Here is a 46837-nt window from a genome sequence, read left to right as displayed (position 1 = left end):
TGCACCTTGCTGGTCAACCCGCCCCGCGAGCGGCCCAGCTTGGCCGCCTTCAGCCGGAACCGGTGCCGGCGTCGTAGCCGTCGCCGTTCGTCCCCTTCGTCATCAGCCCCGCCGTCAGCCCCGTCAGCCCCGTCGTGGTTGTCCCTGCGCTCCTCAACGCTGGGGTCGCCGGCATCGTCGTCGGGGGCGTTTTGCCCCTTTGGCGTAGCCCCCTTTCCTGCCGAGCGGCTTCTTCCAGCGCTGCGCTTAGCTCGCCGTCCAACACCATCCCTGCAGCATGATGGTGGGCGCGGACAGTGGTGGAGTCGACACTGACCAGGCCGAGGTCGGCCTGTCCCCGGGCCGCGGCCTCAGCGATCATGGCCTGCAGCAGCTGCTCGAACACGCCGTCCAGTGCCCAGATGCGGAACCGGTCGTAGGCGGTGGACCATGGCCCGTACTCCTCCGGCAGGTCACGCCACGGGCTGCCGGTACGAAACCGCCACATCACCGCATTGAACAGCCGCCGCAGATCCGGGACCGGACCCCGCTCGCCCAGCGGTAAATGGGGCCCGATCAAGGACCATTCTTCCCCAGTGCGAGGTGGCCCGCTTGCCGGCCAACACTCCGGCCGCGGCCGGCGAGCACACCGAGCGCTCCCTGATCCTCGACCTGGCCCCGGCCCTGTCAGAGGACCGGCGCAGCGACATCGTCCGCACGACCAACAACGGTGAGCCGCCTTCTCCTCTTTCTCCCCAACCCCGACAGACAGGTGACCGTTCACACCAGCGAGCCCGGCATCGGCCAGCTCGTCACGTCACGTCACCGTGTCCGCCCAGGGTAAGCAGGTGGCACGGAAGCCGGAATCGGCCCTGGTAGGGTCCCTATCCCTGGTGGCAAGGGTTCGATTCTGAGGCCGGCTACACCGTGAGCTACGGATGTTTGAAACGCTTGTTTGAGGCGTTGGTAGGATCATCACGTGGGAGTTCCTGAGGATTTGCTGGCCGCGACCAAGCAGTGTCTGTCCGAGCGCGGATATGCCCGCACGACGGTGCGCGACATCATCGCCGTCTCCGGCAGCAACCTCGCCGCGATCAACTACCACTTTCGTTCCAAGGACGCGCTGCTCACCCAGGCCATGATCGAGGTGACCGGCGAGGCGGTCGCGGAGATCCTCAAGGCTTTTCCCGACGACTCCAAGGAATGGTTCGAGGCCTTCTGGGGTGAGCTGATCGAGTCCTTCCGCACCAACCCGACCGTCTGGCGGGCCAATGTCGAGACGCTCGCGCAGGCCTCTCACCTGCCTGATGTGCGGGCCCGGCTGGCCGAGGGGCAGGCGCTGGCCCAGCGGGAGCTGAGCGCGCGCCTCCCCGGGCACGACGAGGCGGGGGCCCAGGTGCTGCTGACGCTGTTCATCGGGCTGCTGGTGCGCTGGCAGATCGACCCCGACAACGCCCCGGCGGCCCACGATCTGGCCACCGGCCTCCGCGCGGTCGCCCAGGCGGCGGGAGACGGGGAATCGGCACCCGCCTGACGCTCGGCCCCACTCCAGCCGCCCCAATCCAGGCTCCTCGCCCCAGCGGCCCTGTTCCGCCCACCTCGTTCCGACCCGCCCCCTTCCGCCTGCCGTGGCAAGCGGCCTCTTCAGCGCATTGCGTGGCGGCCGGCGTGCCGGTCCTGGGGTGGCGGCGGGGTGCCCTTCGCCTGCCGTACGGCACGCAGCATGACGGGAGCGAGCACCGCCATCACGCACAACGCGGCGGCCGCGGCGAGCATGGCGTAGTGCTGGCCCTGTGTGAAGGCCTCGCGGGCGGCGGCGGCCAGCGTGGTCGCGGCCGGTTCCGTCAGGTGCCGCGCCGACTCCAGGGCGCCGCCCAGAGTGTCGAGTGCCGCTGACGGAGCGCCCGTCTCGGCGAGGTGTCCCCGGTAGACGGCGGTGCCGATGCTGCCCAGCAGGGAGATGCCGAGCGCGCCGCCGAACTCGGTGGCCACCTGTGACAGCCCGGCGACCGATCCCGCGCGCTCCGGCGGAGCGGTGGCGATGATCAGGTCGGAGGAGACCGTCAGGACGAGCGTGACGCCACCGGCCATCAGCATGATCCCGGCGATCAGCAGACCGCTCTGCCCCGTCACGTCCAGCCGGGACAGCAGCATGAACCCGCTCGCGCCGACGAGCAGCCCGGCGCAGACCACCAGGCCCGGCCTGACCTTGCGGACGAGCATCGGCGCGAGCCCGGCGGCGAGCATCGCCATGCCCGCCGACGGCAGCGCGTACAGCCCGGCGATGAGCGGCCTGGCGCCCATGACCATCTGCAAGTACTGCGTCGTGAACAGGCTGGAGCCGACCATCGCGAAGACCCCGAGGGTGTTGGCGCCGATCGAGACGGTGAAGGCGCGGCTGCCGAACAGGCGCACGTCCAGCATCGGATCGGCCATCGAGCGCTGGCGCCTGACGAAGGCGGCCCCCAGCGTCAGCCCGGCGACGATGGCCAGCGCTGGCGCCCAGCCGAGGCCGTCCTGGGCGATGTGCTGGATCCCGTAGATCGTCGGCAGGATGGCGCCCAGCGACAACGCCACTCCGAGCAGATCGAACCTGCCGGGACGCGGGTCACTCGACTCGGGCAGCAGCAGCGGCGCCAGGACCAGCAGCAGCGCCATGACCGGCAGGTTGACCAGGAACACCGACCCCCACCAGAAGTGCTCGAGCAACGCGCCGCCCATCAGCGGGCCCAGCATCGCGCCGCCGGCGAACGCGCCGGTCCAGATGGCGATCGCGACGCGGCGCTGGCCGTCATCGTGGAACATGTTGCGAATCAGCGACAACGTCGAGGGCATCAACGTGGCGCCACCCACCCCGAGCAGGGCACGGGTGACGATCAGCAGGTCGGCACTGGGAGAGAACGCGGCGACCGCGGAGGCGGCCCCGAACGCAGCAGCCCCCGCCATCAGCAGCCGCCGCCGCCCGACCCGGTCACCGAGCGTGCCCATCGGCAGCAGCAGCCCGGCCAGCATGAACGGATAGATGTCGATGATCCACAGCAGCTGGGCACCGCTCGGCGCCAGGGAAGCGCTGATGAACGGCAGCGCGTAGGACAAGACGTGCAAGTCGACGGAGATCAGGAGTACGGGCAGGACCAGGACGGCCAGCCCGATCCACTGTTTGCGTCCGGCCTTCATGAGCGGCCCTTCTCTCGGAGCGGAGCACCGGCCTGGTGCAGGTGACGCAGCGCCTCGGCGTGCGAGGCGACGAAACTGACTTCGTGGTACGGCAGGCGCAATTGCCGGCAGTGGGCCTGCACGATGGGTTGCGCCAGGCGCAGGTTGGGGGTGGGCATGTTGGGGAACAGGTGGTGTTCGATCTGGTAATTGAGCCCGCCCATGGCGATGTCGGTGAACCGGCCACCGCGCACGTTGCGGGTGGTGAGCACCTGCTTGCGTAGAAAGTCGAGCTTGGCCTCCCCCGTGAGGGTCGGCATTCCCTTGTGGCCGGGGGCGAACACGCAGCCCATGTAGACGCCGAACAGCCCCTGGTGGACGGCGAGGAAGACCAGTGCCTTGCCCGGTGACAGGGTCCAAGCCAGCACACCCAGGTAACAGGCGAAGTGCGCGAACAGCAGCGCGCCCTCCAGGAAGCGCTGTTTCATCCAGGGCTGCCGCAGTGCCCGCACACCGCTGACGTGCAGGTTGAGCCCTTCGAGCAGGAGCAGCGGGTAGAGGAGGAACGCCTGCCGGCCGCCGATGAGCCGGGCCAGGCCGCGCGCGTTGCGTGCCTGTTCCTGTGACCACACGAGGACGTCGGGTGTGACGTCCGGATCGAGTTGCTCGTGGTTGGGATTGGCGTGGTGGCGGGTGTGCTTGTTCATCCACCAGCCGTAGCCGAGGCCGATGGCGAGGTTGCCGCCGAGCCGCCCGAGGATCTCGCTCGGGCGGCGATTGGTGAAGACCTGCCGGTGAGCCAGATCGTGCAGAACCAGGGCGACCTGCGCGAAGACGATCGCGAAGTAGACGGCCAGCAGGAGCTGGAGCCAGGAGTCGCCCAGCCAGTGGAACGCTGCCGCTCCTGCAAGGTAGGCCGCTGCGACGGCGATGATCCGGATCAGGTAGTAGCGGGGGCGCCGGTCGAGGAGCCCGGCCTGCCGGATGAGTCTGGACAGGCGGCTGAAGTCGCTCGCGGCCGTAGCCGCTGCGGTTGCTTGTGCCATGCCGACGACCATACACACGTTTGAAACGCTCGTGCAAAACAGATGTTTGTGACGTTTGTTTGGATAGGGTGGCAGAATGAAAGAGCGAGACAAGCTGATCGAGGGCGCCAAGCGCTGCCTGCAGGAACGCGGCTACGCGCACACCACGGCACGCGACATCGCCAGGACTTCCGGCGCCAACCTGGCCTCCATCGGCTACCACTTCGGATCGAAGGACGCGCTGCTGGCCAACGCCATGATCGAGGCGACCGCCGAGTGGGCCGACAAGCTGCGCCAGGCCATGGCGGGCGAAGTGCCAGGCGAGGGGGATGGGAAGTTGTGGCAGCAGGCGATCGAGCTGCTCGACCTCCACCGCCCAGTCTTCGTGGCCAGCATCGAAGTCTTCGCTCAGGCCGAGCGCAGACCACAGCTGCGCCAAGCATTGGCCGACGCTCAGGAGGCCGCACGCCTGGAATTGACCTACTGGCTCGCTGAAGGGACGTCGCCTCCAGCGACGCAGCGGGCGGTCGGCGCCTTCTACCTGACCTTGCTGACGGGGCTGATCCTGCAACGTCTCATCGACCCGGAACGCGCCCCCACCGCCGAATCACTGACGGAGGCGCTGCGTGCCGTGCGTGCACGTGCCGGCGCATGACGGCGATACCTTCTATCACCCTGCGTCAAGCTCTGCTGGTCGTGGACGCGGTGAACGGTATGTGCTCCACCGACCGCCTGGCCAACACGCGCCTGCTGGCACAGGAAGTGGAGGCAGTGATCGCGTTGGGCGCGGCAGCGGTATGGGCGGAGGAAGGGTACGCTCTGTTGGACATGATCAAAGCATGGACGACATGCGAGCGCCTGGCGGTCATCGCCGCCGCCGAGCGATTCTGGGCATGTTCCGAGGGTGGCTATGAAGAGGGGCTGCGAGCAGTAGGACTGCTGCCCGAATCATGAGTCCGGCTTGAACCTGCGGACAGCCGCTGGCGGTACCCGCGAGTAACTTAGCCGGACGCTTCGGCAGGGCACTGGGTCGGGATAGGCGCGGGCGGACCCGGCTGGCCGGGCAGTAGCCCGGTCAGCGCAGTTCGGATGGCGGCCCGGCTCACTCGATGCGCACGGGCGAGAGCCGCGATCGAAGTGCCATGGTCAGTGAACGGCGAACGCACCTCTGCAAGCTGGGCGCCAGCGCGGGCGGGCGGCCACGGTAGCGGCCTTCGGCTTCGGCTTCGGCGGCGATCCCTTCGACGGTCAGCTCGTTCTGTATGTCGTGCTGGAACTGCCCGACCGAGGTGACGTTGATGAGCGGCGCGGTCGTGGCGTCGTTGGCCGCGAGGTCATGGAAGTTGGACAGGGGTCCCGACAGGACGCGCAGGGCGACGCCGCGGGCCGGGCACCAGTCGCGTACGGCGTGGATGTCGACCGCTAGGAGCTGTTTCTTAGATCTGCTGACTGATCGTGCCTGCATCGTCACGATTGGCCTATGGGTCGAGGTGACTTAACCAACGCGGAGTGGGAGCGGCTTGAGCCGCTGCTGCCCGAAGGTGGCCAGCAGGGCGGCCAGTGGAACGACCACCGAAGAACGATCAACGGCGTGTTGTACCGGGCTCGCACCGGCCTGCCCTGGCGGGACCTGCCCGAACGATTCGGCCCCTGGATCACGGTCTACAAGCGGCACCGCCGCTGGTCAGCCGATGGCACCTAGCAGCGATTGCTGACCGCGATCCAGGCCGAGCAGGACGCCCAGGGCCAGGTGGACTGGGACATCTCCGTGGACTCCACCACCGTCCGGGCGCATCAGCACGCCGCCGGGACAAACCGGGGCGATCAGGTGCTGGAGGTACTGGCCGCCCGGCTGGCGGAGGTGGTCAGACTGGGGAATGTCTAGGCCGTTCCCGTGGCGGGTTCACCACCAAGATCCACCTGTCGGCGGACGGCCGATGCCGGGCACTGTCGCTGGTCCTGACACCGGGCCAGTACGGCGACAGCCCGCAGCTGGAGCGGGTGCTGCGGGCGGTGCGGGTCCCTCGCCTGGGGCTGGGACGCCCGCGTACCCGACCCGACAGCGTGGCCGCGGACAAGGCGTACCCCTCGCGCGCCAATCGCGTCTATCTGCGACGCCGTAAGATCCGCCACACCATCCCCGAACCACGTGACCAGCGCGCCAACCGCATCGGGCGCGGCTCTGCCGGGGGACGGCCCACCGGCTTCGATGCCGAGCGCTACAAGGCACGCAACATCGTCGAACGGGCTATCAACCGGCTGAAGAACTTCCGGGCCGTGGCCACGCGCTACGACAAGCGCGCCTACATCTTCCTCGGCACTGTCACCCTGGCCGCCCTGATCATCTGGCTCCGAACCTGATCTAAGAAACAGCTCCTAAGCCGGGCGCCGCGCCGCCGCTGCTCGACATCGAGCCGCGCCTGCAGGTCGCGATTCCAGGCGGCGACCCGCTCGTCGGTCCACACCAGCGCCTTGGGCCGTTCGGCGTCAGGGAGTTCGACGACCGCGGCCGGGTTGAAGTCGATGAGCCGGTCCTGCTTGATCGCGATGTTCAGCGCGTGCCGGAGAGTGGCGCGGATGCGGTGCATCATGGCCGGACCGACCGGCCGCCGATACCGCACCTTCGCCCGCTCCTCGAGATCGCCACTGACGCGGGCGGTGGTGATGACGTCATTGAACTCCTCGATCGCATCGAACATCCCCGCCACATCCGACACCCGCAGCCGATCCAGCCGGATATCACCCAGGTAAGGGGTGAAGTACAGACGGATGTGCGCCTCGTACGAACGGCGCGTAGTCACGTCGATCTTCCGCTTGCGGCGCAAGAACTCCTGCATCCATTCGGCGACCGTGACGGTGGGGTTGAGGTCCTGACGGGTGCGGACCTTGCGCCGTACCTCCTCCACCGGCGGCAACGCCTTGTTGTCCTTGAGCGTGGCCAGCATCAGCTCGGCGATCTTCCGTTGCACGTGCGGGTCCTCATCCAGCGCCAGCAGCGCCCGGGCCTGCTCCAACTCCGCCTCGACCTCCTCCAGCGTGGCAAAGCCCCGACGCCGCAGCGGATTACGCCGCCGACCGTCCGCGTGCGCCGGCAGCTCCAGCTGGTAGGCCCACCGGCCATGGGTGCTGCTCCACCGCTCCCCTCCTCCGGGACGACGCAGCTTCGGACATGCCTTACCCAGCCTCTTGCCCGTAGCCTCGTCGCGGCAGGAACACGTCTTGAAGGTGGTTCCGTTCATCTGTGTCGTCTTGCCCTTCATCTCCTGATCGGCTGCTGACCGCGTCGTCACACCTCGACAACGCGTTCCTTCACACCCCACGACCGGCTGGACACGCCATCGCCCCTGCGATGCGCCCATGCGCGACCCGACCGGCGGGTTTTCTGACACACCGCACAGGGCACGATCACGCCCGTCCGGCGGCCCACGGATTGACAGCGGTACCCAGGGCCCGGTTCCAGCCACCCCGGGGCACGCACACGCCCGGGAACAGCCGTCGCGGAACACCCATGGGGCCGTTAGTCGGGGGCGCTGGTATCGACGCCCACCTTCACCGCCCGCGTCAAGCGATATCCGCTGGTCATGATCCCTGGCCACTCGCATGCTCCGTCCACGGTGGATATGGCGTGCCCGAGGGGAGGCCGGCCGCAAGTGGCCTCCGATTGCATACATGACGGCCTCCCGGCCGCCGCGGCGGGAACTGTACGGTCAGCATCCTCATCCCGATCCGGCGTGCAAGCCTGCCCCGGTCACTTACCTAAATACCGACGTGCTGGTCACCCTCAAGGACGGCGTCTTCCCGCTGGTCGCCCTGGCCGAGGGCAAGAACGCCGTGGCCCGCGGCCTGATCCGGACCGGCGACGGCGCTTCCGCTCCCAAGGCCGACGTACGCCCCCGCGAACTGGACGGCGACGTCGTCCGCTATGCCGAGCTCCGGCCGGCCGAAGGCGTGCGCCTGGCGGCCAAGGAGCCCGACCGCGTCGTCAGGCTGGAGCTGACCGGCAGCATGATGGCCTACGACTGGGCGATCAACGGCAAGAAGTACGACCCGAAGATCATCTCCCCGGTACGGCCGGGCGAACGCGTGCGGCTGTCGTTCGTGAACCGGACCACCATGTGGCACCCCATGCACCTGCACGGCCACACCTTCGCCCTGGCGGACGGCGGCGTCCGGAAGGACACCGCCATCGTCCTGCCCGGCAGCACGCTGAACGTCGACTTCGACGCCGACAACCCAGGGCTCTGGATGATCCACTGCCACAACATCTACCACGCCGAATCCGGCATGATGACCCTCCTCGGCTACCAGCAGACCTGATCCGGGTACACGGCCGCCACCATCACTGGCGGCGGCCGTGGCCGCGGTGGGCCGCATTCACCAGGCGCCGAATGGTTCGATCCGAGGCTGCCTCCTTCCTGGTGAAGTTGGCGCCCTCGCCTTCGTGCTGCTTCTCAGCCGCAGCTTCGCGCCGGCCCTTGCCGTCGCGCAAACGGGACATGGGGTCATCGCCCCCGCCCGGCGGCCAGGCATCCTGCAGTTCGGCTCCACCCCCTCGTACGCGACGTTCGTGGACGTGTGGCGAGCAGCCGAAGCGCTCTCCGCCGTGATGCGCCACATTGGAGCATGAGCCGGGCCGACACAAGGCGCCGGCCTCACGGCTTCGCTCCTGACACACGAAAGTGGCGCAGGGCCACGCCCTGCGCCACTTTGCTGCCCTCACCATCGCACTGGAGAGGAATCCTCGGTCGACTGTCAGGCCTTGTACTGCGGGTAGCCGTACCCGACCACCTGGGACTTGGGCCGGACGCGCTCCTCGACCTTGCCGTTGCCGGTGTTGCCCTCGATAGCCGTGATCGTGCCGTCGCCGTTGTCCTGCTTGACCAGCCCCACGTGGTCGATGCTCTCGACGGACTTGTCGTCCCAGGAGTAGAAGACCACTGCGCCGGGCTTGGCCTGGCTCCCCCAGTGCTTGTTGGCCTCGAACCACTTGGCGTAGGTGACGGTGTAGGCGTCCCAGCCGACGGTGGACCGGGCGCCGGCCTTCTCCCCCACCCAGGAGACGAACATCGCGCACCAGGGGGCGTTGGCGTAGGACTGCAGACTGCCGCCGTCGCGGGCCACGGTCTCCTTCGCGCGGGGCGAGGACATGTACCAGCTGTGGAACGGGGTGCCGCCGCCCGCGGCGTTCTCGGTCACACCGACCTGCGACTCGGCGATCTTCAGGACGGACTGCGCGCTCACCTGCCCGGCGCTCTTCTCCTCGGCGCTGTGCGAGGCGACGGTGTCGGAACGTGCGCCGGACGCCTGGTCGGCGAAGACCGGGGCTGCGGTGAGAACCGCGCCGGCGGCGACGCTCACGCCGAGGGCGAGGCGAGTGAGGGTGGCGGGCGTCAGGGCACGGGTGAAGGCGTTGATGGTCATGAAGAGGTATTGCTCCTTGCTTCCATTCCGCCTACCGGGTTAGCTGACGGGTTCGGGCGTGGAAGTGCCCTACGGATGCCCTCGCGGGAGGGTGTTCCGATTCACCCCACAGAATGTGGGTCCCCGGTTCCGCGTGTTTGTCCGTGCGGATTCGGCGGCCGCGTCGTTCTCCGTGTTCACACAGATCAGAGGCGGTCTCGGCAATGGTCGGGACGTACTGTGGCGCGGATGTTCACCCGGCCTACGTCGTAACTGACATTGAAGGTATGCGAATGGCATAGAGCGGTACAAGCCAGCTACGGAGAAACGCTTCAAAAAGGCCTACCAGGCAGGCATTTAACCGACCAATTCTTTACCTTGGCACGCCGCCTGACCGTTGTCCCCGGCCGGGGATCAAGAAGGACAACGGCCGGAACCTCGCCACCACCCAAGCCGGGGAGGAGTGAGACGGCGGCGGCCACAAAGGCGACCACGGTCGCGATGCAGGTGCAGCGACCACCTCTCCAGGCTGCAGAGACCGGCCGGGTTAGCGGCGGTAATCGACCACGCACGCCACGGTGTTGAATCGCCGTCAACACCACGGACCATGCGCCCCCGTCCCACGCGAAGCCAGCGTCACGGCATACCACCACACCTGGCATCTCGACAGCGCATGCTCTTGAAGTCAGGCGCCAGACAGGCACGGACGAGCGACGAGCGCCCAGGGGTCCCGACAGCCTTCGAGACGGGATGGTCTGTCCTCTATCGGCTCTCCTCTGGCTCGAAACCGATGAGGAGGTTGAAGGCGCCGGTCAAATGGTCGGCCGAGACCAGGCCGACCGTCTCGGCCATCACTCTGTCACCCCAGCCGGGTGTACGCAGCTCAGCCACGCCCCCATCGGTGATGAAGGACGGCTTGACGAGTATGTCGACTGCCACCGTGATCAAGTCAGCCCCGCGGGCGTCGGTCGTCTCATGGTCCGGCCGGTCACCGTACACCCCGGCTCTCGGATGCCGGGGAAAGTGGCTCCATGGCGGAGACTCGGATACGCTCCCATAACTCGAACATCGATGTTTGAGTTACGGGAAGGGCAGTAGCACGTGGTACCGCGAGAAGCATCGAAAGAGGTACGAGCGCCGGCAGCGGCCGGCGCGCCCGGATACCCCCAGAAAGTGCGTCGGCGCCGCAGCGAACAAGCCCGCCCCAAGGGCATGCCCGGCGTGGCACGTGCGGCGCAGCGGTCGGCCGCCGACCAGGACGGGCAGCGCTTCACCGACACAGCGTTCCCTCTCCTGGCAGAGAACCGGGGTCGCTACCTGCCGGTCCGCCTCATCGGGCGTTTCAGGGCACGGTCGGCCAGAGCGGAAAGCACCGATCACCCCATGCGACGGACTCTACGTTCGTCACGACCTCGTTACCGACCCGCTTCACGGAGACCCACATGCGTAGCGACGCCCCCCTTGGGGATGACACCATCGTCGCGCTGCTGTTGGCAGGACTGATCTTTCTGGCGGCCCTGACGCTGGGCGTATGGAAATACCTGCAGATGATCCACCCGGAGCGGCACAGGGCTCACCCCTATGTGGACATCGCGCATCGTGCCGCACTGCTGTATTCCTTCGCGACCTTACTGATCGCGGTCTTCGTCGAACTGAGCGGCTGGCCGGCGGCAGTCGATCTCGCCGCGGCGGGAGTCGTCGTGGCGTTCTTCATGGCGGCGATCGTGAGCTATGTCCTTCACGGTTGGCGCCGGGACACCAACAACCAGTTCCACCATCCAGTCCGCGGCACAACGGCGTTCATGACGGCGCTCATCGTGGGCGAGATTGGCGGCTTCGCCGTTCTTCTCGCCGGATTCTTGCAAGCACAACTGCTCTGAACCTTGCTCGCGAGGAACGAGGCGATCGATTGCCACAGGCGCGAGCAAGCAGCAGGCCGAGCAATAGCTACAGGAAGTCCGCCACCTCACTCCGGACCGGCTGCGGTGACGACGCCGCCCCCCGGACAGCACCAGGAATGGACCCAACGCCATCGAGGGATTCTGAGCTTGACGCCCCCGCCTGGTAGGCGAGCTCCGCCTCAGGCGGCCAGTGCCGATTGGATGGACTTGGTGACCACGTCGGCCGCGTCGGTCCGGGCCAGGCGTCCTTGGCGTACCTCGTTCGCCGCGCCGTGCATGATGTAGTGGGTAAGGCTGACCAGCCAGGCGGTAGGCAGGTCGGTACGGAAGACGCCCTGATCCTGGCCACGGTGGACGAGTTCGGCCATGCGCTGGACGGGTTCGGCGTGCAGGTCCTGGATCCGTCCAGCGGGTAGGACTTCCTCGGCGGCAGCCAGCAGGGCCGCCGACTCGGCCACCAGCTCCCAACTGGACGCCAACAGACGGCCCATGGCTTCGCGTGCGTCCCCGGTCAGGTCGACGGAGGCCAGCAGCTTGTCGCCCTCTCGCAGCGCGTCGACAAGTGCCGCCTCGATGAGGTCGGCCCGAGTCCGGAAGTGTCCGTACAGAGTCATCCGCCCGACGCCGGCAGCCAGCGCGATGTCATCGGTGGTCGCATGCGGGTTCGAACGCATCAACTCGCGAGCGGCCGACACGATGCGGGCGATACTGCGCTCGGCGTCGGCACGGCGCCTGGAGCGCGCAGAAGGTGCAGCCATGCCAGCACCCTATCTCGTATACGCATATACGGCTTATAGTGTGCAGCAGAACTCGTATATGGACATACGAGATAGCGCTTGGAGGATTCGATGACTCAACCCGCAGCGCAACAGGCAGAGCTCCACGAGCCGCTCCCGGGCCGGTGGCGCATCCTCGGCTTCCTCGGCGTGGCCCAGCTCATGCTGATCCTCGACGTCACCGTCGTCGCCATCGCGCTGCCCCACATGGAGACGGACCTCGCACTCAGCCGCGAGGCCCTGACCTGGACGGTCAGCGCGTACACGCTCACCTTCGGCGGCCTCATGCTGCTCGGCGGCCGCATCACAGACCTGCTGGGCGCCAAACGGATCGTGATCGCCGGGCTGTTGCTGTTCACCGTGGCATCGCTGGTCACAGGGTTGGCGGGGACGGCGGCCATGCTGCTGGCCGGTCGGGTGGCCCAGGGCGTCGGGGCCGCGTTGCTGTCGCCCGCGGCGCTGTCGCTGGTGGTCGCCCTGTTCGACGGAGAGGAGCGGAACAAGGCCCTGGGGGTCTGGTCCGCGCTCGGCGGCGGCGGCGCCGCGCTCGGCGTTCTCCTCGGCGGCCTGCTCACCGCCGGTCCGGGATGGTCGTGGGTGTTCCACATCAATGTGCCCATCGGCCTGGTGATCGCTGTGGTCCTCGCCGTACTGCTTCCGGCGCGTACGCCTTCGGCCGCCTCCCGGCCCCGGCTCGACGTACTCGGTGCGATCTTGGTGACGTCCGCCAGCGCGTCGTTGATCTACGCCCTCATCGCCGCCGGTGAGAAGGGGTGGCTCAGTGCTCTCACCGGGTGGCTCGTGCTCGCGGCTGCCGTGGGTTACGTGCTGTTCGTGCTGTGGCAGAGGTGGGCACGTTCGCCCCTGATGGACGTGCGACTGCTTGCCCGGCGCCCTGTGGCGGTCGGGGCCTTCCTGATCCTGATGGCCACGGCACTGATGATCGCTGTGTTCTTCCTGGGAACCTTCTACTTCCAACACGCTTTGGGCTATGGCGCGCTGCAGGCGGGGCTGCTGTTCCTGCCGGTCGCGCTGGCGACCATGCTCGGCGCCAACCTGACCGGACGCCTGCTCGGCCGCTGGGGCGGGCGCGCCCTGGCCGTCGCGGGTCTGACGGTCGCGGCGATCGGCATGGCCGTACCGGCCTTCTCGACGAACGTCGTCAGCGTCGTGGCCGGCGTGGCCGTCGCGGCGGCAGGCACCGGCGCGATGTTCGTCATCGCCTCGGCGACCGCACTCGGTCAAGTGGCGCCCCACGAGGCCGGGATCGCCTCCGGCATCGTGAGCACCTTCCACGAGTTCGGCGCATCCATCGGAGCCGCCGTCATCTCAAGCGTCGCAGCCGCGAGCCTGGCCGGGACCACGTTGCACGGCTTCACCAGCGGATTCACCGTGGCCGCGATCGCATCGGCGGTCGGCGCAGTCATCGCAGCGCTGGTGACGCCCGGCCGCCCGTCACCCACGGGGCAAGCCGGCTCTCAGTGAGCGGGGATCGCCTGATCGCCGGCGCTACAGCGGCTCAGCAACACCGCTGCGACGCCGGCCACTCCCGCGACCACGACCAGAGCCGCCCTGTAAGCGGCGACCGACTTGAAGCACACCTGAAAGGATCATCATGACATCGATCCGCCGCGCCACACCCGATGACGCCACCACCGTGCACGACCTCATACGAGGTCTGGCCGAACACCAAGGCCAGACCTCGGCCATCACCGCAAGCGTCGAGGAGCTGAAGTCAATGCTGGCCCGCCCGGAGATCACCTATCTGATCGCCGAGCGAGACGGCCAGGCCGTGGGCTACGTCTCCTGGTTCGAGCGCATCAGCTTCTGGTCCGGCCAGGACTACCTCGCCCTGGACGACCTGTACGTCACCGACGCCGAACGCGGCAACGGCGTAGGCGAGCGGCTGATGCAGGCCGCGGCCGAAGCTGCCGAGGGCAAGGTGATCCGTTGGGAGGTGACGGAAGCCAACGTCGCCGCCCAACGCTTCTACGCCCGCATCGGCGCGACCCTCACCTCCAAGAAGATCTGTCGCTGGCAGCCGAGGTGATCCGAACGTCGTCGCACGCATCGCCCGGACCTGCCGACCCGTGCTCGCGCTGGTGATCCCGTCTCGCGCGTGGATGAGGTAACAGCGCCGCCCGTATTGAGGTGCTGGGCCGACCGCAGCCAGACTTCGCCGGGTTCATCGGGTCGGCGATCCGGCGAGATCAACCGTAGGGTGACATCATGTTCGCCATCGACGCCGTGAGGGGCCACGGAGATTCCGGACAGCCAGCTTATGGGCGTAGCCTATGCGGCCGTCGGAGTTGAAAGGGACTCGTTGAGCACTTCGAAGGGTGGTCGGTAGCCGAGCGCCGAATGCAGGCGCCGATGGTTGTAGAACCCCTCGATATAGCGGATGACCTGCCGTCTTGCCTTGGCTCGAGTGGTGAAGACGAAGCGGTGCAGCCATTCGTTCTTGAGCGCGGAGAAGAACGACTCGGCCATCGCGTTGTCGTAGCAGACGCCGGTGCGGCCGACCGAGCGGCGGATGCCCAGGCCGGTCAGGAAGCGGCCGAACTCGTCGCTGATGTAGTTCGAGCCGCGGTCGGTGTGGAACAGGGCACCGGGCTGGAGCAGGCCGGTGCCGGCGGCCATCCGGATCGCGTCCTTGATCAGGGCGGTGCGGTAGTGGTCGGCCATCGCCCAGCCCAGAACCGCCTTGCTGTGACAGTCGATCACGGTGGCCAGGTAGAGGAAGCCCTCCCAGGTGCGGACGTAGGTGATGTCGCCGACCAGCTTGGTGCCCGGACGAGCGGCGGTGAAGTCACGGCTGACCAGGTCGGGGATGCCGCGGAAGTCGCCCTGCACCGTTGTGACGGGCCGGAACGCCCGCACCTGAGCCGGAACCAGGCCCTGCTCCCGCATCAGGGCACGCACCAACTCGGCCGAGCAGTGCTCACCGCGGCGGGCCAGGGCGGCGTGCACCCGCCGGTAGCCGTAGGTCTCGTGCGAGCCGGCGAAGATCTCGGCGACCGATGCGGCCAGCAGCGTCCGGCGTTGCGCGGTGGCCGAGGCCGGCCGCTCGCGCCATTCGTAGTAGCCCGATCGGGACACGGGGTCTGAGGAACATCGGAACCGGATCGTGCGCTAAGCGTTTGTCCTGGTGAGCATCGGTTTGACCGCTGGTGATCGCTACCGGAAGCCTTCGAGGGTCTTGTCGTAGACCTGCGGAGGTTCACGGTGCCGGTCGAGTTCTTGTCCGATGAGCAGGCTGCGGGGTTCGCCTCGTTTCAGGGGCCGCCTACGCGCGTTCAGCTGGAGAAGTACTTCTTCCTCGATGACGCTGACCGCGAGGCGATCGATACCAAGCGCAGAGATCACAACCGGCTCGGATTCGCTGTCCAGCTCGGGGTAGCCCGGTTACTACGGCGGTTTCTCCCCGACCCTCGCCAGGTCCCTGCCGAGGTCGTGGACTACCTCGCTCAGCAACTGGGCATCACCGACCCGTCGTGTATCAAGCTGGACGGCCAGCGTGATGGAACCGCGCGTACCCACGCAGGAGAGATCGAGAAGGCCAGCGGGTGGATCGACTTCGCCGAGGTCGAACCGGGGCTGGCGCGGTGGATCGCGGCGCGGGCGTTCACCACGGGAGAGGGCCCCAAGGCGCTGTTCGATGCGGCGGTGGCGGAGTTGCGTAGCCGCCCGGTGCTGATGCCGGGGGTGCATCGGCTGGCGCGGCTGGTGGCCAGGGAGCGGGAGAAAGCCACCAAGCGGCTGTGGGACAGCCTGTATGACCTGCTGAATGATGAGCAACGGCGGGTGCTGGCCGAGCTGGTGGAGGTGCCTGCTGGGGCAAGAATCTCCACGCTGGAGCGGCTGCGACGCCCGGTGGTGAAGGCCTCAGGTCCGCAGATGGAGCGGGCGCTGGAGCGGGTGGCCGAGATCGCCGCGCTCGGCGTCGGTGAGGTGGATGTGTCGGTGATCCCACCGCGGCGGATGGCCGAGCTGTGGCGCTATGGCATGGACGGTAAGGCCACGTTGATCGACCGGCACGGCGCCGAGCGCAAGCTCGCTACGCTCCTGGCGACGGTGGTGCATCTGACCACCCGGTCGGTCGATGACGCTCTTGACTTGCTCGATTTGCTGATCGCCACCCGGCTGCTGGCGCGCGCCGAGCGGGAGTCGTCGAAGGAGAAGCTGCGCACGCTGCCGCGGGTGGAGCGGGCCTCGGCCACGCTGGCCGAGGCAGTGCGGGTGCTGATCGAGGCGACTGACGACCAGGTCGATGTCGCTACCGGGGAGATCCTGGCACCGGGGCTGGCGTCGATTGATGAGGTGTGGGCGGCGATCGAGGCGGTCGTGTCGCGCCAGCAGCTGACTGCGGCGCTGGAGGCGATCATCGAGCTGACCCCGCCGGCCGATTCGGATGCCGATGAGGCGTGGCGGGCGATGCTGGTGGGCTGTTTCGCCATGGTGCGGCCCTTCCTGCCCCAGTTGTGTGAGGTGATCCAGTTCGGGGCTACGGCCGAGGGCCGGCCGGTGCTGGCCGCGCTGAGGACGCTGCCCTCTTTGATGGGACGCAAGCGCGTCACCCCGGAGGAGATCAACGCGTCGCTGCTGATTGGGTCGTGGCGGCGCCTGGTGCTGCGGGCGCCGCACTTGCAAGAAGGGCAGGTGGATTGGAAGGCGTACGCGTTCTGTGTGCTGGAGCAGTTCCACCGACTGCTGCGCCGCCGGGAGATCTTCGCGATCAACTCCTCCAAGTGGGGTGACCCGGGCGCCAAACTCCTGCAGGGCCCGGTGTGGGAGGCGCTGCGGCCCACGGTATTGGCCAGCCTGCGCCTGCCCGAGCAGCCGGGCACCTACCTGACCCGGCAGGCCGAGACGCTGGATGCGGCCTACCGAGAGGTCGCCGGGCGATTGCCGGCCAACACTAGCGCGGGCATGGGCGACGACGGGCGGCTCCACCTGGCGGCGTTGGAACCGGTCCCCGAACCCGACAGTCTGGTGGCGTTGCGGGAGGCAGTGGAGGCGATGATGCCCCGGGTGGACCTGCCCGAGGTGCTGCTGGAGGTGTTCTCCTGGACCGGCGCCGATGCCGCGTTCACCTCCATCACCGGGGAAGCGGCCCGGCTGGCCGACCTTCCCATCTCGATCGCCGCGCTGCTGGTGGCGCACGGCTGCAACGTCGGGATGACCCCCGTCATCGGCGGCGCCAAGGCGCTGAGACGCGACCGGTTGTCCCATGTCGATCAGACCTACCTGCGGTTGGCCACCTACAAGGCCGCCAACGCCACCCTCATCGACGCCCAGGCCGGAATCGGCCTGGCCCAGGTGTGGGGTGGCGGGCCGGTGGCTTCGGTCGATGGGATGCGCTTCGTCGTCCCCACGGCCACGATCCATGCCCGGCCCAACCCCAAGTACTTCGGCCGGGGCCGCGGCGCGACCTGGCTGAACATGCTGAACGATCAGGCTTCGGGCCTGGGCGGCATGGTCGTGGCCGGCACCCCGCGCGATTCGCTGTACGTGCTGGACGTGCTGTATGACCGCGACGGCGGCAAACGCCCCGAGATGATCGTCACCGATACCGCCAGTTACAGCGACATCGTCTACGGGCTGCTCACTCTGGCGGGGTTCTCCTACGCCCCGCAGCTGGCTGACCTACCCGATCAGAATCCACGCGCACGTGAACATGCTGGGCCGCTACTCCTTCGCCCTGCCCGAGCTGCCGGGAGGGTTGCGACCGCTGGGTGATCCAGGCGATGTCCACGACGACGACATCGGCGGCTGAGACGTGTGGCATGCCGCGGCGATCGCCGTCACCGCTCACCATGCGGCTTGCTCCAGGTCATGATCTCGGTTGCCGGAAGACGCTCTGCGAAGCGGTTATCGGGTGATGTTTGCTGCAGGACCGCGCGCAGGTCCCGCTCGAAGTCCTCCAGCTTGTCGCCGAACAGGTGCGGGGCGGAGTCGGATCGGGAGAACACCCACGCCACGATGTCGTCCGTTGTACGGTCGACCACTTCCCCGGCCGGCACGACATGCCGTTCGAGGTTCTCGAACCCGGCCCGTGCCAGGACGAGGTCCTCCCGGTCCGGCGTGCCGTTGACGAGCGTTCCGGCCTTCGAGATGCTGAGTGCAGAAATTAGCGGTAGCGACCTGGGACTTCTTGGTCGACTGTGACCATCGTCGTCATGCCGGTCGTCGCGCCGGTGGCCGAATCGGGGGCGGAGTTGGGCCGGCCGGGGAAAGCGCGACGGACACGGGCGTCCTCTACGGTGTCATCATGGTGGATATCGCTCCGCGGGTGCGTTCGTCCTCATCCAGTTGATGTTCGGCTGGTGATGGCTTCCTCGATCCGCTCCACTGCGGTGATGGCACCGAAGCCGAGCAGGCGTACCAGATGGGTGTCGTTGGCGGAGGTCGTGGCGCGCCATGCGGTGACGTCCGCTTCGGCGATGTCGTGTGGTCTGAGAGCGGCCAGCAGCGCGAGTTTGGCGGCGGGTCGGTCGGCTTCGGGAAGCCTGGTCAAGCGTTGTGTCAGCCACGTGCCATGCGAAAGCGGGCCGGTGGCGGTGGGTTCGGCGACCGTGGCTCGGAGAAGGTTCTGGCTTTGCTCGCTCAGGAGCGCGGCGCCGTCGGCGGCCGCGCTGCGCAGGGCGGCGTACGCGGCCCCGATCGGGGTATCGCCGGCCCAGGCCGGCCGTGACGCCGTTGGGATGCCGGCCAGTAGCGGCAGGCTGTCACCTCGGGCGAGTTCCTGGTGGACGGTGCGGGTGTAGGCCATGGCCCCGACCCGGCGTACCGACCGTGCTCGTTGCAGATTGCCGGGGAGCAGTTGCTCGTCGGTGAGCGTGGAGAACATGCGGTTGATGAAGTGGGTCGACAGGGCCGTGCCGATGTATTCGGCGGCGAGTTCGGGCTGGAACGGAGGTGCCGCCAGATGTGCCGGGTCGAGGGTTCGGGTGGCCTTCGCCCAGGTCGCCAGCGCGGCGTGGTGAGGGTCGGTCGGGACTCGGTCGTTGAGCAGGTCCTCGGCGAGTTGGTGTTCGCCGAGGGCGTGGATCAGGATGGTGTGCGCGTCGATGCAGAACCGGCACCGGTTGGCCTGTGACACGGCCACGGCCACGACTTCCTTGTCGGTGCGGGGTGCGAGTCCTGCGAGTTCCGACTCGCGCAGCACGGCCCAGGCTGCGGCGTGCAGTTCGGGCGCCGGAGACAACATCATGAACGCGACCTGCCCGAAGTCGGCCGTCGATTGGGCGTACACCTCGGCGACTCGACCGGTGGCTGATCTTCTGGGCACAGGCACGACGTGGCGGACGGACATGCTGAACTCCTGGGTGGTTGAGGGATGACGTGAGTTGTCTCGGTGACTCGGTCAGGTTCGGATCGGTGTCTTGGGGCCGTTGCCGATCGCGCGGGCGATCCGCCGCGCCTCGATGGGAAGCCGGCGGAGACTGCCTTCGATCGCCGGTTGGTATCCGATGAACCAGAGTCCCGTGGTGGGCCGGTGCTTGCCCGCGTCACGGTGGGGACGGCCGTCGTGGTCGAGAACGTCGAGGTGTCCGACCAGATCGGCGAGGCCGGGGTCGTAGCCGGTGGCGGTCAGCACCATGTCCGGTTGTAGCCGGGTGCCGTCTCGTAGCACGACATCGTGGCCGTCGAGGTGGTCGACGACGGTGACGATGTGCACCCGGCCGGCGGTGAGATGCCCGACGAAGCCTTGGTCGATCGCGATGGTGACCCCGGTGGTACGCATGCGCTCGAACGGGCCTTGCCTCGGGGTGGGGAGTCCGTGGGCGCGTAGGTCGCCGAACGCGTGGTGCGCCACGGCGCGGGTGAGGCGGTCGCGGATCGGCTCTGGCAACAGACGCAGCGCGAGGGTGAGCGGGTGCAGAGGGACGCCGTACAGGTGCCGGGGCAGGATGGTCGGTGAGGTGCGCACCGACATCCATAGCTGTTGGACGCCCGCGTCGACGAGGTGGCCGGCGATCTCGACGCCGGAGTTGCCGGCGCCGACGAGCAGGACACGGGAGCCGGCGAGGTCGGCGGCGCGGCGCAAGGTGGCGACGTGCTGGATCGGCCTTTGGAAGCCTGCGCGCCCGGGCCAGTCCGGCATGGTGGGGACGCGGTCGTGGCCGGTGGCGACGATGACGTGCCGGCTGTGGTGGTGGCCGTCGTTCGTCGTGATCTGCCAGCCGCCGGCCGCGGGGTCGATCCGGCGGGCTTGAACTCCGCAACGTACGTGGAGTCGTGTGTGCCGGGTGAAGCGTTCGATGTAGTCGATGTAGTCGTCCCGGGCGACCCACCGGCCGGCGCGTCTAGGGATGGGCAGACCGGGCAGGTTGGAGAGCCAGCGGATGGTGTTCAGGCGCAGGTCTTGGTGGCGGTGACGCCAGGAGGTGCCCACCGCGTCGCCCTGCTCGAGGATGACCGGGTCGATCCGGCGCCGCCGCAGTGCGGCCGCGGCCGCCAACCCGGCCGGACCGGCTCCGATGATGACGACGGCCGGGGTCACGACGCTCGCCCTGAGGCTGGTGCGGTGAGCCTGGTTCGGGCGAGCAGGGCGAAGCCGAGCGCGTACAGGCCGGCGCCGATCACTTCGAGGATCTGGACGAACGGCGAACGCGGGCCGGCCGCGAAGATGAGAAGGCCGCCGAGCCAGTAGGTGAGCGCGCCGATGCCGAGCAACAGCGCACACCAGCGGGCTCCGCCGCGGGCGAGCGACGTGGCGAGGATGGCGTACCCGGCGGGGAAGAGCAGCAGCCCGGGCAGCACGAACAACGCCCCACCAGGGCTGAGATCGGCTGACGTGTGGACCAGTTCGGGCGCGAATCGGGCGGTGACCGGGTTGTGGGAGCCGTCGTAGACGATCAGCGCGAGCCAGGCGAGGACGCCGGCCAGCGCGGCGTGGTGCGCCGACAGGCGGCGAGCGGGGGTCAGCCTCGCCAGGGCGACTGCTTGCAGGGCCAGGCCGATGGCCTGGATGGCGTGGGTGATGCCGTATCGGTCAACGACGACAGCCATGCCATGGCCGTCGCGGGCCGGGTGCAGGATCGTGCCGAGCAGGAACAGGACGGCTCCAGCGATGGCGGTCGTCATGGTGACCGCGGAGCTGCGGGTGTTCAACGGTGTGGCCTTTCCGCCGGGTGGGCGACCGGTGTCGCCAAGGGGTTGGGGCGCAGCAGGGCGAGGGTGAGGAGGCAGCCGAGGAACGCGAGGGCTGCCGCGGCGGCGAAGCCGGTTCGCAGTCCGGCCAGGTAGCCGGCCGTACCGGTAATCGTGGAGGCCAGGACCAGGATGGCGGTTACTCCGAGGCCGGATCCGATGCGTTGGGCGGTGTTGACGATGCCGGCGGTCACCCCGGCATCGGTCTGGTCCACGGCGGTGACAGCGGGCGCGGTGACGCCCACGAATGAGGCGGGCAGGCCGATGCCGAGGATCAGTGCGGCAGGCAGCACGTCGGTGAGATAGTCCACGGTGGCGGGCAGTGTGGCGAACCAGGCCAGCGCGAGGGCTTGCAACGCGAGTCCGCCCGCCAGCAACGCAGGGGCGCCGAAGCGCTTGACGGCGGCCGGGATGACGGTTCGGGAGGCGATCAGCCCGGCTGCCGCGACCGGCAGGACCGCCAGGCCGGACCGCGTGGGACTGTAGTGCTGGGTGTTCTGCAGGTAGAGGGCGAGCAGCGCGAACGCCGGTACGTGGGCCGCGCCGACCAGCGCGTTGACGATCGCGGAGCCGGTCACCTGGCGGATCCGGAACAGCCGGAGCGGCATGAGCGGCACCGCGGCGCGCGCCTCGGCGGCGACGAAGCCGGCGAGCAGCACCAGCGCGACCGCCAGCAGGATCGCGGCCGATGTCCAGGTTCCGGGGTCGGCGAGCGCGCCGGCCGCGTACCCGAGCAGCAGCAGGCCGGTCGTGCCGAGGACGGCGCCGGGCAGGTCGAGCCGCGTGGCGGGACGCGCACGGTGCGGCGGGTCGGCGGGCAGCAGTCTCCTGATCAGCGCCAGCGCCACCACGCCCACGGGCAGGTTGATCAGGAATATCGACCGCCAGCCCAGTCCGTCGGTGAGCAGGCCGCCGGTCGCCGTGCCGATGGCGGCGCCGGCCGCGCCCATCGCCCCCCAGACCGCGAACGCCCGGCGATGGGCGGCCGGCTCGGTGAACGTCCGCGTCAGCAGCGCCAACTGGGCCGGGACCGTGACAGCGGCGCCGATGCCCTGCGCCGCGCGTGCCGCCATGAGCATCCACGGGCTGCCCGCGATTCCGGCCAGCGCCGATGCGGCGGTGAACAGGGCCAGCCCGAAGGCGAAGACTCGCCGCGCGCCGAGCAGATCGGCCGCGCGTCCGCCGACCAGCATGCAGCCGCCGAAGGCCAGCAAGTACGCGTTCGTGACCCAGGCCAGTCCCGCCTCGTCCAGTCGCAGGCCGGCGCCGATGCTCGGCAGCGCGATGTTCACGACGGTGGTGTCCAGGAAGACCACCAACTCCACCGCAGTGATCAACACCAGCGCGGCCGTGTGACCCGTCATGGTGCGGTTGCCCATACATCACCTCTTTCGCTAGAGCGATACTCCAGCGAAGAGTGCACTAGAGTGATGCTCTAGTCAAATGAGGAGATCGCCGGTGACCCGACCCAAGCCCGGAGTGCGCGCGGCCAAGACGGCCCAGACCCGCGCACGCATGCTCACCGCCGCCCGTGAGCTGTTCGCCGAACGCGGCTACACCGCCACGAGCATGCAGGCCATCGCGACCCAAGGCGGCGTGGCCGTGCAGACGCTGTACTTCACCTTCGAGACCAAACGCGCGATCCTCAAGGAGCTGCTCGACGTCGAGGTGGCCGGCGACGACGCCCCGGTCGCCACGCTCGACCGGCCGTGGGTCGCCGAAGCGCTCGCCGCGCCGCCGCCGGAGCTGCTGCGCCGGCTCGCCGAAGCCACCGCCGACATCCATGCCCGGGTGGCGCCGCTACTGGAGGTCGTCCGCTCGGCAGCCGCCACGGACCCGGAGATCGCCGAGCTGTGGCGCACCAACATCACGCAACGGCACACGGTCCTGGCCGTGTTCACCGGCGCCCTGGCCGCCAAGAACGCGCTGCGCGCCGACCTCAACGCACTTCGCGCCGCGGACACCGCCCTCGCCGTCCTGGCGCCGGAGACCTACCACCTCCTCACCCGCTATCGGGGCTGGAGTGACCCCGTCTGGACCGACTGGGCGGCCCGGACGCTGATCGACACCCTGCTTGCGCGACCGAATGACTAGTGTCATGCTCTAGCGAAATACAGGAGGTTGGTCTGATGTCCGGGATTCTCGTGATCGGTGGCTATGGCGCGGTCGGCGCCCAGGTTTCGACGACCTTGGACGGGTGGTTTCCCGGCCAGGTCATCGCCGCCGGACGCAATCCCGACGGCGCCCGCCTTCCCGACACCGTGCGAAGGGCCCGGCTCGACCTGGCCGACATCGGCGGCCTGGAGCGGCTTCTCGACCTCGACCCCATCACAGCGGTCGTCCTCTGCGTCGAGCCGGCCGACGCCACTGTGGCCGAGACCTGCCTGTCCCGCGGCATCCACCTGGTCGATGTCGGCGCCTCCGACCACCTGCTGCGCCAGGTGGAAGACCTCACCGACCGGGCCACCGTCAGCGGGGCGACCGGGGTCCTCAGCGTCGGCCTCGCGCCAGGACTGACGAACCTGCTCGCTCGGCGCGTGCACGACCGTGTCGGCGGCGCACAGCGCATCGACATCACCGTGCTGCTCGGTGCCGGTGAACGACACGGCGCGGACGCGGTGGCCTGGACCGTGGCCCGGCTCGCCCAGCCCGCCGGCGCCCGCCCGCGGCGATACGTCATGCCCGGCTACGGCCGCCGCATCGCCTACCCCTTGGACTTCTCCGACCAGCACAGCTTGCGACGGACCCTCGGCGTGCCCAGGGTCGCCACCCGGATGTGCCTCGACTCCGCGTTCTCCACCACACTGCTGGCGGGCCTGCGCCGGCTCGCCGTCTTCCGCGTCGACCGGCGCCCCGCGCTGCGCCATCTCATCACCGCCGCGCTGTCGCGGGTGCACATCGGAGGCGACGGCTTCGCCGTTCGCGTCGACGCGGTCAACGGCGACCGGCACGCCGCGCTCGCCCTCACTGGCAATGGCCAGAGCCGTGCCACCGCCCTCGTCGCCGCACACGTCACCCGCACAGTCCTCGCCGGCGCGCTGCCCACCGGCGTCCACCACATCGACCAGCTACCGGCCCTGGCCGGCATCCCCGAGCAACTGGCCGCACACGGCATCCTCCGCACATCATGCCGGGCTGACAGAAGGCGAAGCACTTCCTGACCGGGGACCGGTTGACGGTCTTGAGAACTGGGGTGTGAGCAGCCGTAACCCCACCAGCAGGTCGCGAGCGAGGTCCGCGCATGGGCGTCTCCGCCCACCGCGGGGCCGTGCCGACTCACCCCCCTGGACATCAAGCCTTACCTGGCCGAGTTCGCGCCCGCCGACCGGCATCCGGCGTAGGCGTGCCGTCTCATGCGCGAGCACGACCAGACTCGATCAGGAATGGCGGCGGCTGCGGTAGGCGGCGGTCTTGGCGCGAGCCGTACATGCCGCGCTGCAGTAGCGGCGCGAGGCGTTGCGGGTCAGGTCGATGTAGACCGCCTCGCACTGGTGCGCCGCGCACTGTCCGAAGCGATCTGGGCCGTAGCCGTCCACGATGAGGGCGAGCGCTGTGGCGAACTCGCCGCCCAGGGCCTCCACCGGGGTGCCGCCCGAACCGTGGAAGTGCAGATGGAACGGCTGGCCGACATCCTCGGCCAGGTACGGTTGCGCGCCGTACCTGCGGATCATGGCGTTGATGCGGGCCGCCTGGTCCGCTGGATGCTCGGCCAGCAGCGCCTGCCGCAGTTCGGTGCCCAGCTCGGCCAGGCGCCGTCCTGAGCCCGGGATCGCGCGCAGGGCCGCACTCGCGTGATCGCTGAGCTGGGCGGCGAACGTCGTGGCCAGGTCCTCGTCTGCCGGCGGCTGCACCGAGGCGCCGCCCCGCCAGTGCGCCGTGGCCAGGTTGACCAGCTCGGCGATCAGCGGAGCCTGCCGGGTTACGTTACAGGCTATTTGCACTTGACTAGTAACATCCCCTCTGTGTGTCATAGGCATAATCCAGTTAGATAGTAACGGAGCCGCCATCCATGTTCGCGCCCTATCGACGCCTGCTCGCCCAGCCTGGCGTCCCTCACCTGCTCGTCACCGGGTTCGTCGTCAAGCTGGGCACGCCCGTGCTCAGCCTCGCCCTGCTGCTGGCCGCCGTCGACCGGCTCGGCTCCTACGCCGACGCCGGCCTCGTACTCACCGGACACGCGCTGGCCCTGGCCCTGTGCGCGCCACTCGGCGGGCGCATCGCCGACCGGTACGGCCCCCGCCCGGCCCTGACCGGCTACCTGGCCGCCCATGCCCTCGCCTACGGCCTCCTTCTCCTGGCCTCGCCTGCGCTGATGATCGGCGCCGCGGTACTGCTGGGCGCCACCACCCCACCCGCCGGATCGGTCATCAGAGGCACTTGGCCACGCCTCGTCCCCGCCGCCTCCCTGCCCGCCGCCTATGCGGTGGACAATGCCGTCAACGAGCTGACGTTCATCGCTGGCCCCCTGCTTGTGCCGGTCCTGACCCTGGCCGTTCCGGCTCGCGGCGTGGTGGCCGCCGCCGGCGCCGCCGTCCTGCTCGGCACCGCGCTCCTCCTGGCCTCCCCCGCGGTACGGCGAGCAGCGCCCACCCCACCGGGCAGGCTCCGCCTGGCCGGGCCGCTCACCCACCGGCCTACGGTCCTGCTGCTGGCCATCGCCGCCTGCGGCACCTTCACCTTCGGCTGCCTGCGCATCGCCACGGTCGCCTCGGCCACCACCTTCGGCTCGGCGGCCGCCGCCGGTGTGCTGATGGGCCTGCTGTCGGCCGGCGCCCTCCTCGGCACCCTCGGGTACGGCGCGCGGAGCTGGCCCGTCACCGGCCGGCGCGTGCTCGTCCTGCTCTCGCTCGCCGAGGCTGCCATCCTGCTCGGCGGCGCGTGGGCGCCCGGCTTCGTGACGCTCGCCGTACTGATCACTCTGATCGGGCTGGTGACCGGGCCGCGCGACGCGGTCGTGCCGGCCCTGCTCGCCGACCACGCCCCCGCCCAATACCGCACCGAGGTCTTCGCCTGGCTCAACACCTTCATGTGGGCCGGCTACGGCCTGGGCACCGCCGTAGCCGGCCGGCTCACCGGTCCCCATGACACCGGCGCCTCCGCCTTCGTCGCCGCCGCCGTCGCAGCCGTGGCAGGCGCGATCCTGGCAGCCGTCGCCACTCGGATCGCCTCGCCTCTGCCGACACTCTCCGCGGTGCCGGCCGAAGGCCCTTCCCGTGAAGCTGACCACGTAGCTGACAACTGAGACCAAGACAGGGGCCGCAGGTGTGTCCAGCGCGGGCGCGAGACCTGGCCCGTACACCACGTGGCCGCGCCTGCTCCCACGCCTGGCCGTCCAGCAGCCGGGCTCGCGGATCGCTCCACCGCTCCGAGCCCCGCCCGCTGAGCGGTAGCCGTCGCCATTGTACGGGCAGGCCACAGCCGGGCCCAGGCCGTCTGGATCAGGTGAATCCCACGCTCCGGACGCCCTGGGCACCGTGCTTCCGGTGTGATGGTCAGGGCGTGCAGAACTCGACCTCCATGAGGTGGTTGATGGCCTGGTCGGTGGCGGCGTCGTCGCGGGAGTGCAGGGCGTTGGCGGTGACGGTGAGGTCGCGCCGGTCGTTGTGGAAGCTGTAGGTGGCGTAGCCCGGGATGTGGCCCTTGTGTCCCCAGACCTGGATGCCGCAGGGGAGGGTGAGCTTCATCAGGCCCAGGCCGTAGTCCAGGCCAGGACCTGGCACGGTGCGCTCCATCTGCGCCAGCAGGGAGCGAGGGAGGATCTCGCCGTGGGTGAGAAGGAAGTAGAAGAGGTTGAGGTCGGCGGCTGTGGAGATGACGCCGCCGGCCGCCCAGGCATGGGAGGTGTCGGAGCGGGTGATGTCTTCCAGGTCGCCGTTCTCGTCGGTGGTGTGGCCGTTGAGGTGGGTGCCGGGGATGGTGCGTTCGGTGGCGGGCAGGAAGGTGTTGCGCAGCAGGTAGCGGCGGAAGATGCGTTCGTCCAGGGCGCGGGACAGGGTCTGGCCGGTGATCTTTTCGGCGAGCAGGCCGAGGGCGATGTAGCCGGTGTTGGAGTAGGCCCACTGGCCGCCGGGGGCGGAGGTGAGGGGCAGGGCGATGCCGCGGTCGATGAGCTGCTGGGGTGTGTAGGTGGTGGTGGCCAGGCGGCGGAAGCCTGCCGGGCTGTCTTCCCAGGTGGCGGCGTAGTCGCCGGTGCCGCTGGTGTGGTTGAGCAGCATGCGGATGGTGATCTGTTCGCCGCGTGGCAGCAGGCCGGGCAGGTACTCGGCCATCGGGGTATCCAGGCCGATCCTGCGCTGGCCGGCCAGTTGCAGGATGAGGGTGGCGACGAAGGTCTTGGTGACGCTGCCGATGCGCCAGCGTGCGCCTGCTGGGACCGGGGTGCCGTGGAGGTCGTTGCTGCCGCTGGTGCCGGCCCAGGTGCCGCTTCCGTCGCGGACTTCGGCCAGGGCGCCGGGGGCTCCGCTGGTGGCGATGGCATCCAGTGCGGTCTGCAGATCGGTGCGCTGGGGAGCGGCCTGGGCCGGCGCGGGCCCCAGCAGGAGGGGCAGGGACAGGACCAGGGATAGGGGGAGGGCGAGCAGGGCGCGAGGTGTCATGTCTGCTGGTTCTCCAGGGGGCGGCCCGCTGTGGCGGGCACGGTACGAAGTGAAGGCGGGCGTTGAACAGCGGGCCCCGCCGTCACGTGGGGCGCGCGATCTTGTGGCTGATCGAAGTGTTGCGTCCGACATCCCCCTCTTCGCACTCTGTATTCATCAAATTACAAAGAGTCACGGCCCGGATAGGGTTCGCCATCGTTCCGGCAAGTTCGCCCCTTCCGGTGTCACGAGGCGGGCGTGCCGTCGCACCCCGGCCGGCGCACACCCCGGCCGCGTTACTCCCACTTGAGATGACCGGGCGGACCCCCTTGTTCTACCCAGTCAACTACAGATAGTTATTTCTTAACTACTGACAGCGAGGATGACAAGTTGAACCCCACACTGCGTCTCCGGCGCCGCCTCGCCTCTCGAGCCAGGATCATGACGACGGCGACCATCACAGGAGCCCTCCTGCTTCCCCTGCTCGCCGCGACCTCCCCCGGCGCAAGCCGACGCTTCCGCTACCGTACGCAGAACGGTCCACCAGGCCGCCGGTCCCTGCGTCCGGCACGGCTGGGCCAACTACCCCGTCGAGTACTCCTGGAAGAACGCGCTCGGCTGGCGGCTCGGCAACGGCAACATCTCCGTCACCACCTCGCCCAGCCTGTGGGGCGGCCAGATCGCACCGGGCAGCACCTTCACCCTCACCGTCCGGTCGCCGGGAGGCAAAACCGACCCTGGGCCAACCGTCATCACCTTCCGCGTCAACCCCGGCACCGTCGGGCGCAGCATGACCATCCGGCCCAGCGGCATCAGCAGCGTCATCGCGCTCCCCAGTCAGCTCGGCAACAACGCCGCCGCGCCGCCCATCCAGATCGTCAGCGGCAACTCCATCTCGCCCACCAACGCCGCCGACGACACCGCCTCCACCACCGACAACACGCCCGTCACCGTGCCCGTCCTGGCCAACGACACCGGGACCGCGCCGACGATCAGCGCCGTCACCCAGCCCGCCTACGGCAAGGTGACCGTCTCCGGCGACAGGCTGATCTACACCCCGGACAAGGACCGCGCCGGCACCGACACCTTCTCGTACACCATCGAGACCGCCTGCGGCACCAGCACCGCCACGGTCACCGTCACCGTCGACTGCACCCGCCAGCCGATCAACCTGGTCAACGGCAGCTTCGAGACCCCGCCGGTGACCCGCTACCAGATCCTGCCCGACGCCTCCACCAACCCCGCCGTCGGCTGGCACACCACCGCCGGCGACCGCAAGCTGGAGTTCTGGCACACCGGCTTCCAAGGCGTCCCGGCCGCCGACGGCCGGCAGTTCGCCGAACTCAACGCCAACGAGGCCTCCACCCTCTACCAGGACGTCCCCACCGTCCCCGGCACCGTGATGACCTGGTCGCTCTACCACCGCGGCCGCCTGGGCACCGACGTCATGCGGGTCCTCATCGGCACCCCGACCGCCACCATCCCCCAGAACCCGGACGGCGCATCCTCTCCCGACATCTCCGACGACAACAACGCCTGGGGCCACTACACCGGCACCTACGTCGTCCCCGCCGGTCAGACCGTCACCCGCTTCGCCTTCGAGTCGGTGTCGGCGGCAGGCGGAAGGCCGACGTTCGGCAACTTCCTCGACGGAGTGGTGTTCCAGACGCCGTCCTGCCTGCCCATGAACGGCAACGCCGCATCCAGGAACGCCGCCAAGGCGCACCGCCGGTAAGGCGTGGGCCGGCCAGGAGCACAGGACTGAAGTCGCGACTCAGCAAGAGGGCGACCTGCGAAAGATCCGCGCCTTCCGGGCATGTCGGCCAGGAACGTTGTGGCAGATCACGATCAAGCGCGGGCACGCCCAGGACGCCGGCGGGCCGGCCGTCCACGGCGGCCAGGATCGGCGTGCGGCCGGTGCGGGCCAGCCGCTCGGCGGCGGGGGCGAGCACACCGGCGTCGATGCCCTGTCCGGTGACCGATTCGAAGTCGGCCGGGTCACTGAGCGGCAGGCCGTGTTCGGTGGCGCCGTCCACCACCGCGCGTGCGAGGGGATGCTCCAAGACGCGCTCGGCCACGGCGGCCAGGCGTAGCACCTCCTGGACCGTCCACGCGCCGTGTAGGCCTTCGAGGAGGCTGGGTGTAGGAATTAGCGGTAGCGACCTGGGGCTTCTTGGGGTGCCGGTAAGAAACGTGTCATGAGCCCCAAACGAGCGTGATCGGGGAACAAGGCCCAGGGTTGGCCAGACCGTTTCTCTTCAGGAAATGACCCTTCTGTGAAGTAACTTGGTCCCATGAGCATCCCCCAGGCCGCCAGCCCCGGCCAGGATCGCCGCAAAAACACTTCACGAAAGATAGTCGATCTTCGTGACGAGCTCGCTGAGGCCGACGACAGCCTGGTGATGTGGACACAGCGGTATCTGGATCTGGCCGTGCGCGGAGTCCGCTCCGCCGAAGTCGAAGCAAAGATCACCCGGCACCTGCAGCGGTTCGCCGACTGGCTGGCCGACGGGCTCGGCCACGACCGCCTCTCCGCAGTCACTCCCCGCGAGGTCGCCGCCTGGCGCGACCACCTGTCCGACCACGGCAACACCCGCCACACCGCCAGCGCCGGACCGATGGCCCCGGCGACCGTCAACAACCATCTGGCCCATCTGTCGGCGCTGTTCTCCTGGATCATCGTGCACGCCCCGGCCGCCCTGCTGCGCAACGGCGACCCACCAAGAAGGTCGACCTGCTGCGCCTGCCCGCTCCGCAGGTCCGCGCGCTGGCCGCCGCCCAGGTCCGCACCGTCAAGAATGTTCTGGACCGCATCGAAGACTTCCACCAGCTGACCGGACGCCGCCACGGCGGCACCACCGGCAAGCCCACGCTGCACCGCCACGCCCGCCCGCTGCGCGACCGCGCCATCGTCCACCTGATCCTGTCCACCGGACTGCGCCGCGCCGAACTCGTGGGCCTGGACCTGGCCCAACTCGACCCGTGCGACCCGGCCGAGCTGCGCCGGGTCAAGAAGGCCGCGCTCACCGGGGTGCGCGGCAAGGGCCGTACTGTCCGCACCGTGTTCGTCGGCCGCGACGCCCGGCACGCTCTGGCCGACTACCTGGACCAGGAACGGCCCGGCGACGCCGACCCGGTCAGCGACGCCCTGTTCCTGGCCTCATCCTCGATCGCCGCCCGCAGACCCGGTGGCCGGCTCTCGCCGCGTTCGGTCAACACCATCGTCGACCAGGTCGGCCGCCTCCACGACGCCCAGACCAGCGACCGCGAACGCCATCTCGGCGCCTTGCGGCCGCACGACCTGCGCCACACCTTCGGCTACCGGCTCTCCGAGGCCTCCGGCCACAACCGGGCCGAACTCGAACGCCGCCTCGGCCACGCCAACGACCGCTACCTTCGCCTGTACACCAACCCACCCGACGACATCGCCGCCGGCTACGTCGAAGACCTGTGAAATGGCCAGGCGCTTGGAGGCTCATCCGCCGACAACGGACCTGAACGGTATGTTCCGGGGCTCGGTCTTCAACGTCAGCGCCGACCTGCCGGAATGGGCTTAGCGTACGTTCTCGTTCCAGCGCCAGTACTGGTCCCCCAAACCAGAGGGCGTGGCAGGTACTTGATCTCTCTCGGATCGCCGACCATCCGTGTGCGGACTGATCAAGAAGAAAGCGATCAAGGTCGCGCGATAGTCCGCCCAGGGCACACCTGCCGGAACGCATCGTCAGGCCCGACGTGCTCAACCCACTCCTCCGAGGTCAGAGGCCGAGAAGCCTGTGCGCAAACGCCCCCGAGCAGGTCGGCGGGCAGCGACGGGAGCCAAACCTGAAGCAGGTCGCCGCTTCCGGTGAGGATGACGGGTTGGCCGTTGAACTGGCCCCCAGTCACCGCCGACACCCAGTGAGCCGCGTCTATCTGGTGCACACGCTGCCCGTCGCCGGCGTCCCAGATCTCGATCTTGCCGCGGCCGCTGCCGTCGCCCCCGCTGGAGATGATCGCCGGGTTGCCGTTGAACTGCCCGGCCGCCACTGCCGACACCGAACCGGTCGCGTCCATCGCGTGCAGTTGGCGGCCGCCGTTGGCGTCCCAGATCTCTATCCTGCCCGTGTACGTGGTGCCGCTGGGCCTGACGCCCCCGGAGATGATCGCCGGCCTGCCGCCGAACTGCCCCATGGCCACCGAGTGCACCGCGCCCGCCAGGTCCATCGCGTGGAGCGACTGCCCGCTGGCGGCGTCCCAGACCTCCACCGTGCCGCCGCCGCTGCCATCGTCACCGCCGGAGATGATCACGGGCTTGCCGTTGAACTGTCCCATGGCGACCGAGGCGACCGCACCGGCGGCGTTCATCGCGTGCAGGCGCTGGCCGTCCGCGGCGTCCCAGATCTCCACCCGGCCGACGCCATCGACGAAGCTGTCGGTGCTGGAGATGATGACGGGCTTGCCGGCGAACTGTCCGAAGGCGACTGCGGACACCCAGCCGGTCGCGTCCATCGCGTGCAGGCGGCGGCCGCCGTTGGCGTCCCAGACCTCCACCCTGCCGGTGTATCCGTTGTTCTCATCGTTGTGTCTGACGCCGCCGGAGATGATCGCGGGCTTGCCGCCGAACTGTCCCATGGCGACCGCGAACACTGCACCGGCCGTGGCCATCGTGTGCAGGCGTTGCCCGCTGACGGTGTCCCAGACCTCCACCCCGCCCGCGGAGCTGACGCTACCGCCGGTGCCGGTGATGATCACGGGCTGGCCGTCGAACTCTCCCATGGTCACCCCGGCCAGCGCACCATCCGCATCCATCGTGTCCATCGCGTGCAGGCGCTGACCACTCACCGCGTCCCAGATCTCGACGTCACCGCGGTCCCACCCGTCGCTGCCGGAGATGATCGCGAGCTTGCCGCCGAACTGTCCCATGGTCACCGCGGACAACGAACCCGTCGCATCCATGACCTGCAGTCGCTGCCCGCTGACGGCGTCCCAGATCTCCAGCAGGCGCTCGGACTTCTCGTGGACGTTCCTCTCGCCGCCGCCGGAGATGAGCACAGGCCGGCCGTTGAACTGTCCCAAACTGACCGACGAGACCGAATCGGCCGTGGTCATCGCGCGCAGGCGCCGGCCACCGTTGGCGTCCCAGACCTCGATGGTGTCGCCGCTACCGGTGATGATCACGGGTGCGCCGTTGAGCTGCCCCGTGGTCACCGAGGCCATCCCGCCGGCCGTATCGATCGCGTGCAGTCGCTGACCACTCACCGCGTCCCAGATCTCCAGTTGGCCGTCTTCGCTGTTCCTGCCGGAGATGATCGCGGGCTTGCCGTTGAACTGGCCCGTCGTGACCGTGGACAGCCAGCCGCCGGTGTTGATCGCGAGCAGCCGCCGGCCGCCGTCGGTGTCCCAGATCTCGATCGTGCCGCCCTTCTCGCCGCTGCTGCTGGCGGAGATGATCGCGGGTTCGCCGTCGAACTGTCCCATGGTCACCGCGGACAAGGAATCCGCCGCATTCAAGACCTGGAGTCGCTGCCCGCTGACGGCGTCCCAGATCTCGACCTTGCCGCTGCTGCTGGCGGAGATGATCGCGGGCTGACCGTTGAACTGCCCCATGACCACCGACACGACCGCACTGGCCGCGTCCATCACCTGCATTTGCCTGCCGTCGGTGGCATCCCAGATCACCAGCTTTCCGCGGCCGCTGTCGCTGTAACCGCCGCCTGCGATGATTGCGGGCTTGCCGCCGAACTGCCCCATGGTCAGCGTGTACACCGCGATGACCACGGTGGACAGAACCCTCCTTCGAGGATCGGCCCAGGCCCTGGCCAGGCTGTACCGAGCCGCGGAGGTCCCGCTCAGCGAGAACGCCGCCGCCGCGAGGAGCCTGGACAGCTCGGGATCGGTATCAGCGGCCTCCACGCTCTGCGTGGCGACCTTCTGCGAGATCGCGGCCAGCCGCTGTCGTTCTGCCTCGTCGGCGGTGCTCCGGGCGTTCACCGTGATGCCGATCGAGGCGAGCAACGCCACGGCCAAGGAGGCGGCCACGACGCCGATGCCCCACTTCCTAGCCCGCTTCGCCCGCTCCCGGGCCGCGACGCTGGTGCGCAGGAACCGCGCGGAGCGCTCGGAGAGCGGCGGGAAGCCGGCCGGATCCGCCTCCCACTGCGTCCTGGCCTCCTGTGCGGCGGCCAGGCGGTTCCCGCTGTAGAGATAGGACGGGTCCTCCTCGTGGTCGGCCCAGTGCCTGGCCTGCCGATCGAGCTGCTGCCGGGCCAGCAGCGTTGCCCGGTTGACGTTGATCCACTCGCGGAGCCGGGGCCACGCGCGGATCAGCGCCTCGTGACTGATCTCGATGGTGTTGGCGTCCACGGTGAGCAGCCGGGCTCTGACGAATCGGTCGAGCGCCTGCCAGGTGTCATCGCGGTCGTCGGCAATGGGCAGCAGGTCGTCGAGGGGGATCCTGATGCGGGTGTCGTCGGTGCTCTCGCCGAGCCCCACCAACCGTGGCAGCAATTGGCGGATGGCCCGCTGCCCGGGGAGGTCCAGTGCGGCCAGGGTCGCATCGGCGGTCTTGGCCAGCGCCTGGCTGACTCCTCCGGCGGCCCGATAGCCGCTGACGGTCAGCACGCCGCCTTCCCTACGCTGCCAGGTGGCCAGCAGCGCGTGCGACAGCAGCGGCAAAACGCTGCTGGAACCGCTGATGCCCAGGTCAACGCCGATGTCCTCAAGCAGCAGATCGACCAGGGCGGGCTGCACGGTGAGCCCGGCCACCCTGGCGGGTTCCTCAATGGCCATCCGCAGCTGGGCCACGGTCATCGGGGTGACGACGACCGGCCGATCCAGGCCGGCCGCCAGCTCGGGGTAGCCGACGCAGGTACCGAAGAAGTCGGCGCGGACACTGATGACCACCGCCGCGACCGAGCACGCCGCGTGCAACACGGCGAGGAAGGCGCACCGCTGCGACTCGTCCTTGCATTGGGTGAAGATCTCCTCGAACTGGTCCACGATGAGAACTCGCTCGCCCGATCCGTCGAGGAGTTCCCGGAGGCGACCTGGGTCGGCCAGGAGCGTCTCCCTCAACTCACCGGGTGACGAACCTGCCAGGGCCGCGAACCGGTCGCCCAGCGTGCTGACCGGATCCTGGCCAGGAGTGAACACCATCACGCTGGTCCCGGGGGCGTGCTCGAGCGCGGGCATCAGCCCGGCCCGCAGCAGCGAGGATTTGCCCGCCCCCGAGGGGCCGACCACCATCAGGAACTCCCGGCAGGTCAGCTGCCCGGCGACCCGATCGACCAGCTGCGCGGTCAGCTCGGACCGGCCGAAGAAGACCTCGGCGTCCTGCGGACCGAACGAGGTCAGCCCGAGATAGGGGCTGATCTCGCCGACCTGCTCGCCGGACTCGCCGGAGTGGGCCGAATTGACGGCCAGGCGTTGCCGATCGCCGAACCCGGTGGCCTGCCGGCGCGGCGCGGGCAGGCCTCGCTCACTGAGCCTGCGCGACAACGATCGGTGCACGTCGTCGAGGGTCAGGTACGGCCCGGCAGCCGGATCACCGCCGGCGAGCAGATCGATCAACGCCCCGGAGAAGATGGTGTGCCGTTCACCCTCCAGCGCCCAGGCCGCCTCGTCCCGGCCCGCTGCTGCCAGCACGTAGCTGCCGTGCCGGGAGGCGGCGAACACCTGATCGATGCCAGGCTGGATCACCGTTTGTGCTCGCCCGGAAAAGCAGCAGTCCAGCACGATCAGGACGAGCTGCGCGCGGCACTCCGACAGCACGTCGCTGACCGTGGAGTACGGCAGGGCCTGATGGCTGGCGATCCCCTGGGTCAGGTCCACGGTCGAAAAGGTGCCCAGGTGCAGCTCTCCGCGCGGACTGATCAGACCGTGGCCCACGTAGTAGAACACCAGCACGTCGTCCGCCTGCTCGACGACGTCGACCAGCGCGGAGCCGAACTCCTGGGGATCCCTCGGGTTCACCAGCGTGGTCAGGTGGGCCGGATCGAGTCCGGTCCGTTCGGTCAGGTGGCGGCCCAGGTCGACGACCGTTCGTTCGACCGCTGGTACGGCCCGCAGGCGCGACTGGGCGACATAGGCCCCGGATCCGACGACAAGCACCCGGGCACCCGGCCGGGCCAGCATCAATCCATGTAGCTCATCCGGTGGCATCCCCTGCTCCGGCATCGTCCAGAAATGGCCGCCCTTACGTCATCGGCCCCCCGGCGCCACCTCAAAATATACGCGTTAGCAGGCTTTCATGCCCGAAAAAGTTGCCCAGGGCGCCAATGACGATGTCGTGTGCTCGTACGACTCCCCGGCCGGAAGCTCACGCAGATGCTGTCCGGCCCTTTGTTCCACACGTCAAGCCTCCTCGGATCGCAAGGCTCAACCGTCATAGGTGACCTGCGAGAACAGGATTAGCGTTCGGCGTGGTCGAGGCCGCTCTGTTCGTCGTAGGCCGGATCGCCGGCATGCAGCAGCGCGTCAAGGGAAGGCTGCGGTAGCCAGGAGGGCGTTGAGCGCGGCCTGGGCCACGATCGGCTGATCACCGGATGACGCTGCGGTGCCGCCGGTTGCGTGATCGAGGTCGGTCACGGTGCGCCGCAGCCGGCTAGCGAGCGTCTGCAAGACCAAGAGGTCGCGATCATCCTCGCCGACGTGGACCACCTCATGCCATCCGGCCAGGTAGCCGGCGACCGCCTCGGCCGCGCCATCCTCCTGCTCCAGCGGGTGGAGCAGGGTGGCCATCTCCAGCTCGACTTTAGCCAGCAGCCCGGCCAGCAGCGACGGCAGGTCCTCCTGTGTTGGGCCGTCGGGACGGTGGTCAGGGTCGACCAGCAGCCCCGCCTTGACCGCGACCAGCGCGTCGACCACCTGGCCGACGGTCAGCGGCTATTGCGCCCAGATACCCACACCCCCCAGCATCACCCAGAAGGCGATCGGCTGTACCCCGATCGGTTCACCCGCCTGCCCTCCACGTGCACGCGGCAGGCGGGCGGTAAACCAGATTCCTTCAGGAAATAGCGCCTCTCTGTGAAGCGACTGGTCCGCCGTTTGACGTATTGCATGGTCGTGTACGCATCTTGTTTCAGCAGGTAGATTCTTGGCATATCGGCGGGTGTGGGGGCCCTGGGGCGGCTTTGGAGTGCCGGTGGACGTTCGGGTGAGCATCGAGTCCGGTAGCGACGCAGATCTGCTGCGTGACCTTCGGCGGTGGCTGGTGGAGGAGCCGGAGTTGCGCGGCCGGGTGGCTGTGGTGGAGCGGGATCCCGAGCCGGGGGCGCTGGGGCCGGTGACCGACGCTCTGCAGGTGATCCTGGGGGCAGGAGGTGCGCTAGCGACACTGGCGACGGTGCTGGTGGCCTGGCTGCGCGGACGCAACGGAGAGATCACGGTCACGCTGTCACGTGGGGATGGCCAAGCCAGCGTGGCGGTCACCGCCAAAGGCGTCAAAGACCTGGACATGGCCGCGGCACGGGCGTTGACCGACCATCTGGCGCGGGTCCTCGGCGACGCCGATGCCGCCGGGTGAGCCACCGGGGCTGCTGCTGGCTCGGCTGACCGGCACCTCCACCCCCACCTGGCGCTCGGCGTGAGCGGGCCCCCCGACCCCGGCACCTGGCTTGTGGACCGGATCGACGCCCGCGAGCAGGCGCTGACCAGCCAGATCGAACAGACACCGGCCCAGATCGAGGAGCTGACCGCCCGCCTGCGGGAACTCGACCAGGACCTCGACCACCTGCGGATCACTCGCCAGACCCTGCTCGCCCTGGCCACCGAGCCCGATCCCGCACCCACGCCACCAGCCCCCGCGCTGCCCGGACACCCTGCCTACCAGCAAATCCTCACCCTCATAGCCGACACCGGCCAGCCCACACGAGCACGCGAGCTCTGCCTGGCGCTGGACCTGCCCCTGGTGCGCAACAACATCGAAAACACCCGCGCCAAACTGAAACGCCTGGTCAGCCTGGGCATCCTCGTGGAGATCGAGCCCGGATTGTTCACCCAACCATGTCCGTAACTCGGTGACGAGGCCTGTGACCAGCGCTCCCCGCGCAGGGCAAATGATCAAAAGGGCATCGCCTCACGATCCGCCCTCTCAGACAACCGCGACCCCTCGTAGTGACCTGCCAAACCACATGTGCCGACGTCCGTAGTTGTCACTGCGGACGACTACGGACGTCGCGCTCCGCTCGGCAGATTCGATTCGTCTGCGTACGCCGATCGTCCGGAACCCGACGCCGTCCTGCCAGGGGCGCGCACCGCCCCTACCGCGATCATGAAGCTAGTCCGGGTTGCCCGCCTCCGGAGCTTGCGCAGCGCCGCCGAGCGAAAGGCGCTTGGCCACATCCAGCCGTACCTCGCCGTAGGGCTGGACATGCTGCCAGAACGGGCCTTTCCCCTTGAACGTGGACACCTCGGAGACTGGATCTTGAGGTCCAGGGGAAGAGATGTCCCTGATGGTGATGAAGAACTACCCGCCCGAGTTCAAGGCCGATGCGGTGGCCTTGGTGTTGTCGAGGCCGGACCGGACGATCACGTCGATCGCGCGGGATCTGGGAGTCAGCCGCGAGACTTTGCGGGTGTGGGTACGCGCCGAACAGGCGCGGGGTGAAGGTGGGCAACGAGCGGCCGGCGGTGCCGCTATCCGTCAGCCCCATCAGCCGGACAAGTACCCTCAGACGACGTGTTGGAAGAGGAGAACAAACAGCTCAGGGCCCGGATTCGAGAGCTGGAGCAGGAGCGGGACATCCTGCGTAAGGCGGCCAAGCTTTTCGCGGGCGAGACGAACTGGTGAACCGCTTTCAGTTCGTTGAGGATCACAAAGCGCTCTACGGCGTGAAGCGGTTGTGCCGGGTGCTGCAGGTGTCGCGCTCGGGCTTCTACCGATGGCTGAAGGGCGCCGCGGCGCGGCTGGCCCGCCACCAGGCCGATGACCAGTTGGCTGCACGGATGCGGCGGATCCACGCCGAGCAAGACGGTACCTACGGCTCGCCGCGGATGACGGCCGAGTTGCGCACGGCCGGGATGAGGGTCAACCACAAGCGGGTGGAGCGGGTGATGCGCGAGCACGGCATTGCCGGGCTACGGCTGCGCAAGAGGGTCCGCACCACGATCCCGGGCCTTTCCCCTTGAGCGTGGACACCTTGGAGACTGGATCTTGAGGTCTAGATCGCTGATGTGAAATTTGGTGATCGGCTGCAGTCATGACGAAGGGCGTCCATGGTCGGTGTGTGAAGACCGACTTGGACGCCCTTCTGACCGCACTCTATGTGCATCTGGACGATCACGTGATGCCTTCGCGGGGCCGGCCTCGCGGGCGAGGCCGGCCGCCGGTGCTGACCCCGGCCGAGGCGGTGGTCGTGGCAGTGGCGCAGGTGCTGCTGCGCTGTGATGACGAACGCCGCTGGATGCGGATGGCGGCCGGCCGGATCGGGCACCTGTTCCCCAGACTGCCGTCCCAGTCGCAGTACAACCGGCAACTGCGTGACCTGGGGCCGGCCATGTCAGCGGCGGCGCTGTGGCTGGCCCGCCAGATCCCGACCTGGCACGCACGAGCCGTTACGACTGATGGACGGTACCCCGATCCGCTGCGGCGCCTCGCGGGTGACGGTCAACAGATCACACCTGGGTGAGATCGCCGGATACGGCATGGACAAGTCCCACCACGCCTTCTACTGGGGCGCCAAGCTGATGCTGATCACCACCGCCGACGGCGCGGTGACCGGCTTCAGCCTGGCCCACCCCAAAGAGCTCAATGAACGCACGCAGGCCCTGCACCTGCTACACGTCCACCAGATAGCCGACGGGCCATGCCCGATCGTGTGCGACAAGGGATTCGCCGGAGCCGGCATCGAGAAGGCCGCCGCCGATCTCGGCCATCTCCTGATCCGGCCGGCCCGCGAAGACGAGCCCGCACTTGCCCTGCCATTTCCTGGCTGGTTGCGTCAGCGCATCGAGGCAATCACCTGGACCCTGAAGAACCAGCTCGGCCTCGAACGCCACAACGCCCGCTACCCGAACGGCCTCTGGGCACGCATCAGCCAACGCATCCTCGCCCTCAACGCCGCCATCTGGCACAACTGAACACCGGCGCACCCGTGAAACGGTCCTGACTGCCTACGACCACTGACCCAAACTTCACATCAGCGCTCTAGCGCGGGGTCAGCTTGCGCAGGACCACGCCGAGCAGGCGGTCGGCCCTCAGGTACCCCGACACGCGGGAGTCGTACGACTGCGCGGGGTTGTCGCCCACGACGACGAGGCGACCGGCGGGCACCTGAGTTCCCGGCGCGTCGCGGAGCGCGGGGATCTGCTCGCGGGGGATCGGGTCGCCGGGGACCGCTGCCAGGCGTTTGATGATCCACCGAGTCTCACCCTCGTCAGCCATCCGTGCCAGCACGACGACCTGGCCGGTGCGGACGCGGGTGGGTCTGACCCGCCGTACGAGGACGCGCTCTCCTGGCTGGTAGGTGGGCAGCATGCTGTTGCCCTCGACGGTCACCACCAGGTAGCGCAGCCGCAGCCAGGCCAGCGCGAGCAGCGCCGGGGCGGCGATGGCGACGACGGCGGTCACGGCGTGGCCGCCAGGTCGTCGCGGTAGCCGCTGGCCTGGCGGCCGTACAGGCCCGCGTAGGTGCCGCCCGCGGCCAGGAGTTCGGCGTGCGTGCCCCGCTCGGTGACGACGCCGTCGGACAGCACCACGATCGCGTCGGCGTCGCGAGTCGAGCCGAGCCGGTGCGTGATCACCACGCTGGTCCTGCCCCTCCTGAGGCGCGCGAGCTGGGTGTGCACCTCGTACTCGGCCTCGGCGTCCAGGCCCGCGCTCGGCTCGTCGAGGATCATCAGGTCCCTGTCGCTGCGCAGGAACGCCCTGGCCAGGGCCAGGCGCTGCCACTGCCCGCCGGACAGCAGCACCCCGTCCTCCTCCTCGTCCTGCTCGGGCGCGAAATCGCGGCTGAGCAGCGTGTCATAGCCGTACGGCAGGGCCGACACCGCATCGTGGACCCCCGCCTCGCGGGCCGCGCGCTCCAGCCGTACGTGATCCTGGGCGGCGGTCAGGTCGCCGACGCCGACGTTCTCGCGGGCGGTCAACTCATAGGCGACGAAGTCCTGGAACACCGCGCCGACCCTGGCACGCAGCGACTCGGGCGGTACGTCGCGGATGTCGACGCCGTCCCACAGGATAGAGCCCCGGGTCGGGTCGTAGAAGCGGCACAGCAGCTTGACCAGTGTGCTCTTGCCCGCGCCGTTGCGCCCCACGAGAGCGACCGTCTGCCCGTGCGGGATGAACAGGTTGACGCCGCGCAGCACCCACGGGTGCTCGTCGCTGTAGCGGAACCACACGTCGCGCAGCTCGATCCCGCCCCGCAGCTCGGGCAGTACGGCGGGCTCGGCGGGGGCGGGCAGCCCCGGGCCCTCGCCGGTGATCCTGATGTGGTGGTGGAAGATCAGCAACTGCTCGTGCGCCATCACGCCGGCCGACACCACCGTGTTCAGCGCGCCCTGCACGCCCGCCACGGCGGCCACGAACATCGACACGTCACCGACGCTCAGGCTGCCCTGCCCGGCCGCCAGGATCGCCCAGACCAGGCCGATCCCCGCCACCACCGCCGCCGCGCTCGCCAGCCCGGCCTGCACGGCGAACTCGCGCCTGTCCATCGAACGGCGGGCGGCGTTGGCGGTGCGCACCTCGCCCAGCATGCGCCCGCGCAGGAACGAGCCCAGGTCGAACAGCCGGATCTCCTTGGCGGCCTCCGCGGTCGACATCAGCCGGGCGTAGAACATCTCCCTGCGCTCGACCGGGCCGATCCGCCACATCATGTTCACCCGGCTGCGCGAGAGCCGCAGCTCGATCAGAAACGCGGGCAGCGCCGACAGCAGCACGAGCCCGGTGAACAGCGGGCTGATCACCAGCAGCGAGCCCACGAAGCCCGCTACGGTGATGGCGCTGCGCACGGCTGACAGCGCGGTGTCGATCAGCCTGCCGGGGTTGCTCGCGCTCTGCTGCGCCATCCGCAACCGGTCCAGGAAGGTCGGGCTCTCGAACGGCGCCAGGCCGGTGAAACCGCAGATCGCGGTGAACAGCTCGTCCTTGGCCCGCAGCGAGACCCGCCTGTCGACCTCGGCCCGCAGGTACTGCCCTGCCTGCGCGGCTGCGGCGGCGAGGGTGGTGACCACCGCGATCGCCACGGCCTGGCCTGGCAGCGCGGAGACCTCTCCGCGGGCGATGCCGTCGAGCACGGCCTTGGTCAGCCAGGCGAGCACGACCGGCGCGCCCGCGCCCACCAGCGTCACGGCCAGGTAGCCGATGACCTGCGCGGGCGCCGCCCTGCACACCATCGCGGCACCCCGCGCCGCGCCCGCGGCCAGGTGGCTGAACCCGGGGGTCTCCCGCCTGCCGCCTATCACGCCGCGGACCCGCTGGGCAGCCGCGCGACGTCGCCCACCCTTCCTGTTACCGCGCCCTCCCCGACCAGGAAGAAGCTGGGGAACGAGTTGACGTCGAACGCCGCGCTGACGGCACCGCCGCCGTCCTCGAGCACGACCTGGGCCACCGGGGACAGGCTGCCGACCATCTGCTCGTGGCCGCCGCCGTGCCCGTCGACCACGACGAGCACCCGGGATCTGTCCTGGCCAGATGCCCAGGAGACGAGTTCGGGCAGCTTCTTGCGGCAGGTGGCGCACTCGGCTGCGATGAACGCGACCACCGTGTCGTCGGGGAGCTTGTCGCGTGCCACCACGGCGCCGTCCACCGTACGCACGTCGAAGTCGCCGACGCGGTCACCTACGGCCAGGCCGCCCTTCCCGAACAGCCCGCCCATCTCCACGACCTCGTCCAGGGCGTCGATCAGCTTGACGTGTTCCTTCAGCCGCCTGGTCACGGCGAGGGTCATCGCCAGGTCGACCAGGCACAGCACGCCGACAAGCACCGCGACGGCGATCACGAACGGCACAGCACACCTCCGGTCCGTAACGGGGGTGCCCGGCAGGGGGCGGCCGGGCACCAGATCAATCAGCGAGGCCGCTTACCGCTAGCAATAGCGGCGCGTGCAGTCGCCGCAGTGGCTGCTCCCGTTGGGGTAGAAGCAGCAGTACGCCCCGTTGAACGTGGCACCGCAGCAGTAGTAGCCGCAGTCGGTGGCGCGGGCGATGGCGTGGGGGGCGACCTTTTCCAGGATCCGGTCGGCCAGGTTGGTCAGGGTCTTCATCGAATCTTCCTCCGTTGTCACGGCATGTCGGTCCGCGGCGCCGCTCACACAGCGTTGTTCTCCTGTTTGGCCTCCAGCTCGCCCGCGACGGCGGCGTAGAGTGCGTCGATCCGCGTGGTGTGGTCACGCAGCCGCCTGACCACCGCGAGGGTCAACATCAGGTCCACCGCGCACAGCGCGCAGGCGAAGACCACGAGAGCTACCGCGAACGGCATGACTACCTCCGGTTACTTGGGGTTACTTCAGCACCATTTCCGCGCGTCGTAGCTCGTGATGCAGGAACCGCAGTAGCTGTTGCCGTTGGGGTAGTAGCAGCAGTACCTCCAGTAGTCCGCGCGGCAGCACTGGTACTCGCAGTCGGTCGCACGGGCGGTGGCGTGCGGGGCGACTCTCTCCAAGAGCCGGTCGGCCCACCTGGACATCGTGCGCATGGAACCTCCCTTGTGGGGATTGGCCGGTTGCCTGGAGCATGCGCCGAAGGTCTCAGTGGATTCTCAACGGTTTCTCAATGCCTGCGCCCGCTGCCTGATCTTCGTGGCGTTCGCGTCGCCGACGGCCTCGTAGCACTCGATCGCCCGTTTCCACGCGTCGTACGCCGCCTCCGCGTTGCTCGCCTCCGCCTGCGTCTCGCCGAGCCTGACCAGCGTCTCGGCGGCCGCGTGCAGGTCGTCGCAGCTCTGCAGCAGGTCGGCGGCACGCTCGTGGCACTCGTCCGCCTGCGCGTGCTCGCCCAACGCGTTGAGCACGTAGGCGATGCTGTCCCACGCGTGGCCCTCACCCTGCGCGGAACCGAACTCGGCGAGCAGCCGCTGTGACCTGCGGCTCTCCTCCAGTGTCTGCTCGTACTCGCCGCGCTTGGCCCGCCACCAGCTGGTGTTGATCAGCGCCCGCGGCTTGCCGATGGCGTCGCCCGCCTGCCTGAACAGTTCCATAGCCCGTACGGCGTGCCCGAGCTCCCGCCCCGGCCTGATCCTGCTCAGCGGCACCGTTAGGCCCAGGTGGACGTGCGCCTCCAGCACCGGCTCGTCGAAGTCGGCGTGCAGCCGCAGCGCCCGCTCGAAGTGGGTGACGGCATCCCCGTCGTGGCCGAGCCGCAGGTGCGCGCGGGCCAGGCTGTTGTGGCAACGCGCCGCGGCCAGCCCATCGCCCAGGCGTTCCGCCGCGCCGAGCGCGACCTCCTGGACGTCGAGGATCTCCGTCCACGGTCCCCGGCGCTGCCCGAAGTCGGAGAACCCCCACCCCAGCAGCCAGGCGTGCCTGTCCAGCCCGGTCGCGACGGCCTCGGCGAGCAGCGGGGGCAGCGACTCCGCGACGAACCAGCGGGTGGCCTGGGCGGGACCCGCGAACGCCTGGACGATCACGCCGGAGCGCGGGGGATCCAGCGGCATGTTCTCCCGGTGCGGATGGCAGGCAGCGCTTGCCGCCGCCGCCGTGTGCACGTAGTGGTCGAGCAGGCGGCGCGTGGCGGCCTGCCGTACGGGCTGGTCGTCTGTGTCACGGCTGCGCTCGGCGGCGTACTCGCGCAGCAGGTCGTGCAGGCGCAGCCGACCGCACATCCGCAGCTCGACCAGGTTGGCGTGGTCGAGCCGGACCGTCTCCCTGGCCACGGGCACCGGCAGCGCCGCCAGGCTCGACACGGCCGCCAGCGGCAGATGGGCGCCCGAGTCGCGGCCGAGCAGGCGGAACAGCCGGGCGGCGGGTTCGGGCAGGTCGCGGTAGGAGCGGCCGAGCACCTCGCGCAGGTCGATGGCCGGATCCTCGTGCGCGAACGGCTCCAGCCCCGGCCGCGCCAGATCGGCGGCGTCGGACAGCGACAGGTCGGTCCTGCACGACAGCCGCGCGCCCACGATCGCCAGCGCGAGCGGCAGCCGGCCGCACCGGCGGATGGCCTGCTCGGCGGCGTCCGGCTCGGCGCGCAGCCGGGACGCGCCGAGCCGTTCCGACAGCAGCAGCCGCGCGTCGTCCTCGGGCAGCACGTCCAGGCAGCATGGACGCGCCGGCCGTCACCGACAGCCCGGACAGGTCCGAATGGCTGGTGATCAGCGTCAGGCAGCCCTGCGTGCCCGCGAGCAGCGGACGGACCTGGGCCGCGTCGCGGGCGTCGTCGAGCACGACCAGGTCGGCGTGGAGCTGGCCGTCGGGGTAGCGCTCGCGGTTCAGGTGCGCCCAGCGCAGCGCGAGCGACGACTTGCCCCCGGGCGGGCCGTGGATCACGCGGACGGCAGCCCGCTCGCTGCCCAGCCGTTCGAGCTCGGCCTCGCGGCCGACGAAACAGGCCAGGTCGAGCGGGAATCGCGCGGGCGCGGAGGACTCGGCCGCGCGCGACGCGTGCTTGTCGGCGTGCAGCAACCGCTGGTGCACCCGCTGCAGCTCCGGGCCTGGGGCGATGCCCAGTTCCTCCGCCAGTACGGCACGCGTGTTGGCCCGGCGCTCGGGTCCGTGACACCAGACGCAAAGTAGCTGTGAGTGACTGTAGGCTCTCAGACGCGTGGACATGAGCACCATTAGCGAGCAACGCAACCTGCGGAAACGTGCTCGCCACCGTTATCGGGGCAGGGGGCGCCGGACTGGGCGCCGGACTCATCCCCGAACGCCTGGATCGAAATCCGGAGTCGAGAGCCGCAGCCCTACGCGCCGCGACCTGCGTCAACGCTTTACTTTGCCCCCAGTGACGGCGACCCGAGCACCGGGCCGTCTAGGGGGCGGAACGGGACGGCCGCGGCCCGGCGCCGTGGAGGAGGGTGTCGATGATGCGCGCCGCGAGCGTGTCGGGGTCGGCGCCTTCCGCGTTGCCGTGGAGCGATTCGCCGATGAGCGCGTAGTAGACCCTGCGCACCCAGTCGAGGTCGGCCTTCTCGTCGATGAGCCCGTCGTTCTGGGCCCTGCGCAGGGTGAGGGCGCAACTGTCGTTGATGTCGCGCTGCAACAGCGAGGCCTCGCTGCCCGGCTCCGCGGGCAGGGCCAGGGCGAAGGCCCAGGCGCTCTTCACCTCCAGCACGTTCGCGGTGATCCTGTGCATCGCGACGAGGGGCGGCGCGGTGTCGGGCCTGCCGTCGTCGATGGCCTTGACGAGCTGGCGGGCCGCTGAGGTGGCGAGCGCGTCGGTGAGCGCCTGCCGGTTGGCGAAGCGCCGGTGGATGGTCGTGCGCGCCACGCCCGCCTCGGCGGCGATCTGTTCCATCGACGCGCCTGGGTCTGCGGCGAGCACGTGTTCTGCCGCCTCCAGGATCGCGCGAACGCTGCGTTCCGCGTCCGCGCGCAGTGTCTTGTCACTCATCATGCCTCCGGTATAGCCCATTTAACCAGCAGAATCTTACAGCACCGATGCAGTTCGACGGCTAATTGCATCATCCGTGTTGCAGGTTTTCTGACTATTGATACATACTCCTCTCAGTTGCTCCACCTCACCAAGGGGAAGACATGAACCGCACCGCTCTCGTCACCGGCGCCTCGTCCGGTCTCGGCGCCGAGTTCGCCATCCAGCTCGCCGCCCAGGGACACGACGTGATCCTCGTGGCCCGCTCGGGCGACCGACTGGCCGCGCTCGCCGAGCGCCTCGTCGCCGACCACGGCGTGCGTGCCCACGTGCTGGTCCAGGACCTCGCGAGGCCCGACGCCGCCCGGCGCGTGGCCGAGCAGGTGACAGACCGCGGTCTGCACGTCGACCTGCTGGTCAACAACGCGGGT

The 46837-nt window shown here is 69.2% G+C and carries 49 protein-coding genes, 3 pseudogenes and 1 riboswitch (1 of these 53 running past the window's edge); of the genes and pseudogenes, 24 read left to right on the top strand and 28 right to left on the bottom strand.

Going from position 1 to position 46837, the window contains the following annotated elements; genetic code table 11:
* Positions 1-382 precede the first annotated feature (382 nt).
* Positions 383-763: pseudogene (locus ACIA8R_RS46275) on the bottom strand (transposase); the annotation flags it as partial.
* A gap of 195 nt (positions 764-958) precedes the next feature.
* On the opposite strand from ACIA8R_RS46275, the gene ACIA8R_RS46270 reads away from it, so the two are divergent.
* Positions 959-1513 (top strand): TetR/AcrR family transcriptional regulator, encoded by a 555-nt coding sequence (locus ACIA8R_RS46270; RefSeq protein WP_397044240.1) that lies wholly within the window; start codon positions 959-961, stop codon positions 1511-1513.
* A gap of 110 nt (positions 1514-1623) precedes the next feature.
* On the opposite strand, the gene ACIA8R_RS46265 is transcribed toward ACIA8R_RS46270, so the two are convergent.
* The gene (locus ACIA8R_RS46265; RefSeq protein ID WP_397044239.1) at positions 1624-3156 is read right to left on the bottom strand and encodes an MFS transporter; all 1533 of its coding nucleotides are present in this window, start codon (positions 3154-3156) and stop codon (positions 1624-1626) included.
* Positions 3153-4181 carry a fatty acid desaturase family protein gene (locus tag ACIA8R_RS46260; protein WP_397044237.1) on the bottom strand — a complete coding sequence of 343 codons (1029 nt, stop codon included), beginning with the start codon at positions 4179-4181 and terminating at the stop codon, positions 3153-3155. Before ACIA8R_RS46260 ends, ACIA8R_RS46265 begins: the two co-directional genes overlap by 4 nt.
* Before the next feature lie 76 nt (positions 4182-4257).
* On the opposite strand from ACIA8R_RS46260, the gene ACIA8R_RS46255 reads away from it, so the two are divergent.
* Positions 4258-4815, top strand: coding sequence for a TetR/AcrR family transcriptional regulator (locus tag ACIA8R_RS46255; RefSeq protein ID WP_397044236.1), 558 nt, complete (start codon positions 4258-4260; stop codon positions 4813-4815).
* The gene (locus ACIA8R_RS46250; protein WP_397044234.1) at positions 4812-5114 is read left to right on the top strand and encodes a hypothetical protein; all 303 of its coding nucleotides are present in this window, start codon (positions 4812-4814) and stop codon (positions 5112-5114) included. The genes ACIA8R_RS46255 and ACIA8R_RS46250 overlap by 4 nt, the downstream gene beginning before the upstream one ends.
* Before the next feature lie 148 nt (positions 5115-5262).
* Here ACIA8R_RS46250 and ACIA8R_RS46245 read toward each other — a convergent pair whose 3' ends face one another.
* The gene (locus ACIA8R_RS46245; RefSeq protein WP_397044232.1) at positions 5263-5625 is read right to left on the bottom strand and encodes a hypothetical protein; all 363 of its coding nucleotides are present in this window, start codon (positions 5623-5625) and stop codon (positions 5263-5265) included.
* A 15-nt stretch (positions 5626-5640) separates the two neighbouring features.
* On the opposite strand from ACIA8R_RS46245, the pseudogene ACIA8R_RS46240 reads away from it, so the two are divergent.
* Positions 5641-6521 (top strand): annotated as a pseudogene (locus ACIA8R_RS46240) (IS5 family transposase).
* Here ACIA8R_RS46240 and ACIA8R_RS46235 read toward each other — a convergent pair.
* Complete coding sequence (locus tag ACIA8R_RS46235) at positions 6464-7420, bottom strand: hypothetical protein (RefSeq protein WP_397044231.1); 957 nt, start codon at positions 7418-7420, stop codon at positions 6464-6466. The pseudogene ACIA8R_RS46240 and the gene ACIA8R_RS46235 sit on opposite strands and share 58 nt — an antisense overlap.
* A gap of 508 nt (positions 7421-7928) precedes the next feature.
* Between ACIA8R_RS46235 and ACIA8R_RS46230 the strand changes: the two genes are divergently transcribed.
* On the top strand, positions 7929-8477 hold the full coding sequence (locus ACIA8R_RS46230) for a multicopper oxidase domain-containing protein (protein WP_397044229.1): 549 nt from the start codon (positions 7929-7931) through the stop codon (positions 8475-8477).
* A gap of 37 nt (positions 8478-8514) precedes the next feature.
* Positions 8515-8787 (top strand): hypothetical protein, encoded by a 273-nt coding sequence (locus tag ACIA8R_RS46225; RefSeq protein ID WP_397044227.1) that lies wholly within the window; start codon positions 8515-8517, stop codon positions 8785-8787.
* A 125-nt stretch (positions 8788-8912) separates the two neighbouring features.
* Here the strand turns inward: ACIA8R_RS46225 and ACIA8R_RS46220 are convergent, their stop codons facing one another.
* Together ACIA8R_RS46220 and ACIA8R_RS46215 are read right to left on the bottom strand one after the other, a co-directional pair.
* Positions 8913-9581 (bottom strand): CHAP domain-containing protein, encoded by a 669-nt coding sequence (locus tag ACIA8R_RS46220; protein WP_397044225.1) that lies wholly within the window; start codon positions 9579-9581, stop codon positions 8913-8915.
* 13 nt (positions 9582-9594) lie between these two features.
* Positions 9595-9748: riboswitch (cyclic di-AMP (ydaO/yuaA leader) on the bottom strand.
* A 574-nt stretch (positions 9749-10322) separates the two neighbouring features.
* A complete protein-coding gene (locus tag ACIA8R_RS46215) occupies positions 10323-10508 on the bottom strand; it encodes a hypothetical protein (protein WP_397044223.1) in 186 nt (61 codons plus the stop codon).
* A gap of 494 nt (positions 10509-11002) precedes the next feature.
* On the opposite strand from ACIA8R_RS46215, the gene ACIA8R_RS46210 reads away from it, so the two are divergent.
* The gene (locus tag ACIA8R_RS46210) at positions 11003-11440 is read left to right on the top strand and encodes a hypothetical protein (RefSeq protein WP_397044221.1); all 438 of its coding nucleotides are present in this window, start codon (positions 11003-11005) and stop codon (positions 11438-11440) included.
* Between the two features lie 200 nt (positions 11441-11640).
* Here the strand turns inward: ACIA8R_RS46210 and ACIA8R_RS46205 are convergent, their stop codons facing one another.
* Positions 11641-12219 (bottom strand): TetR/AcrR family transcriptional regulator, encoded by a 579-nt coding sequence (locus tag ACIA8R_RS46205; protein ID WP_397044219.1) that lies wholly within the window; start codon positions 12217-12219, stop codon positions 11641-11643.
* 78 nt (positions 12220-12297) lie between these two features.
* Between ACIA8R_RS46205 and ACIA8R_RS46200 the strand changes: the two genes are divergently transcribed.
* Both ACIA8R_RS46200 and ACIA8R_RS46195 read left to right on the top strand, forming a co-directional pair.
* Positions 12298-13722: an MFS transporter gene (locus tag ACIA8R_RS46200; RefSeq protein ID WP_397044217.1), complete on the top strand. Its 1425-nt coding sequence runs from the start codon at positions 12298-12300 to the stop codon at positions 13720-13722.
* A gap of 130 nt (positions 13723-13852) precedes the next feature.
* Positions 13853-14287, top strand: a complete 435-nt coding sequence (locus ACIA8R_RS46195) for a GNAT family N-acetyltransferase (protein WP_397044215.1) — start codon at positions 13853-13855, stop codon at positions 14285-14287.
* Positions 14288-14529: 242 nt separating this feature from the next.
* Here the strand turns inward: ACIA8R_RS46195 and ACIA8R_RS46190 are convergent, their stop codons facing one another.
* Positions 14530-15336, bottom strand: a complete 807-nt coding sequence (locus ACIA8R_RS46190) for an IS3 family transposase (RefSeq protein ID WP_397044213.1) — start codon at positions 15334-15336, stop codon at positions 14530-14532.
* Positions 15337-15462: 126 nt separating this feature from the next.
* Between ACIA8R_RS46190 and ACIA8R_RS46185 the strand changes: the two genes are divergently transcribed.
* Entirely contained in the window at positions 15463-17976 is a 2514-nt protein-coding gene (locus tag ACIA8R_RS46185) for a Tn3 family transposase (protein ID WP_397044211.1), read from the top strand.
* Positions 17977-18041: 65 nt separating this feature from the next.
* Here the strand turns inward: ACIA8R_RS46185 and ACIA8R_RS46180 are convergent, their stop codons facing one another.
* The 5 genes from ACIA8R_RS46180 to ACIA8R_RS46160 all read right to left on the bottom strand — a co-directional run bounded on the left by ACIA8R_RS46180 (position 18042) and on the right by ACIA8R_RS46160 (position 22772).
* Positions 18042-18218 (bottom strand): hypothetical protein, encoded by a 177-nt coding sequence (locus ACIA8R_RS46180; RefSeq protein ID WP_397044209.1) that lies wholly within the window; start codon positions 18216-18218, stop codon positions 18042-18044.
* A gap of 323 nt (positions 18219-18541) precedes the next feature.
* Positions 18542-19552: a carboxymuconolactone decarboxylase family protein gene (locus ACIA8R_RS46175; RefSeq protein ID WP_397044207.1), complete on the bottom strand. Its 1011-nt coding sequence runs from the start codon at positions 19550-19552 to the stop codon at positions 18542-18544.
* A 51-nt stretch (positions 19553-19603) separates the two neighbouring features.
* Positions 19604-20743, bottom strand: a complete 1140-nt coding sequence (locus ACIA8R_RS46170; RefSeq protein WP_397044205.1) for a flavin-containing monooxygenase — start codon at positions 20741-20743, stop codon at positions 19604-19606.
* Complete coding sequence (locus tag ACIA8R_RS46165; protein WP_397044203.1) at positions 20740-21354, bottom strand: hypothetical protein; 615 nt, start codon at positions 21352-21354, stop codon at positions 20740-20742. The genes ACIA8R_RS46170 and ACIA8R_RS46165 overlap by 4 nt, the downstream gene beginning before the upstream one ends.
* Positions 21351-22772: an MFS transporter gene (locus ACIA8R_RS46160; RefSeq protein WP_397044201.1), complete on the bottom strand. Its 1422-nt coding sequence runs from the start codon at positions 22770-22772 to the stop codon at positions 21351-21353. The genes ACIA8R_RS46165 and ACIA8R_RS46160 overlap by 4 nt, the downstream gene beginning before the upstream one ends.
* A gap of 79 nt (positions 22773-22851) precedes the next feature.
* Between ACIA8R_RS46160 and ACIA8R_RS46155 the strand changes: the two genes are divergently transcribed.
* Positions 22852-23487: a TetR/AcrR family transcriptional regulator gene (locus ACIA8R_RS46155; protein ID WP_397044199.1), complete on the top strand. Its 636-nt coding sequence runs from the start codon at positions 22852-22854 to the stop codon at positions 23485-23487.
* A gap of 35 nt (positions 23488-23522) precedes the next feature.
* The gene (locus ACIA8R_RS46150) at positions 23523-24554 is read left to right on the top strand and encodes a saccharopine dehydrogenase family protein (RefSeq protein WP_397044198.1); all 1032 of its coding nucleotides are present in this window, start codon (positions 23523-23525) and stop codon (positions 24552-24554) included.
* 216 nt (positions 24555-24770) lie between these two features.
* Here ACIA8R_RS46150 and ACIA8R_RS46145 read toward each other — a convergent pair whose 3' ends face one another.
* Positions 24771-25334, bottom strand: coding sequence for a CGNR zinc finger domain-containing protein (locus tag ACIA8R_RS46145; RefSeq protein WP_397044196.1), 564 nt, complete (start codon positions 25332-25334; stop codon positions 24771-24773).
* Positions 25335-25402: 68 nt separating this feature from the next.
* On the opposite strand from ACIA8R_RS46145, the gene ACIA8R_RS46140 reads away from it, so the two are divergent.
* The gene (locus ACIA8R_RS46140; protein ID WP_397044194.1) at positions 25403-26635 is read left to right on the top strand and encodes an MFS transporter; all 1233 of its coding nucleotides are present in this window, start codon (positions 25403-25405) and stop codon (positions 26633-26635) included.
* 250 nt (positions 26636-26885) lie between these two features.
* Here the strand turns inward: ACIA8R_RS46140 and ACIA8R_RS46135 are convergent, their stop codons facing one another.
* Entirely contained in the window at positions 26886-27989 is a 1104-nt protein-coding gene (locus ACIA8R_RS46135) for a serine hydrolase domain-containing protein (protein WP_397044192.1), read from the bottom strand.
* Positions 27990-28550: 561 nt separating this feature from the next.
* On the bottom strand, positions 28551-28793 hold the full coding sequence (locus tag ACIA8R_RS46130) for a hypothetical protein (protein ID WP_397044190.1): 243 nt from the start codon (positions 28791-28793) through the stop codon (positions 28551-28553).
* Here ACIA8R_RS46130 and ACIA8R_RS46125 point away from each other — a divergent pair.
* The 4 genes from ACIA8R_RS46125 to ACIA8R_RS46110 all read left to right on the top strand — a co-directional run bounded on the left by ACIA8R_RS46125 (position 28759) and on the right by ACIA8R_RS46110 (position 31422).
* Positions 28759-29703 carry an Ig-like domain-containing protein gene (locus ACIA8R_RS46125; RefSeq protein ID WP_397044188.1) on the top strand — a complete coding sequence of 315 codons (945 nt, stop codon included), beginning with the start codon at positions 28759-28761 and terminating at the stop codon, positions 29701-29703. The genes ACIA8R_RS46130 and ACIA8R_RS46125 overlap by 35 nt on opposite strands.
* A 97-nt stretch (positions 29704-29800) precedes the next feature.
* Complete coding sequence (locus ACIA8R_RS46120; protein ID WP_397044186.1) at positions 29801-30061, top strand: hypothetical protein; 261 nt, start codon at positions 29801-29803, stop codon at positions 30059-30061.
* Between the two features lie 201 nt (positions 30062-30262).
* Positions 30263-30802: a hypothetical protein gene (locus ACIA8R_RS46115; protein WP_397044245.1), complete on the top strand. Its 540-nt coding sequence runs from the start codon at positions 30263-30265 to the stop codon at positions 30800-30802.
* Positions 30703-31422 carry a tyrosine-type recombinase/integrase gene (locus ACIA8R_RS46110; RefSeq protein ID WP_397044244.1) on the top strand — a complete coding sequence of 240 codons (720 nt, stop codon included), beginning with the start codon at positions 30703-30705 and terminating at the stop codon, positions 31420-31422. Before ACIA8R_RS46115 ends, ACIA8R_RS46110 begins: the two co-directional genes overlap by 100 nt.
* Before the next feature lie 218 nt (positions 31423-31640).
* On the opposite strand, the gene ACIA8R_RS46105 is transcribed toward ACIA8R_RS46110, so the two are convergent.
* Positions 31641-36122 carry a caspase family protein gene (locus ACIA8R_RS46105; RefSeq protein ID WP_397044184.1) on the bottom strand — a complete coding sequence of 1494 codons (4482 nt, stop codon included), beginning with the start codon at positions 36120-36122 and terminating at the stop codon, positions 31641-31643.
* 300 nt (positions 36123-36422) lie between these two features.
* A complete protein-coding gene (locus ACIA8R_RS46100) occupies positions 36423-36812 on the bottom strand; it encodes a hypothetical protein (protein WP_397044182.1) in 390 nt (129 codons plus the stop codon).
* 289 nt (positions 36813-37101) lie between these two features.
* Between ACIA8R_RS46100 and ACIA8R_RS46095 the strand changes: the two genes are divergently transcribed.
* Both ACIA8R_RS46095 and ACIA8R_RS46090 read left to right on the top strand, forming a co-directional pair.
* Complete coding sequence (locus ACIA8R_RS46095) at positions 37102-37470, top strand: hypothetical protein (RefSeq protein WP_364101508.1); 369 nt, start codon at positions 37102-37104, stop codon at positions 37468-37470.
* 60 nt (positions 37471-37530) lie between these two features.
* Positions 37531-37959, top strand: coding sequence for a hypothetical protein (locus tag ACIA8R_RS46090; RefSeq protein WP_364101511.1), 429 nt, complete (start codon positions 37531-37533; stop codon positions 37957-37959).
* A 264-nt stretch (positions 37960-38223) separates the two neighbouring features.
* Here the strand turns inward: ACIA8R_RS46090 and ACIA8R_RS46085 are convergent, their stop codons facing one another.
* On the bottom strand, positions 38224-38355 hold the full coding sequence (locus ACIA8R_RS46085; RefSeq protein WP_397044180.1) for a hypothetical protein: 132 nt from the start codon (positions 38353-38355) through the stop codon (positions 38224-38226).
* A gap of 43 nt (positions 38356-38398) precedes the next feature.
* Here ACIA8R_RS46085 and ACIA8R_RS46080 point away from each other — a divergent pair.
* The 3 genes and pseudogenes from ACIA8R_RS46080 to ACIA8R_RS46070 all read left to right on the top strand — a co-directional run.
* A pseudogene (locus ACIA8R_RS46080) lies at positions 38399-39059 on the top strand (IS3 family transposase); the annotation flags it as partial.
* 113 nt (positions 39060-39172) lie between these two features.
* A complete protein-coding gene (locus tag ACIA8R_RS46075) occupies positions 39173-39574 on the top strand; it encodes a hypothetical protein (RefSeq protein ID WP_397044178.1) in 402 nt (133 codons plus the stop codon).
* On the top strand, positions 39510-40025 hold the full coding sequence (locus tag ACIA8R_RS46070) for a hypothetical protein (RefSeq protein WP_397044177.1): 516 nt from the start codon (positions 39510-39512) through the stop codon (positions 40023-40025). The genes ACIA8R_RS46075 and ACIA8R_RS46070 overlap by 65 nt, the downstream gene beginning before the upstream one ends.
* 67 nt (positions 40026-40092) lie before the next feature.
* Here the strand turns inward: ACIA8R_RS46070 and ACIA8R_RS46065 are convergent, their stop codons facing one another.
* The 7 genes from ACIA8R_RS46065 to ACIA8R_RS46035 all read right to left on the bottom strand — a co-directional run bounded on the left by ACIA8R_RS46065 (position 40093) and on the right by ACIA8R_RS46035 (position 45126).
* The gene (locus ACIA8R_RS46065) at positions 40093-40515 is read right to left on the bottom strand and encodes a S26 family signal peptidase (RefSeq protein WP_364104161.1); all 423 of its coding nucleotides are present in this window, start codon (positions 40513-40515) and stop codon (positions 40093-40095) included.
* Positions 40512-42350 carry an ABC transporter ATP-binding protein gene (locus ACIA8R_RS46060; protein WP_364104164.1) on the bottom strand — a complete coding sequence of 613 codons (1839 nt, stop codon included), beginning with the start codon at positions 42348-42350 and terminating at the stop codon, positions 40512-40514. Before ACIA8R_RS46060 ends, ACIA8R_RS46065 begins: the two co-directional genes overlap by 4 nt.
* Entirely contained in the window at positions 42347-42895 is a 549-nt protein-coding gene (locus tag ACIA8R_RS46055) for a hypothetical protein (protein ID WP_357705967.1), read from the bottom strand. The genes ACIA8R_RS46060 and ACIA8R_RS46055 overlap by 4 nt, the downstream gene beginning before the upstream one ends.
* 78 nt (positions 42896-42973) lie before the next feature.
* The gene (locus ACIA8R_RS46050; RefSeq protein ID WP_357705966.1) at positions 42974-43150 is read right to left on the bottom strand and encodes a hypothetical protein; all 177 of its coding nucleotides are present in this window, start codon (positions 43148-43150) and stop codon (positions 42974-42976) included.
* 44 nt (positions 43151-43194) lie between these two features.
* Positions 43195-43365 carry a hypothetical protein gene (locus tag ACIA8R_RS46045; RefSeq protein ID WP_357705965.1) on the bottom strand — a complete coding sequence of 57 codons (171 nt, stop codon included), beginning with the start codon at positions 43363-43365 and terminating at the stop codon, positions 43195-43197.
* Positions 43366-43392: 27 nt separating this feature from the next.
* The gene (locus ACIA8R_RS46040) at positions 43393-43581 is read right to left on the bottom strand and encodes a hypothetical protein (RefSeq protein ID WP_357705964.1); all 189 of its coding nucleotides are present in this window, start codon (positions 43579-43581) and stop codon (positions 43393-43395) included.
* 63 nt (positions 43582-43644) lie between these two features.
* On the bottom strand, positions 43645-45126 hold the full coding sequence (locus ACIA8R_RS46035; protein ID WP_397044173.1) for a tetratricopeptide repeat protein: 1482 nt from the start codon (positions 45124-45126) through the stop codon (positions 43645-43647).
* 52 nt (positions 45127-45178) lie between these two features.
* Here ACIA8R_RS46035 and ACIA8R_RS46030 point away from each other — a divergent pair, with 52 nt between their 5' ends.
* Entirely contained in the window at positions 45179-45610 is a 432-nt protein-coding gene (locus tag ACIA8R_RS46030; RefSeq protein WP_397044172.1) for a hypothetical protein, read from the top strand.
* Positions 45611-45845: 235 nt separating this feature from the next.
* Here ACIA8R_RS46030 and ACIA8R_RS46025 read toward each other — a convergent pair whose 3' ends face one another.
* The gene (locus ACIA8R_RS46025) at positions 45846-46430 is read right to left on the bottom strand and encodes a TetR/AcrR family transcriptional regulator (protein WP_397044170.1); all 585 of its coding nucleotides are present in this window, start codon (positions 46428-46430) and stop codon (positions 45846-45848) included.
* 140 nt (positions 46431-46570) lie between these two features.
* On the opposite strand from ACIA8R_RS46025, the gene ACIA8R_RS46020 reads away from it, so the two are divergent.
* On the top strand, positions 46571-46837 hold the 5' end (the start) of the coding sequence (locus ACIA8R_RS46020) for an SDR family NAD(P)-dependent oxidoreductase (RefSeq protein ID WP_397044168.1). The gene runs 555 nt beyond the window's last position; only the first 267 of its 822 coding nucleotides appear in the window; its start codon is at positions 46571-46573; the stop codon falls past the right edge of the window.

This window comes from Nonomuraea sp. NPDC051191 (assembly GCF_044455665.1).
In the GTDB taxonomy this organism is placed as follows: domain Bacteria; phylum Actinomycetota; class Actinomycetes; order Streptosporangiales; family Streptosporangiaceae; genus Nonomuraea.
Note: the sequence above shows the minus strand (reverse complement) of the source record. Positions and strands in the feature narration are given on the sequence as shown.

Bases quoted from the DNA above. Each gene is read 5' to 3' on its own strand.
- ACIA8R_RS46040 (WP_357705964.1), bottom strand. From the start codon at position 43,581: ATGCGCACGATGTCCAGGTGGGCCGACCGGCTCTTGGAGAGAGTCGCC.
- ACIA8R_RS46045 (WP_357705965.1), bottom strand. From the start codon at position 43,365: ATGCCGTTCGCGGTAGCTCTCGTGGTCTTCGCCTGCGCGCTGTGCGCG.
- ACIA8R_RS46195 (WP_397044215.1), top strand. From the start codon at position 13,853: ATGACATCGATCCGCCGCGCCACACCCGATGACGCCACCACCGTGCAC.
- ACIA8R_RS46205 (WP_397044219.1), bottom strand. From the start codon at position 12,219: ATGGCTGCACCTTCTGCGCGCTCCAGGCGCCGTGCCGACGCCGAGCGC.
- ACIA8R_RS46150 (WP_397044198.1), top strand. From the start codon at position 23,523: ATGTCCGGGATTCTCGTGATCGGTGGCTATGGCGCGGTCGGCGCCCAG.
- ACIA8R_RS46030 (WP_397044172.1), top strand. From the start codon at position 45,179: ATGGCTGGTGATCAGCGTCAGGCAGCCCTGCGTGCCCGCGAGCAGCGG.
- ACIA8R_RS46265 (WP_397044239.1), bottom strand. From the start codon at position 3,156: ATGAAGGCCGGACGCAAACAGTGGATCGGGCTGGCCGTCCTGGTCCTG.
- ACIA8R_RS46135 (WP_397044192.1), bottom strand. From the start codon at position 27,989: ATGACACCTCGCGCCCTGCTCGCCCTCCCCCTATCCCTGGTCCTGTCC.
- ACIA8R_RS46140 (WP_397044194.1), top strand. From the start codon at position 25,403: ATGTTCGCGCCCTATCGACGCCTGCTCGCCCAGCCTGGCGTCCCTCAC.
- ACIA8R_RS46070 (WP_397044177.1), top strand. From the start codon at position 39,510: ATGGACGGTACCCCGATCCGCTGCGGCGCCTCGCGGGTGACGGTCAAC.
- ACIA8R_RS46130 (WP_397044190.1), bottom strand. From the start codon at position 28,793: ATGACGCTGCTGATGCCGCTGGGCCGGATGGTCATGCTGCGCCCGACG.
- ACIA8R_RS46260 (WP_397044237.1), bottom strand. From the start codon at position 4,181: ATGGCACAAGCAACCGCAGCGGCTACGGCCGCGAGCGACTTCAGCCGC.
- ACIA8R_RS46220 (WP_397044225.1), bottom strand. From the start codon at position 9,581: ATGACCATCAACGCCTTCACCCGTGCCCTGACGCCCGCCACCCTCACT.
- ACIA8R_RS46235 (WP_397044231.1), bottom strand. From the start codon at position 7,420: ATGAAGGGCAAGACGACACAGATGAACGGAACCACCTTCAAGACGTGT.
- ACIA8R_RS46115 (WP_397044245.1), top strand. From the start codon at position 30,263: ATGAGCATCCCCCAGGCCGCCAGCCCCGGCCAGGATCGCCGCAAAAAC.
- ACIA8R_RS46125 (WP_397044188.1), top strand. From the start codon at position 28,759: ATGACCATCCGGCCCAGCGGCATCAGCAGCGTCATCGCGCTCCCCAGT.
- ACIA8R_RS46025 (WP_397044170.1), bottom strand. From the start codon at position 46,430: ATGATGAGTGACAAGACACTGCGCGCGGACGCGGAACGCAGCGTTCGC.
- ACIA8R_RS46160 (WP_397044201.1), bottom strand. From the start codon at position 22,772: ATGGGCAACCGCACCATGACGGGTCACACGGCCGCGCTGGTGTTGATC.
- ACIA8R_RS46250 (WP_397044234.1), top strand. From the start codon at position 4,812: ATGACGGCGATACCTTCTATCACCCTGCGTCAAGCTCTGCTGGTCGTG.
- ACIA8R_RS46245 (WP_397044232.1), bottom strand. From the start codon at position 5,625: ATGCAGGCACGATCAGTCAGCAGATCTAAGAAACAGCTCCTAGCGGTC.
- ACIA8R_RS46175 (WP_397044207.1), bottom strand. From the start codon at position 19,552: ATGTCCGTCCGCCACGTCGTGCCTGTGCCCAGAAGATCAGCCACCGGT.
- ACIA8R_RS46050 (WP_357705966.1), bottom strand. From the start codon at position 43,150: ATGAAGACCCTGACCAACCTGGCCGACCGGATCCTGGAAAAGGTCGCC.
- ACIA8R_RS46255 (WP_397044236.1), top strand. From the start codon at position 4,258: ATGAAAGAGCGAGACAAGCTGATCGAGGGCGCCAAGCGCTGCCTGCAG.
- ACIA8R_RS46210 (WP_397044221.1), top strand. From the start codon at position 11,003: ATGCGTAGCGACGCCCCCCTTGGGGATGACACCATCGTCGCGCTGCTG.
- ACIA8R_RS46105 (WP_397044184.1), bottom strand. From the start codon at position 36,122: ATGCCGGAGCAGGGGATGCCACCGGATGAGCTACATGGATTGATGCTG.